Here is a 57,671-nt window from a genome sequence, read left to right as displayed (position 1 = left end):
CTGGAGGAACGAAACCTGCTACGGTGGAAACTGGGGCGCAAGTAATGGTTCCCTTGTTTATTTCCATTGGGGAAAAAATCAAAGTAGATACCCGTGATGGTTCCTATTTAGGCCGAGAAACCTAAGAGGAAGTGTCAATCAATGATTATGGGATGGATAATTTGTGTCAATTAATTTTAACGAACTACGAGAGTTATTAGGGGCGATCGCTCACACCGATATTGCCGAAGTCAGCTTAAAAACAGAAACCTTTGAGTTAACAGTCCGACGAGACGTAACAAAAACGGCCACCACTCAACCCCCTATAGCAACTACCCCAGAAGTGGTCATACCCCCTTCTGTTCCTGCCACACCAACCCCACCCCCCGAACCGGTTCCCTCTCCCACAGACAAGGAATGGGTTGCTATTACCTCCCCAATGGTAGGAACCTTTTATCGCGCTCCTGCACCAGATGAACCCCCCTTTGTGGAAGTGGGCGATCGTGTCGGTAATACCCAAACAGTTTGTATTATTGAAGCGATGAAGCTGATGAACGAAATCGAAGCAGAGGTCACTGGAGAGGTGATGGAAATAGCTGTTACCAACGGGGAACCAGTGGAATACGGTCAAACCCTAATGTGGGTCAATCCTAGCTAAAAACAAAAGTAAAGATTACAAAATCCCCAAATTAGCACCTTAGGGCTTATACATTATATAACGGAGAGTTTGTAAGAAAATTAGGAGACAGCCTCATGGCTCGGATGTATTACGACGCAGATGCCAACCTTGATCTATTGGCAGGTAAAACCGTGGCGATCATTGGCTACGGTTCCCAAGGTCATGCCCACGCCCTCAATTTAAAAGATAGTGGCATCAATGTGGTAGTGGGGCTGTATCCAGGTAGTAAGTCACGAAAAAAGGCTGAAGAGGCAGGGTTAAAAGTTCTCAGTGTGGCCGAAGCTGCTAGTGCTGCTGATTGGATCATGATTTTGTTACCGGATGAGGTGCAAAAAACGATTTACAAAGAAGAAATTGAACCCAACTTAAGAGACGGTAAGGTATTATCCTTCGCTCATGGCTTTAATATTCACTTTGGTCAGATCGTTCCCCCCGAAACCGTAGATGTGGTTATGGTTGCTCCAAAAGGACCGGGCCATTTAGTTCGTCGTACCTACGAACAAGGGGAGGGCGTTCCCTGTTTATTCGCCGTTTATCAAGATGCCAGTGGACAAGCCCGCGATCGCGCCATGGCCTATGCTAAAGGTATCGGTGGAACCCGTGCCGGTATTCTGGAAACCACCTTTAGAGAAGAGACGGAAACAGACTTATTTGGAGAACAGGTGGTCCTCTGTGGTGGTTTATCCGCATTGATCAAGTCCGGGTTTGAAACTCTAGTGAACGCTGGTTATCAGCCAGAATTAGCCTATTTTGAATGTCTCCACGAAGTCAAATTAATTGTAGATTTGATTGTAGAGGGTGGACTAGCAAAAATGCGTGACAGTATCTCTAATACAGCAGAATATGGAGACTTAACAAGAGGTCCTCGCATCGTTACCGATGAAACTCGCGCCGAAATGAAACAAATTCTTTCAGAAATTCAATCCGGTCAATTTGCACGGGAATTTGTCTTAGAAAATCAATCCGGTAAACCCGGGTTTACTGCTATGCGTCGTCAAGAAGCAGAACACTCCATCGAGGAAGTAGGTAAAGACTTACGGGCGATGTTTAGCTGGTTAAAAGAAGGTTAAAGAAACAGGATATTTTATCCTAATATCCCTAGAAAACCCTACCGTATAAACGGATAGGGTTTTTCGAGTTTGTTTCTCAGCTATATATTGATCTTCTGAAAAATATCGGGTTTCTAACTGTTGCGCAATAGTATTATTTCTCAGAAGATATGTGATCGCCAGAAAAACATCAGAAGAAACTCACTGTTGGTTGTGGTGGTTAGGTTTTTCTCCAAGTCAATCACTTTTTCCTCGAGCTTTTCCTTCCAAATCGTCCACTTGTGCTTCCCTTTGCTTACTAGGTCTCTCAAAATCGGTATCTGGAGTAAAACTCAGGAAAATATTATTAACATAGGTACGGGTATTTTTGCTAACGGTACTTAGGGGTTTGGGTAAGAAACTATCCCCAGCAGCAACAAAAATTAATCCTAAAACTAATATAATTGATCCAATTGGTTTCATAAGTAAGTTCAGGGAACGACAACTCTACTATTATTAATGTTCCCAAAATGCTATGAAAAAAAACACTCCTCACACTGAAAAACGAGTTAACGATTAACATTAAAAGCGCGACCATAGGGACTTATTTGTTGTTGTCTTGAAGAGTTGGCAATAAGGGATAGATCGGAATTAAGAGTTAAGGTAAGATCACGGTTGGGATCGATAACCAATTCTTGATGTTCTCCACCTCCAATAATTTGACCTTCCGGTAAACCCCATCCTAAGAGGGTTCCTAAGGCCGCACCCCCTAATACTTCTAAGGGGTCAATTCTGCGATCGCCTGTTGTTCCTGCCACAATAGTAGCTGTACCAGCACCAGCAAAGGTTCCTGATAAGATATTAGCAACGGTTGCCCCTTCGTTTACGGTTTCGGTGCGAGAAACCACTTGAGAGGTAGCATCCAGGGGAACCCATTGATTATTAAGCACCATTTCCCGTGCTACAAACCGAGTTCCTTCTCGAGTGGGTTCGAGTTGGCCCCTAATTCTTGTACCAGCAGGAATTAAGAGACTACCATTGCTATCCCGTAGATTGCTGGATATTTGCAATTCTAGGGGTAAATATTCTCCTTGTTTAACACGAATTTGTTGTGATTGAGGATAAATAACAGGGAGTAACGTTCCTTGGGGAATACGAACCCGATAAGTGTCTGTTGTGGTGGGGTTAGGGTTAGGCAAAGGTTGAGCGGAAACGGTGGTTAAGGGTAATAATGATGTGGTGGTGGTAATAGCAACTAAAAATGCACTTAGCGTGGAAAACCCGGTTTTTTTCAGGTTAAGTGTTAACATTTTTGGTTCCCTCCTAATACTTTCTCTATGTTCAGCATAGGTCTTGTTTTTAGGGATGTCAGTCCCAAAAATAAGGGAACAATGGGTAAGTTTTTAGGGAAGATTAGGGGAAAAATGTAGAAATTAAGCGATACATTTCCATAGGGGTTAACTGCCGTTGACCCCTACAATATTAACTAAAATATTTAACTATTTCTTTAGTTAATCCTTCTAAGGTATATTCTTTTGCTTCTAGATCAACTCTTTCTAATAATTCATAACAAGTTTTTGAGGTTTGGGGTCCAATGGAGGCAAGACAAATATTATCTAAAAGGGATAAGATATCTGTTTTATTGTTGGTATTGATGGCTCTTTCTAAGAGTTGATAAAAGTTTTTTACGGTTTTAGAACTGGCAAAGGTAATAATATCAACTTGTTTATTTTGTAAAGCTTCCCATGCTTGTACATCAATCTTTTCTGGACATCCTGACTGATAGGCAGGAACTTCAATAATATTAGCTTCTTGTTTTTGTAATTCTTTGACTAAGATTTCTCTTCCTCCTGTTTCTACACGGGGAAATAATATTTTTTGATGGCTTAAATTTTCAGGAAAATGGTCAATTAATTGATCGGCAATAAAGTTAGGGGGAATAAAATCAGGGGTGAGATGATATTTTTGTAGACAAGAGGCAGTTTTTTTCCCTACTACGGCAATTTTAATATTACCTAAAACGCGCATATCTTTACCTAATTCTCGTAACCTCTGAAAGAAAAAGTTAACCCCATTAGCTGAAGTTAAAATTAACCAATCAAAGGAAGATAAGGTTTCAATAGCTAAATCTAATTCTTCCCAAGACGACGGGGGAAAAATTTCTAATGCTGGCATTTCTATGGTGTTTGCACCCTGTTGTTGTAAGAGTAAACTAAACTGACTAGATTGTTCTTTTGCACGGGTAATTAATACTGTTTTTTGGGCTAAAGGAAGGGTTGAATATGAAGACATATAGCGTAAATTAATGACGTTTCCAATAACAATAATAGCTGGAGACAAAGATAGTCCTGATACTTGTTCTATTATAGTATTTAATGTACCTAGATAAACTTTTTCTTGTTCACTTCCACTATTTTGAATAATGGCAATAGGTTCATTAGGTGATCGCCCGTTATTGATTAAATAATTAACTATTTTCTCAAGATTTCTTGTCCCCATTAAAATAACTAATGTATCTATTTTGGCTAAAGCTTGCCAATTTAATAATTCCGGTTGATGTCCTGTCAAAACAGTAAAACATTTACTTATTTTTTTATCAGTTAAAGGTATTCCTGTCAATAGGGGAGCAGCTAAAGCTGAGGAAATACCTGGCACTAATTCATAGTTACAATTAGCATCTTGTAAGGCATTAATTTCTTCATTAATACGGCCAAAAATTGCAGGATTTCCACTTTTTAACCTGACAACTTGTTTGCCTTGTAAACAGTAATTAATCAATAAATAATTAATTTTATTTTGTTTGCTACTGGGTTGACCGCCTCTTTTACCAACATTAATCATTAGGCAATTTTCAGGCACTAAATCAAGCAAATTATTATCAACCAAAGCATCATATATTAACACTTCAGCTTGGGATAAAAGATGATAAGCTTTCAGAGTTAAATAATTAATATTTCCGATTCCAGAACCCACTAAATATACTTTACCGTTCATCAAATTTTTATCCTTTTCAAACATTATAAAATAGTAGAAAGTAGTTTATAAATCAATTTAAACAGTGATAAAACTGCTATTAAACCTGCTCCTACCAATAATCCTGACATTAATAAAAATAAAATAGATTCCAATGCTAAACCGCCAAAAAATAAAGAAATCATCAATACACATACTGTTATTGTTCCAATAATTAATAAATCTTTTTTATCTAAAACACCTCGATATTGAAGATAAATAAGAACACTAATTATCATACATCCTATGATAATTCCTGGAGCAAAAAGAAATTTTTTTAAAAGCAAAACTAGGATCGCCCCTTCAAATCCATTAAACCCTGAATAAATGATTAAGTCTACACTAGAAAAATTCTTTTTAGAACTAGGAATAATAGGAGAAGGATTAGGAATAGGATTAGGAACAGAAATAGTTGGTGGAGAGGTAGAAGGTACAGAAGAAATAGGGGGATTTGGTGTAGTTTGAATTAACGTTTTAGGACTAGAATAAACCCCTTGAGATTGGACTGAATGTAAAGCTTGTAACACCTCCGATGCACTTTGAAAGCGATCGCTAGGACTGGGTAACAATAATCTATCTAATATGTTAGCTAAACCACCACTAATATTAGGAACATCAGGTTTCCAATTCCAACAATTATTATAAGAATCATATAATTCTTTTGGAGATTTTCCTGTTAATAAATTCAAACAAGTTGTCGCCAAAGCATATAAATCTGTTGCTGGATAAACCGCAGATCCCTGCATTTGTTCAGGGGGAGCAAATCCAGCAGTAAAAATTCCTGTTGAATTTTTTTGAGGGTTTCCTGCACTAGCAGTAACTTGTTTAACCGCACCAAAATCTAATAAATATAAACGACCTTCTTTATCTCGCATAATATTAGAAGGTTTAAGATCACGGTGAATACAATTATTATCATGGACAAACTGTAAAATCAATAAAATTTCGTGGAGAACTTCTATAATTTTTCTTTCCATAAAAACCCCATTTTTCCCTAGTTCTGTTTCTAAATCTTCTCCATCAATAAATTCTTGAACCAAGTAAAAAAACTGTTCTTCTACCTTAGTAATATGATTAGGAACTATCAAAGGGAAAAAGGCATATAACCGAGGAATTTGCGGATGTTTACTACCTAAATCTTCTAAAATAATAGCTTCTCTTTCAAATAATTGTTGAGCAGTAGCCAAAGCTTGCGTATTCAAGTTTCCTTCAGGTTGAAACTGTTTCACCACACAGGAACGCATAGTAGGGGTAAAGCGATCTTTCGCCAAAAATGCCGCACCAAACCCCCCTTTTCCTAACAACTTAGACGGTAAATAACGACCACCTAAAATAAGAGGCATTCCGCAACTGGTACAATATTTTTGTTGTACAGTTTTCAACTTGGAAGGATCATCAAGATCAGCAAATGAATTTTCAGGATCAGGACATCCTGGACGAGTACAAAGAAGTTCCATGCTAAATGGATAGGGTGAAAATTTTCTTTGCTTTTACTTTAACAAATTAATAGCAATTTTTTAAAGGGTTACCGGTCGTTAACCTCGACAATATAAACATCACGTCATCGGTTATGAGGTCGAAATAAATGATTATGTTGAGGATGATAAAGTTGAGAACGATAATTTTCCTCAGTATTTAAAGCAGGACTAATAAGATATAAAGTTGTCCTAATTAAGTTTTCTTCTTCAGTAACTTCTGCCATTGTTTCCAAAGGAACAATGAGTATTTTTTCATCGGGCCAACCAATACGGAAACAAATAGCAACAGGGGTATTAGCAGGATAATATTGCAATAATTTTTCTTGAGATTTTCTAACATGGCGGGCAGCTAAATATAAACACAAACTAGATTGATGTGCTGCCAAACTTTCTAATTTTTCAGCATCAGGAACTTGAGAAGCACTACCACTAACACGAGTTAAAATAATTGTCTGAACTAGATCAGGAATAGTCAATTCTGTGCCTATTTTCGCTGCTGCTGCCTGAAATGCACTAATTCCTGGTATTAATTTAAACTCAATCTTTTCTCGCAAAAGTATTGAAATTTGTTCATTTATCGCACTATATAAAGTTAAATCACCTGAATGAAGACGCACCACAGATTTATTATTTATAACCCGATCAATCATTATTCTCATGATAGATTCCAGGGTTTTATTTCCTGTGGCAATTAACTCACAATCATCACGAACATCTTGTAAAACTTGCTTCGGAACCAAAGAATCAGCATACAAAATAACATCAGCTTTGGTAATAATTTTGTATGCCTTTAAAGTCAATAAATCTGGATCACCAGGACCAGCACCAATAAAATAGACAGAAGGGGTTAAATTAGTCATCACTAGGAATAATATTACGGGGGAAAATAGGTCGATTTCTAGCAGGTTTTTTGCGATTAAATAACTCACCAAAAGTAATTTCTGCATCATCTTGAACTAGATGAAGAGGATTAGGTTCCCTACTAATATACTTGGCATAACTAGACGTTAAATAAGGACGAAACTCCTCATTCTCAGCAACATAAACCTCAGCAAAAGCCACTAAAAAAGCATTACCATAAGTGTCAATTACTTGTTGATTAGGAATACTTAAATCTGGTAAAGAATTCAATACCGCTTTCATTTGTGCATCCAACTTAGAAAAATTAACATGGGCTTGTCCTTCTACTAAAGCAAAGTATTTATCATCCGTATTAATCCAAACAAAAGCTTGTAACTGTTCAATTGCTGCTGGCGTTGCTGGATCACTGCTTCCGGCTGCTAAAAAAACAGGAATACTTACTTGAGAAAGTCCTGTTGCCCCAAAAACTGCGCTAGTAACAGGATTAATAACCAAAGCAGAAGTAATTCGTTCATCTCGAAAATTATAGTCTTTGCGAGGTAATTCTAAAGCCCGACATTGTAACAGTAAAGACAAATTTGGTCCCCATAAATTCCGTCCACAAATCTCTTCTAATGTATCAAAATCTAACTTTGCTCCTGCTAAAGCCAAAGCAGTATATCCCCCAAAAGAATGACCCATGACACCAACATTATTCAGGTCTAAACGTCCTCCAAATTCCCTACTATTTCGTCTTTCTAATTCATCAATTACATAACTCACATCTAAAGGACGATCAACATATTCATCGACTTTAACAATCTCCCGAGAAAACCCTTGTAACATTTCTTGAAGCTGATTAAAATCGCTACCAGGATGTTGCGGTAAAGCCACTACATAACCATAGGAAGCCAACTGTTCGACATCCTCTTCAAAATCTTCCGGACTAGAAGCTAAACCGTGGGAAAAAACGACCACAGGGGTTTTGCCTTCTCGCCATCGTTGCGGTTGTACCAACACCACATCAAACTCCCGTTGGCGACTCTCATCGAATAATCTCACTCTACGGGAAGGTGCAACCCCATAATCTCCCCGTTGGCGAATATCTCTGATATTGCTAAAGTTGGGGACAGTCTCCCGTTCCCTCGTTTGAGCAGAGATAGATTTCATTTCCGTGACAATAGCATTAGTTCCCTGTCCCAACAGTTCTAGATAATTAGCCGCCCTGAGAATTTCTTCCAGGTTAAACTGCATATTAACCGGCAAATAACGCAGAAAATTCAGTAAAGTTAATCCTTCTTCGTCAAAAGCAGCTTGAACCATCGCTCCTCTAATAGGATACAGTCCATTGCGTCCCCCTTGAATAGAAAATAAGTGACCAACTCGGTGTAACAGTTCTTGTCCCATAGGACTATTGAAGAAACGAGACACTTGTACGGGGTTAAGATCCACTTTTTTCAGTAAAGCTTGTCGAAACGCCTCTTTTTCTTCGTCATTCACCCCGGCCAAATTCATATAATAAGCTAATTCCCTATTAATCACCCCTTCATTAGCAAACAGTTCCAACGAATCAATTCCCAAAGATAAATTAATGGGAGGATAAATGAAAACAAGTCTTGATTGTGCATAGACAGGCAACACAGTTAAAATAGCTGCCAGGGTTCCTAAAGTAAGATTTTTTAAGTTTTTTTGAACAGGACGCTTGAGAGAAGACAAAAAACCAAACATATTTTTTTATGAGGCGATCGCCATTAATCAATCCGTCTCTTAATATAGCACTGCCATAGTTAAGATAACTTTTCAATGGGATGTCTCAATATTTCGGTTGGGGGAGTGTGGGTAGTGTGGGAGGGGTGGGAAGTCAGGTAATTTTAATGTTTAATCTATGCAAATGACAATTGCCTTAAAACTTCTGTTTTTAGCATTAAACTGGTAACTGTTCAATGCTAACTACTTTAGAATTGATCGATAAGAAATTCTCAAACCTATGAACTCAAACACATTTACTTGGCATCCTTTACAATCTTTACACCCACATAGCGATACTTGGCGCAATATTTATTCTTGGGCAGGTTTGTTAGGTATCGCCCTCATTCTATTTACATCTAACCTCAATGGTTCCCCCCTCTTGGACTCAGAACGCATTATCAGCCAACTGGTTACAGAAATGGCACAAACATCCTTTTTATCAGGAGACTGGCTATTTCCCACCCTTCAAGGTCAACCCTATCATCAACATCCCGTCTTAGGGCTATTTTTATTGACCCTAAACAATGGTCAAGGGGAGTTACACCCTGGAAGTCTTCGTTTAGTGGGAGCGATATTTGCCTCGTTTTCTGTCCCCTTATTGTATGCAGTAGCACGGGAAATTTTTGTCCTCTGGCGACCGTCTGTATTGAGTGCTTTAGTTTACTTGATGTTATTTCCGGTGGTTCGTTGCAGTCGTCTAGCTACTTTAGATGGAATTGTCCTATTTTGGTCAATTCTCACCGTATTATGTGTATTACGTTCCCGTCGTGATTTTCGTTGGTCTTTGGCACTTGGTTTAAGTTTAAGTGGGTTATTCTTAACTCAAGGATTAATTGCTTGTTTATTGACAATTACCTTAATGGTTTTTTTGGCTTGGGATACCCCCAGACTTTTAAGTTCTATCTATTTTTGGATGGGTGTTTCTCTGGGTATTTTACCAGCTTTAACTTGGTATTGGATGGAATGGTTGGTCTATGGAAATGCTTTTTTAACTGACATTTTTTTCCACTCTTTTCAAAGAGGTTTACATGACTTTTTTGTATCCTTAACCTATTATCCTCTAGCTATTATTAAATATTGTTGGCCTTGGCTTATATTTGCCTGTTATGGACTCAGATTTGCTTGGCAATCTCTCAACTGGGGATGGGCTAAATTAATACTAGTTTGGGCTGCTTGTTATGGGGCAATTATTGTTATACTGCCCCTGGATACTATGAGTTATCTTTTGCCTTTTTGTCCAGCTTTAGCTTTGGCTAGTGGCATGATCCTTCATGAAAGTAATTATTTGCCTCATGATCTTTCCTATCCTAAATCTTGGTGGATGATTTTATTAAGTCTGTCAGCCGTAGCAAGTATTATTAGTCTTTTCGTTGTTTTTGATTTTCCTTTCGCTTTAGTTTTAAATGAGTTCGATTTCACTTTATTATCTGATCGTTTATTCTTAGTTTTAACTTTGATAACAGTTACTTTAACTTGGGGTATTACCTCTACTTTAATTGTTCGACGCAATTCCCAATTTATTGCTGTTTTATTATGGGGAATGTATGTTAGTTTACTATTAGTAATTAGTTCACCTTATTGGACTGGTAATAACATTTATTTCTAAAATTATCGCAGTGCTTCCAATGCCACAGTAGGATCACATTGCGCTTGTGTTCCTACTATTATACCGGTAACTGTCCCGGTTCCAGTTGTAGTATTAGTTGCTGTTAAACCAAGAATGTTATATTGATTGTTCTTATCAGTGGAACGACAAACCACTGAGTCATAAATCCTATTTATAGAGTCATAACTCACTCCTGCTATATAGTCTCGGGTTCCATTTACTTGATTATCTTTTCCTTTTGCTCCTTGTAAACCTCCAACCGTAACACTATTAAGTTGATGAAGAAAAACAGTGTAATATTTTTCATTACCCACAGGAACCTCTAACTGCTGAGTACTTGTAGCAAAGTCAGCTTTTTCCTTAAAATAAGCTTGTTGAGCGCGATTTATCGCCCCCATTAAATTTTTTGCTTCTGACTCTCTACTACGTCCGATCATACCCATAGTTTGCGGTAGAGCGATCGCACTTAAAACACCTATAATAATAACTACAACTAATAATTCAATTAAGGTAAACCCTTGTTGTTTATTTGTTTGCAGCAAGGCTCTAAGCAGGGTTATAGAAGGATACTGAGAAGATAGGTTTTGATTTTGTCTATTCATAAAACGGCTCATGCTGATACAGGTTAGGAAACTTAACTGTCATTCATAAAGTACCCAAATCAAACAAATTTTATATCAGTTATCAGTTATCAGTTATCCGTATTCACTGCTCACTGTCATTCCCAGGTACAAGGAATCTCATTTTTTTTTGACAAACCCCTTGCAATTTTCCGTAACTTGTTGTTATACTAATAAAGGCGACGCGGGATAGAGCAGTCTGGTAGCTCGTCGGGCTCATAACCCGAAGGTCGGTGGTTCAAATCCGCCTCCCGCCATCTAATATAAAAATTTTTGTAGGGGTCAACAACCGTTGACCCCTACATATTTATTCGAGTGTGCAAGCTGATGATATTGCCCGCATTTTAAACAGCAGCTACGATGTCAAGTTGATGAATGATGGTTTTCGTCGGTTGGTTAAAACCCTCCACTTGGACTATTTGTTTATTGATACCCATCCAGGATTATCAACAGAAACCTTTTTGTCCATTGCTATTTCCCATGTCCTGATTTTAATGTTTAGGATTTTGAGCAAGGCCAGCAGAAGCAGTAAAAGCCGTTGAACCAACAGCGGCCACTTCTACTGATAAAGTTTGCGTAACAATAATAGCTGTCACTACAATTACCGCCCCACAGACAGCTATAACGATAGGAGTCAAGGCACACAAAGTCTGACAATCAAGAGATTTCATAATTTAACCATTCCCAAAACAATGTAAACAAATGTAAAATTGATTAATATTTATTTAATTGTTGACAATCGGTACCTTAGTAAAATCTTATGCAAAAACGTGGTTTAAAGTCTTGGTTAACTTCTCTTGTAGCCTGTATTCTGGGCTTATTCATCTTAGTTTCTTCCCCTTCAGCAGCCTTAGCAGTCAATAACCCGGAATTATTGCCAGATAAAGTGACTCCAGTGGTAGATTTAGCCAATTTTCTCCCCGATAGCGTAGAAGAATCCTTAATTAAAGATATAGAAACCTTTGAAGGGGAAACCGGATGGAGAATCCGCGTTTTAACCCAATATGATCGCTCCCCCGGTCGTGCGGTGATTAATTTTTGGGGTTTAGATGACAAAAGTATCCTCTTAGTGGCTGATTCCCGTGGGGGTAATCTCCTCTCCTTTAGTATTGGAGACGACGTTTATGACTTACTACCAAGAACTTTCTGGATCGAATTACAAGCCCGTTTTGGTAATATGTATTATATACGGGAAAATGGGGAAAATAGCTCTATTATGAACTCACTAGGCACAGTTAAAGGGTGTTTAGTCAAGGGAGGTTGTGGAGTTGTCCCTGGTTTACCGAGAGAGCAATGGATTCTTACTTTGATTACCTCGATTGTCGGTGGTTTGGTCTTTGGCTTTGCAGGAATTCCCCGTAAATCGGATCAAGTGTTTGCTTGGCAATGGGTTCTGATTATTTCACCGTTATGGGGCATTCTCTTTATTGCCTTTGGTATTGGTCCAGTAGTCACTAGAACTTCTGATTGGTTGCCTTTATTCCGCAATGTTATGGGATTTGCACTAGGGGTATTAGTGGCTTATCTGTCTCCATTTTTAAATCAATCCTCTGCCTCCAATCCAAACACATAATTTTTTTTGTTAACTATGGAATGGCACCTTACTGATGCTCAAAGTCTAGCTATGATTGATAGGGAGATTGGCGAAACTGTTTTCTCCCCCGCCGAGTACGAAATTGTTCGGCGCGTTATTTATCAAACGGCTGACTTTGAATATCTTTCACTACTTCGTTTTTCAGAGAAGGCTTTGCAACTAGGGGCTGCTGCGCTGGCGGCCCGTCGAACTCTAGTTGTTGATGTACCTATGGTTCAGGTGGGTATTGTTCCCAATCTTCAGGACACCTTTGCCAATCCTGTTTACTGTAGCACCCAAACTATTACCCGTCCCCAGAAAACTAAAACTATGACTGCTTGGGGGATGCAAACTTTAGCAAAACGCTATCCCGAAGCTATTTTTGTGGTAGGAGAGTCCCAAACCGCCTTAACTGGGTTGGTGGAATTAGTGGAAGAAGATGAGATTAAACCGGCTTTGGTGATTGGTACTCCTGCCGGTTTTATTGGGGCAGATGTGGCTAAAGAAAGGTTACACGATGCCCAGATACCACATATTACGGTTAATGGTCGTAAGGGTAGCGCAGTGGTGGCAGCAGCTATTGTTAATGGGTTATTGGACTTGGCTTGGCAAGCTTATGGTCAGTCGGAAAGTGGGGCGAGGTAATGAAGTCAGAAGTCGGAAGTCGGAAGTTAGAAGTTCCTCACTCCGTTCCGGCACTATCGTACGGAAGTTGTTGAAAGAGTTAGCGTAGGGTGGGTTAGACGGCTACAATGCACGGTTATAAAGGAGAGACAAGAATTCGTCGTAACCCACCATTTTTAACACCACCCAACAAAAAAAATAGAGATTGCTTCGGGGGAATAATGAAAACAAATCAAACTTTAGTATTAATTCACCCCCTCGCAATGACAATCAAGAAATAATAATTAATATTGGGCTTAATAACATTGGGCTTAATATTATTAAGCCCCTACGGAGACAATAATAACACCCTAAATAATCTAACCTAATAAAACATTTATTGTCCTACACACTAAATATTGATAGTTCCGTCATCATTTCCACCAGCTAAATATTTACCATCTGGACTATATGCTATTGAAGAAACTGGGTTAGAATGACCTGTAAATGTTTTATAAATAAATTCATTACTATCTCGATCAAGTAATAAAGGGTTAGTTGCTGAAAAACCATAACGCCAAAAAATATAACTAGGATATGCTGCTAATAATAATAAAACTCCTCCAAATGATAATAACATCTCGTATTCTCGTTTAAATAATTCCACTGCTTTTGGTTCATTATTCCATTTTTCTTGTAATACTTTTAATATTTTGCCATTAAAACCGTCAAAAGCTTCATAAATAACACCAAAACCACTATTATCGCTCAATAAACGACTAACACGATACTTATTATTTAACAGTAAAGTTGAGCCACAACTTACACAATATTTAGTCTGAGCATTATTATTATCAGGATGATCAGGTTGTTGACAAGAAGGGTTAATACAATAACAATGTTTCATCTTAATTTAAGAGTAAAAAAAATAGTAATTAATAAAGACAATGTAGCAATCAGTTGTGAGAATTAAGTCTGAGTATAATGGAACAGGAAATAAGAAAAAAGATATCTCATGAATTATTCGGTGACCAAACATTGAATATTGAACATTGAACATTTTGGTTTCAAGCCTCTCCCTTTAGGGAGAAAGAAGTTTGGGAGAGGTTTCAAGCCTACTTCCAAACAAATGATAAATGAAATGACTGTTATAGTCCCTAGAGTCGGTTAAATTATGCTAGAATGGTTCACTGATATGGTAACACAGCCTAAAATGTAATAAATAATGAACAAAAAAAGAGGTTAATTAATGGGAGATTTCTTTAAAAATGTTTCACGTTACCCCCGTTATCTGATTAGTTTTACTTTAGGGGTATTTTTCGTCTTTTTTAACTGGATTAAACCTTTATTTAAAAATCCGGTTAGTGCGATCGCTGTTGCAGGTATTACTATTGGTGTTTTTTCTTTTCTCTATTTTACATTAAGAGCAATGTTAGGTTTATCACCAATTTAAAATAAATATTGTAGGGGTTTAATACCATTAACCCCACCACAATCCTCTAATTAAACCAACTAAAATCAATAAAAAGTTCATGACTGATAACTGATAACTAAAAAAATGAGTCGAACCTATAAAACTACAGGGATTATTTTAAAGGGAATACCATTTCAAGAAGCCGATCACTTAGTAACTCTTTTATCCCCTGAATATGGTTTAATTCGCGCTATTGTACCAGGGGCGAGAAAACAAAAATCACGGTTGAGAGGACGTTCAGAATTATTTGTTATTAATGAATTACTAATAGCTAAAGGGCGATCGCTTGATAAAATAACTCAGGCCAATACCCTCGAATCTTATCCAGGTTTAAGTAAAGATTTAGGAAAGCTTGCAGCAGCCCAATATTTAGCAGAATTGGTGTTAAATTTAGCTTTAGATGATCTACCTCAAGTAGAAGTTTATGAACTCTTAAACGAGCATTTACGAAGGTTAGAAAAGATGTCTTTAGCTGAGAGTTTATACGGATATTTAGCACAAGCTGTGTTTCATTTATTAGCGATCGCAGGTATCGGTCCCCAAGTTCATTGTTGTTGCGTTACCCAAGAAGAATTAAACCCTAATTTTCATGATCCTAGTTGGTGTGTTGGTTTTAGTTTTGATGCTGGTGGACTGATTAATTTAAGCATTAAAGATAGAGAAAAAAATAGTGATAATACTGTTATTATGCCGATTATTAATCAGAGACTAAAAGCAACAGAATTGACCTTATTACAGCACTTAAATAAATCATATTTACCCCATCCAGGCAAAATTTTTCCTGCTACTATTCTAGATAGTAATTTTACGGTTCCTTGGTTAAAAGTGGAACATTTATTAAGAAATTATGCCGAATATCAATTAGGCCGGTCTTTTCGTTCTGTTACTATTATTGATAGTTTACCATCAACAGAATTTTAACTATCTTTTAGAAAAATCTGACTATAAATTTAGTAATATACTGATAGTAATTTAACTTAGTGATTGATATAAATTGCAACTTAAAACCAGTATTCATACTGATGAAAAAAATAGAGAACGAATCTATTTTTTAGATAAATACTAATTGAATTGAGTTAAGTTAAAAATTATGTTACTTAAGTCTGTATTGGGAATTTCGGTAATATTAATAGTATTTCCCTTACCTGTTCGCGCATTTCCTAGTGATTCTCAGATCGAGGAAGCTGCTCAAAGAATATGTAATGCTCCTAGAGACTCTTCTGAAAGTCTTGAAAGTATTTTTCTGCGTTCGAGAGGAAAATGGGTCTATGATAAAATACTTACTGTTGAAGATATTAGAAATGAAGAACAGCAGACTAATTTATATAATTTAGTAGTGCAAAAAGCTTATGATAATTGCCCACTCAGAACTTATGAAATTAGCAATAACTATCAATTCAATATTCCTAAAGACAGTGAATAAATAAGGAGAAAAATAAGATGTATTTTCGGTTACCTATTTCATTAATCCTATTAACAATCTTATCTTTACCGGCTCAAGCAGTACCTACAGCTTCTCAAATTAAGTATATTGCTCAAAGAATTTGTCAACTTCCAGAGCCAGAAATGCCTGAAGGAGCAGACATTAAACCTGGGACAACAGAATATTTTTCTCATCCAGAAGCGACAGAAATTTATTATCAAGAAATGGGAAAATTATTGGATAATGGCAGTGTATTACCCGTTGACTTTGTTAATGATGATCTTATGGAACCCATAAAAAATAGGTTAGTACAAGAAATTTATGCAAAATGTCAGAGGAAGATGACATGGACTAATGATTCAGATTCAGAATAACTAAAATCAATTTAGATGTCTTTGTAGTATGGTTCAATGTCTCTACCCAACTCACCTAAAATAGTAGTAAACAGAAACAATAATTTCTAATTTACTACTGTGACAGAACCCAAAAGCTACAAAGATACGGTAAACTTACCCAAGACTGATTTTAGTATGCGGGCCAATGCTGTGAAGCGAGAACCCGAATTACAGAAATTTTGGGCGGATAATCAAATTTATGAGAAGTTATCCCAAGAAAACCCAGAAGAGGTGTTTATACTCCACGATGGTCCTCCCTACGCTAACGGGTCCCTACACATGGGCCACGCTTTAAACAAAACCCTCAAGGATATTATCAATAAATATAAACTACTGCGAGGTAAAAAAGTCCGTTATGTTCCTGGTTGGGACTGTCATGGACTGCCTATTGAACTCAAAGTATTACAAAGTATGAAGTCTAAAGAGAGGGAAGGTTTAACCCCTCTCAAATTACGCCGTAAAGCCCGTGATTTTGCCCTTAAAACTCAACAAGAACAGGCAAAAAGTTTTAAACGGTTCGGAGTGTGGGGAGACTGGGAAAATCCCTATTTAACCCTCACTCCTGAATACGAAGCAGCGCAAATTGGGGTATTTGGGGAAATGGCCCTCAAAGGGTATATTTATCGGGGACTGAAACCTGTTCATTGGAGTCCTAGTTCTCAAACTGCTTTAGCTGAGGCAGAGTTAGAATATCCTGAAGGTCATACTTCTAGAAGTATTTTTGCGGCTTTTCCTATCATTAAAGCTTCAAAAGATACAGAGGGAATTTTACAACCGTTCTTAAATAATTTGGGGGTTGCTATTTGGACAACTACTCCTTGGACGCTTCCGGGAAACTTAGCAGTTGCTCTTAATCCTGCTCTCAACTATGCTGTGGTAGAACAGAGTTCTGATGTGTGTAAATATCAATATTTGATTGTTGCTGCTGATTTAGTGGAGAAGTTATCAACTACTTTTGAAACGGAGTTGATGGTAAAAGCAACGGTTTCAGGAAAAGCTTTAGAACATACGATTTATCGTCATCCTTTATACGACCGCGAAAGTGAAATTCTTATTGGTGGTGATTATATTACTACTGAGTCTGGTACCGGTTTAGTTCATACTGCGCCGGGACATGGACAAGAAGATTATATGGTGGGACAACGGTATGGTTTAGGGGTTTTGTCTCCTGTTGATGCTAAAGGTAATTTTACAGAAGAAGCTGGACAGTTTGCCGGGTTAAATGTTCTTAAAAATGCCAATGAAGTTATTATTAATGAGTTGCAAGAAAAGGGATCATTATTAAAAGAGGAAGCCTATCAACATAAATATCCTTATGATTGGCGAACAAAAAAACCGACTATTTTTCGGGCAACGGAACAATGGTTTGCTTCGGTTGAAGGGTTCAGAGAAGCTGCTTTAGGAGCAATTAAAACAGTTAATTGGGTTCCCTCTCAAGGAGAAAATCGTATTACCTCTATGGTAGGCGATCGCTCAGATTGGTGTATTTCTCGTCAACGGAGTTGGGGTTTACCTATTCCTGTTTTTTATAATGAAGAAAAAAACGAACCTTTACTAACAGAAGAAACTATTAAATATATTCAAACAATTTTTGCTGAGAAAGGTTCTGACGCTTGGTGGGAGATGTCTGTAGAAGAATTATTACCTGAGCAATATAAAGCAGATGCCCACAAGTATCGGAAAGGAACTGATACGATGGATGTTTGGTTTGATTCTGGATCTTCTTGGGCTTCGGTGGCAAAGCAAAGAGAAGAATTACGGTATCCTGCTGACATTTATTTAGAAGGAAGTGATCAACATAGGGGTTGGTTTCAGTCTAGTTTGTTAACAAGTGTTGCAGTAAATGGAATTGCACCTTATAAGACAGTATTAACTCATGGTTTCGTCTTAGATGAAAAAGGATATAAGATGAGTAAATCATTGGGAAATATTGTTGATCCTAATGTGATTATTAACGGAGGAAAAAATCAAAAACAAGAACCACCCTATGGGGCAGACTTAGTCAGACTTTGGGTGTCATCAGTTGATTATTCTTCAGATATTCGTGTCGGCAAAACTATCCTAAAACAGTTATTTGATATCTATCGCAAGATTCGCAACACAGCCAGGTTTTTATTAGGCAACTTACACGATTTTGATCCGAAGAAACATACAGTTATTTATGAAGAATTACCGGAATTAGATCGTTATATGTTGCATCGCATTACCGAAGTTTTTACAGAAGTAACCGATGCGTTTGATACCTATCAATTCTTCCGTTTCTTCCAAACTGTACAAAATTTCTGTGTGGTAGATTTATCTAATTTCTATCTAGATATTGCTAAAGATAGACTCTATATTTCTCATCCTGAGTCTATGCGTCGTCGTAGTTGTCAAACTGTATTAGCAGTAGCAATTGAAAATTTAGCTAAAGCGATTGCACCTGTTTTATGTCACATGGCCGAAGATATTTGGCAATTTTTACCCTATGAAACCCCTTATAAATCAGTTTTTGAGGCAGGATGGGTGAAAATGTCAAAACAGTGGGAAAACCCAGAATTAGGGGCTTCCTGGACGAAAATCAGGGCAATGAGAAACGAAGTTAATAACGCCCTAGAATTAGCCAGAAAAGAGAAAGCGATCGGTTCATCTTTAGATGCAAAAGTGTTACTTTATGTCAGCGATCAAGAGTTAAGACAACAGCTAGAAAAATTCAATCCTGCTGATAGTTTAACTGGAAATAAAGTGGATGAATTACGCTATTTTGTCTTAGCGTCTCAAGTGGAATTAGTTGATAGTTTAGATAACATTAAAAAAGCAGACTATCAAAGCGAGTCAGAGTTAGTTTCTGTGGGAGTTATTAAAGCAGAAGGAGAGAAATGCGATCGCTGTTGGAACTATTCAACAAAAGTAGGAGAATTTAAAGATGATCCTACTATTTGTGAAAGGTGTAATCAAGCGTTAGTTGGTGAATTTTAGTAAGGTTTAAGGTGCGTTAATATTGTCTTAGCGCACCTTTTTCAAAAAGTCACCATTATCTGAGGTTGAAATAGATTTAATAAGAAACAAAATTCAAATTAGAAATAATGAAGTTATCTGAAATATCTTTGGTGATTAAATTAAACTAAAAAAGTATTCTTAACACAAGAAAAATCATGCGAATAACATCATTAACTATAAAAAACTATAAAGCTTTTCAAGATATTACTATTAATAATATACCTAAATTTTGTGTATTTGTAGGAGCAAATGGAACAGGTAAAAGTACCCTATTTGATGTCTTTGGATTTTTAAGGGATTCTCTTAAAAATAATATTCGTCAAAGTTTACAACGAAGAGGAGGATTTAAAGAAGTCATTACAAGAGGACATGAACAAGAAAAAATTTATTTTGAAATTAAGTTTAGAATGAAAATTCTGAATAAAGAAAGATTAGTTACTTATGTTTTAGAAATAGGTTTAGAAAAAAATAGACCTATAGTTAAAAGAGAAATTCTCCGTTATAAACGTGGTAGTCAAGGATCTCCTTTTCATTTTTTAGACTTTAAAAATGGAAAAGGTTTTGCTATTACAAATGAAGAAGATTTTGATAAAACTGAAGAAGAATTAACTCGTGAAGAACAAACCCTCGATGCAGCAGATACCCTAGCAATAAAAGGACTAGGACAGTTTCAACGTTTTAAAGCTGCTAGTGCATTTAGACTTTTAATCGAAAATTGGCACGTTTCTGACTTTCATATTAGCGCAGCTAGAGGAAGTAAAGATGCTGGATATGCAGAACATTTATCAACAACAGGAGATAACTTACCTTTAGTTGCTCAATATATTTACGAAAGTCATCAAGATATTTTTGAAAAAATACTCAACAAAATGAAGCAAAGAGTTCCTGGAGTTTCTAAAGTAGAAGCAAAAGAAACGGAAGATGGACGTTTAATATTAAAGTTTCAAGATGAATCTTTTCGTGATCCTTTTGTTTCACGTTATGTTTCCGATGGAACGATTAAAATGTTTGCTTATCTTGTTTTATTACATGATCCTAATCCACATCCTCTATTATGTGTAGAAGAACCAGAAAATCAATTATATCCTTTATTATTACAAGAATTAGCGGAAGAATTTGAAGCATATACCCGTTTAGAAGGCCAAGTTTTTGTTAGCACTCATTCCCCAGATTTTCTGAATGCAGTTGATTTGAATAATATTTTTTGGTTAGAAAAAAATGAAGGAATTACTCAAGTTTATCGTGCTTCTGAACAGGAATTACTGAATAATTTATATCAAGAAGGAGACTTACCTGGATATTTATGGAAGCAAGGATTTTTTGGAGGTGTTGATCCAAAATGAATCAAGACTATGACTTAGTTTTTTTATTGGAAGAACGTTCCATGAAAGAACTATTAGAAGTTTTATTACCTCGGGTTATTCCTAAAAGTGTTACTTTTAAATGTATCTCCCATGAAGGGAAACAAGACTTAGAAAAGTCTATTCCCAGAAAACTAAAAGCTTGGAAAACAGCCGGCAGATTTATTATTATGAGAGATCAAGACTCAGGAAACTGTGTAAAAATAAAAAACCACCTGAAAAATTTATCTAATAAGTCTGGACGATCTGATACTTTAATTAGAATTGTTTGTCATGAACTAGAATCATGGTTTTTAGGAGACTTAGCTGCTGTTGAAAAAGCATTTGAACTAAAAACAGGAGAATTGAGTAAAAAACAAAATAATAAAAAATATAGAAATCCTGATCAACTTAATTCCGCAAAACAAGAACTAAAAAAACTTGTCGATAGTTACCAACCTATCAGTGGTTCTCGAAAAATTGGAGAATATTTAGAAATCAACAACTTAGATAAAAATAAATCCTATAGCTTCAAAATGTTTATCAAAGCGTTGAAAAAAATCATAGATTAAACATCAAAATACTAATACTCCCCACACTCCCCACACTCCCCACACTCCCCACACTCCACACACTACACCAAAGTTCTGCTACAAATATACTAAGATGTACCCTAAAAATACTTGCCAAAAAACGCAAGAGATGTATGGTAAGTAATAGGGACATCTCCCAATATGATTAATTCAACAGGAAAGGAAACTTATGGCAAAACAGTTACGACTCGTAGGAAGCGGTGAAATTATCCCCACAGCGTTACACGCAGAAATGCAGCGTTCCTATCTTGAGTATGCCATGAGTGTGATTGTGGGACGGGCCTTACCTGATGTTAGAGATGGCCTCAAACCCGTTCACCGTCGTATTCTCTACGCTATGCACGAACTAGGGTTAACCCCCGATCGCCCCTTTAGAAAATGCGCCCGTGTGGTGGGGGATGTGTTGGGTAAATACCATCCCCACGGGGACCAAGCGGTGTATGATGCCCTAGTACGGATGGTTCAAGATTTTTCTAGTCGTTATCCCCTCTTAGCCGGCCATGGTAACTTTGGATCGGTAGATAACGATCCTCCGGCCGCTATGCGTTACACCGAAACCCGACTCTCTCCCATCGCCAATCAAGGGATGTTGACAGAGATTAGCGAGGCAATCGTTGATTTTAGTAGTAATTTTGATAATTCTCAACAAGAACCCGTTGTTTTACCAGCACAATTACCCAATTTACTCCTCAATGGTTGTACAGGTATCGCAGTGGGAATGGCCACCAATATACCCCCCCATAACTTAGGGGAAGTGGTGGATGGGTTGATCGCTTTAATCGATAATCCCGAGTTATCCGACGAAAAACTCTGGAAAATTATTCCTGGCCCCGATTTTCCCACAGGAGGCCAAATTACGCAAACTCAGGGTATTGAAGAGGCGTATCGTCACGGAAAAGGTAGTATTACTGTGCGTGGTGTGGTGGACATTCAACGCATGGATGTGGGCAGAAAACGCCGTAAGGAAAGAACCGCCATTATCGTCACAGAATTGCCCTATCAGGTCAATAAGTCCGCTTGGATCGAAAAAATTGCTGATTTAGTCAACGATGGTAGATTAGAAGGTATTGCTGATATTCGCGACGAAAGCGATCGCACGGGAATGCGCGTGGTAATTGAGTTAAAACGGGATGCGGTGGCGAAAACGGTTCTCAAACAATTGTATAAAAAAACAGCCCTCCAACAAAATTTTGGGGCGATTATGTTAGCTTTGGTGGATAATCAACCCTGTCAATTATCCCTTCGTCAACTATTAGAAGAATTCCTCAAATTTCGAGAGGAAACTTTAACCCGTCAATACAATAATGAATTACAAGAATGTCAAAATAGGTTACATCTTTTGCAAGGATTATTAATTGCTCTCAACGATTTAGATCGTATAATTGATATTTTACGCCATGCTGCTGATGGAACTACCGCTAAGGTACAATTTAAACAAGAATTGAATTTGAGTGAAGCGCAAGCTAATGGCATTTTAGCCATGCCGATGCGTCGTTTAACCGGGTTAGAAAGACAAAAAATACAGGCAGAAAACGATCAGTTAGAAGCCAGAATTAATGAGTTAGAAACTCTGTTAAATAATCGTCCCGAATTTTTAAAAGTATTAAAGAAAGAACTGCGATCGCTTAAACGTAAATATGGAGATAAAAGACGCACTCGTATTGTTAAACATTCAGCAGAAAATAGTACATCAGAAACAACAAAAAAATCTCAAAAACAGAGTAAAAATAAAGATAAAAACAACTTAAAATCCAACCAAGAAATAGAAACAATAACTCAACCCTTTAGCTTGTTTACTCCCCAAAATCCCCCTAAGAATGCAATCTTAGAAATGACATATCAAGGGACAATTTGCTGGAGATCACCTGATAATAAAATCCCTGATAATCATCTAGCAACTTACAGCCAACCTATTCAAGAAAGAGAACAGTTTATTGTGATTACTGATATCGGAAAAGCTTACCCTGTAAATGTTTCTGATGTTCCTCCCATTGATATTCAACCCATTCCTTTACTGAGTTTATTACCAAAAAGCGCACAAAGAGATAGCAAAAAAGTTATATCTATTTTCTTCTCATCAGATAATAAGGAAAATCAAGATTTATTATTATTAACAAATCAGGGTAAAATTAAACGACTTCAATTATCAGAATTAGACGGTTTAACCAATCGAGGTTTAGTCTTAATTAAACTGAAAGATAATGATTATTTAGAGTTTATTTCTCTGACAAAAGAAGGAGAAGAAGTTGCGATCGCCATGTCCAGTGGTCGAGTGTTACGCTTCCCCGTTATTGATGAAGTTATTCCTATTATGGGTCGCAACGCTCAAGGAAATCAAGCCTTAAAATTACGCTACGGAGAAACTATTATTAGTTGTGTTACCGTCGATGAAAATAAGACAATTTTATTGGTGTCTAAATTAGGCTATGGTAAACGCTTAAATCTTGCAGGTTTACGCATGACCAAACTAGGAGATATTGGAACACAAGCTTTACAATTTACCCAAAAAACTGATAGTTTATTAGGGATGATTGCAGCTTCAGATTCTAGACAAGTTACCTTATTAACTAACCAAAATAAAACCCTAAATATAGTAGCAAAAAATATTAGAATTTGGGGTAAAGATGGTCAAGGCGATCGCTTAATTAAATTATCTAATCAAGAAATTATTGCTTATTTAATTTAACACATAAATCATAATCATAAATCCAAGCTGTTTTTTGATTGAGTAAACTAGGAAAAGTGGACGAAATCAAACCTAGACCAAAGTTTCTAATCATTGCTTTAACTCCCGATGCGTGGAAAATATCAGCATTATTTCTAGAGACTTGTTGCACTTTTGTCGCACGTTTAATACGGGTTTGTTGATAGTTAAGAAAAGCTTTTTCTATGTCCTTTTCCCTAGCTAAATATTCAGCCAAAACATAAGCATCTTCTATGGCCATAGCTGCACCTTGGGCCTGAAAAGGTAGCATTGGGTGTGCTGCATCCCCCAATAAAGTTACCTTACCCTGTGACCAATAGGGGAGGGGTTGATGAATAAATAAGCCCCATTTGAAGCAAGGTTCGGGACTTGCCATCATATCCTCTAAAATTTCTTTGAGTTCCTCTGATTGATTGGCAAATTCTTGGGCAACTGCTTGTTTATCTGCGGGAATATTCCAACCTTGTTCGTTCCAGTTAGCATCTTTGACCACTAACACCAAATTAAGCCAAGGGGTTGAATTGTTTTGATTACCATTAGGATAAACGACAACGTGATGATTTTCCCCCATCCAAACAGTAGCTTTGCCCCAAAAGGAACGATATTTGTCTTTAAAGGGTAAAATTGCTCTGTAAGCAGCGTAACCAGCGTATTGAGTTTGCTCAGGGTTGTTTTGAGGCTTTACCCCATCAGCGACTGCATCAAGAAGCGATCGCCTAACCTGAGAACGAACCCCATCGGCCGCAACTAATGCAGTGGTGGTTGTGCATTGCAAATTTTGCCAGTAGAGAGAGATTTTGTCATCTTCCTGTTGGTATGATTCTAAACGCTGCGAGAAATGAATTCTATTTTTATCTTGAATAGAATCAAATAATAATTGATGCAAATCTGATCTTCTGCATTGATAATAGGGGATTTTATTATTAAGCTGCCATTTGGCTAAAATTTTGTCTGAGTTGAACGATCGCAACTCAAAACCTAAACAACGATGAGATATATTTTCTAGCTCTTTTTCTAAACCTAATTCCCACAATACTCTAACGATATTAGGACTAACTTGAATACCATATCCTAATGCTTCAAAAGAGTCTGCTTGTTCGTATAGTTGAAAAGGAATTTCTTTTTTTTCCAAAGCAGAAGCTAAAGTTAAACCACCAATACCGGCACCAATTATTGTGATTTCGTCTTTTCTAGAAAAGTTATCTTGAGAGTTGGACGGGGGGACAGGGGGACGGGGAGAAGGGGGGAATGTCATAACTATTATCTTGTTTATCAATTATCAATTATCAATTATCAATTATCCATTGATAATTCCCTAACTAAGGCAACTTTACCGTAACGAGCATCGATTTCTAAACCTTGTATTTCTAAAATACGATTTTGATTTTGTAATTCATAATTAACTGTTTCATTAGGTAATAGAGACAAACATCGAGTAAATATGTTTAATCTATCTGATTGAGGAATAAAGTTTTTTTCTCCCATAGTCAAAACAAATTGATTAACAAAAGCCAATTCTCCAGTGTTATTAATAATAGCGGCCGGAGTAGGAAGGGTGTCACACCATCTCACGGCTAAAAACCATTTAGCATCACTTAATCGAGTATAAATTTTATCGGATTTAGGATGAGGAAAAACCTTATAACCAGACTCAACGGACATAATTGTACCACCCAAAAAACCAAACATTGTCATACTTTTACCCTTCCTTGAGGACAATATTTTTCAAGACTTGCTAAAGGAAAGGGACTGAAAAACCTTGATTCAGTCCCTAGTCCTTTTCACTCTATTTTAGTTGATTAATTGATACTAAATTGTTTAAACGTTTACTGTTTCGCTTGTTGCAGTCTGGGTGGACTGGGAAACAGAAGGAGACTTGATAGCGCGGAACATTCCAAAACGACACAAACCGGCACCAAATCCCAATCGCATCAATAACATGGTTGGAACTTCTCTTAAAGATTTGATGAATCCAGAGAAACCAAATTGAATAAAGCCTTGAGGGCGGACAATTCCTTGCCAAATGGATTCTAACCAAGAGGGAAGAGTCTCTTTTGTCCAGTCTGCTGTAATGACTTTTCCTTCTACTAATCCTGTGGCTTCGATTTGTTCGGAAAAGCCTTCGATACTAGAAAATGAAGGGTGTGACCATTGGTCCAAGAGTTGACGCATAACTGGTTTTTCCCAGAAATTTAGGGGTTTTTGACGGTCATCTCTTTGGTTCCAGTCTGCTACTACTAAAATACCACCAGGTTTTAAGACTCGCATCATTTCTGAAGCGTATTTAGCTTTATCTGGCATATGGGGGCCAGCTTCAATAGACCAAACCACATCAAAACTGTTATCTGGGAAAGAGAGATTTAAAGCATCATCTACCTGGAACTTAGCGGTAACATCTTCGGGGGTTAATTCCGTGGCCCGTTGTACTTGTTTGGGACTAATGGTAACTCCTGTTGTCTGAAAGCCGTATTCTTTGGCTAAGATACGACTACTGCCGCCAATACCACAACCAACGTCTAAAACGGTTGTACCACGAGATAATTTGTCTAAACCACCCCATTTGACCATTTCGTGAACAAAATCAGCTTTTGCTTCTAAAAAATCTTTGCGTCTTGGTGGTGAACCGTAGTGACCTAAGTGAATGTGTTCTCCCCAATAAAATTCTAAAATCCCGTCTTGAGTCCATTCGTCGTAAGAAGTTGCTACTGTATCAGATGATTCATAACTGCGAGGTGTTAGAAGATAGACAAGAATTCCTATGACTAAGACGACAGCGATAAATCCAAGGGTATAGTATAAATACATTAATGAAACCGTAATATTTATTTACAATGTTCTTTATATAATATCAACTTTTGTCACATAAGGTATGGTATGGAGTGACATCTTCCTCACACTCTCCCATACTCCTCACACTTACCCAACGGAAATATTGATACAACTAATCTCAAACTCCTATAAGTTGGGCGATCCCCGTTTTTGTAAAGTTATATTTCAGGGTTAAAATTACTTAAAATTTGTAATATCTCTTAACTTTTGGGAGCTTTTTACTAGCAAACTCGTCAATATTTTCAATAGTTGATCGGCTAATAACCCCGTGAATAGGGCTTTTTGCTTAGGTCAGAATACTCGAAAAAAACGTCCTTAAACCAGACTTCACATTATATCATAATAGTGTGGGAGTCTTGAGAGGTGTGCAAAAAAAGTATTGATTGTAATATTGATTACAGCTAACGGGGATCACTGAGTGTTAGGGTAAAGAGGAAATGAACAATCAGAAACTAAATTGCCTCAATTATTATGGCTCAGATCCTTGATCCCGTCCCCACTGGGCAAAGAAAAGTGCTACTTTGCTGTTATGTAAACGCCACCAGTCAAATCCAAGTTGCTCGCATTACCAACATAGAAAACTGGTATTTTGAGCGAGTTGTTTTTCCGGGGCAACGCCTTATGTTTGAAGCTTTACCCCAGGCGCAACTAGAAGTCCATACAGGAATGATGGCTAGTGCTATTATTTCAGATACCATTCCTTGTGAACGCCTTGCTATAAGTGACGGAAACGATGACGAAATAGAGGAAGAATTTGTTTCTGCTACTCCTTCTACTGATAAAAAGCAAACTATACAAACAAACGATAAACAGAATTCTCCATTGTCTGATTTAAAAGCTGCATTAGTTTAAAAAGTCACATAAAGACAATTCATGATTGAAAAATTCTAGCTGAGATTGCCCCATTGGGGCTTTTTTTTTGAGTGATCAGTTATCCGTGATCAGTTATCGGGTAAAATGTTAGCGCGTGAGGTGAAATAAAAGAGTTTCTTCTAGAAGACAAAAACCTGTACAATTCTAGACATACCTGTACATAATGTCTAGGATATTTCCTCTGCTCCACAAAAATTGTCAGTTTAATAGAGCATGGATTGAGATATAATAGAACCAGTCCAGAAACAATGGCCATATATGTACGCAATCAAAAGGGAATTAAAGCTAAATAATCAAGAAAAGAGCTTTAAAAAACCACTACATTATTAGCTAAAACTTATCAACATATTCTCGTAGAAGACTTAAACCTAAAAGGCATGATGGCTAACCATAAATTATCAGATGCCTTATCTAATTTAGGATTATATCGTTTTCGAGAATTGTTGAGTTATAAACAAGAATGTTTTGGTTTTTTACTAACTATAGTAGATAGGTGGTTTCCCAGTTCAAAAACTTGTTCCGTGTGTGGAAATATACAAGATATGCCCTTATCTGAAAGGGTATATCATTGTCAAAATTGTGGTCAAGTTATGGACAGGGATCTCAATGCGTCTATTAATCTCGAAAGTTGGACAAGCAATGCCGATGGCTTATCGGTGAACGCTTGTGGACAAGAAGGAGCCGTCTCCCTTGGTTGAAACAGGAATTGAACAACAAGCCTGTCTAGGTTTGTCTAGGTTTCATGAAGCAGCAAAGAACTATTAATCATCAACTATGAATTTACCATCTTTTTTATGGCTATGGAAAATAGCTGCTTGGTCAATGGGTTTATCTTTATTTGCCTATTTATTATTGGGAATATCCGGGGGATGGATGTTTTATCGCCGAAATACTGAAGCTTTTTTACCTCTATGGTTACGCCCTCTCCATTATATCATTGGGGCGATTATGGTGGCATTGGTGTTACTATTATTAGTGATTGGTTTAGTAGGAACTTTAGGACATTACGGTAGCTTGGGTCATTCTCCTCATTTAATTGCTGGATTATTCACTGTTGTTTTAGTTTTAATTTCTGCTACTGTTGCTACACAAATTAGTCCAGAAAAACCGAGAATGCGCTGGTTACATATTGGGACTAATATTATCTTATTTGTTGGCTTTGCTATGGTTAGTTTAAGCGGTTGGGCTGTTGTACAAAAATATTTGCCTTAGCTTTAAAGATTAAGACTGCTACAAATATTGGTTAATTTATTTATGAGTTTCTCTAATAGAAAATGAGGCAAAAATTAAACCTTAACTACTCATAATAGACTACCCCAAAAATGTAAGTTTGTAGTTAGTCCTTTAGGACAATAAATATAGTCAGCATCAAGGATAAAATTTTGACTACTAACTTTTATGTTGAATGACACACACCTACTTAATTTAAACATAGACTTAATAACTAAAAAATTTAGTAACTAATGACTGATTTTAGCCAAGAAAAATTATTATTTAATCCTGTCTCTCCTGATAATGATGCTATTCCTTTAATCTTTGCCTTTCCTAATGACTATAATGTGGGAATTACTAGCTTAGGTTATCAACTTATATGGGCAACTTTTGCTACTCGTTCTGATGTTAATGTTAGTCGCTTATTTACGGATATTCAAGAAACATTACCCCAAAAACCAGAATTATTAGGTTTTTCTTTTTCTTGGGAATTAGATTATGTTAATATTCTCAATCTTTTAGAATCTTTGACTATTCCTTTTCTAGCAAGTAAACGCAATAATAATCATCCTCTAGTCTTTGGTGGTGGTCCTGTTTTAACCGCTAACCCTGAACCCTTCGCTGATTTTTTCGACATCATTTTATTAGGAGATGGAGAAAATTTAATTAGTGATTTTATCAATGCTTATAAAACTGTTAGATACGAAGACAGAGAAACAAAATTAAAATATTTAGCCACTATTCCAGGGATTTATGTTCCCAGTTTGTATGAAGTTAATTATAGCAGTCCTGACGGTGATATAACATCTATTAAACCTATTGATGATAATATACCTTCAACTGTTGAAAAACAAACCTATAAAGGTAATATTTTATCCGCTTCTACTGTCGTAACAGAAAAAGCAGCTTGGGAAAACATTTACATGGTAGAAGTGGTCAGAAGTTGTCCCGAAATGTGTCGTTTTTGTCTAGCAAGTTATCTAACTTTACCCTTTCGTACTGCAAGTTTAGAATCATCTTTAATACCAGCGATTGAAAAAGGTTTACAAGTAACTAATAGAATCGGTTTATTAGGTGCATCTGTTACACAACATCCCGAATTTAACGAATTATTAGATTATCTTTATCAACCAAAATATGAAAATATTAGAGTTAGTATTGCTTCCGTTAGGACCAATACTTTAAGCGAAAAATTAGCAAAAATATTAAGCGATCGCCAAACAAAATCAGTAACTATTGCTGTTGAAAGTGGTTCCGATAAAATCAGAAGAATTATTAACAAAAAATTAGAAAATGAAGAAATAATTCAAGCAGCAATTAACGCAAAAAATGGAGGATTAAAAAACATAAAACTCTATGGAATGGTAGGAATTACAGAAGAAAATGAAGAAGATATTGAACAAACTATTATCATGTTAGAAGCAATAAAAAAAGCAGCCCCAGGATTAAGATTAACCTTTGGTTGTAGCACTTTTGTCCCTAAATCTCACACTCCCTTTCAATGGTTTGGAGTAAATAAAATAGCAAAAAAAAGACTCAAATATTTAGAGAAACAACTGGGTAAAAAAGGCATAGAATTTCGCCCAGAAAGCTATAATTGGTCTGTAATTCAAGCATTAATTTCAAGAGGCGATCGCCGTCTTAGTAAATTGTTACAATTAACCCGATCATACGGGGACTCATTAGGAAGTTATAAACGCGCTTTCAAGGAGTTAAAAGGACAATTACCACCGTTAGATTATTATGTTCATGATAACTGGAAAACAGAGCAAATATTACCCTGGAGTCATCTAAAAGGGCCTTTATCTGAAGCAACTTTAATCAAACATTTAGATACAGCAATGTCCGTGACTCACTAATATTTAGACAATTTTGTAACAAATATTAACGTCTAATTAAAGTTTATGGGTTTAAAATGAAGTCATAAGTTGATGACATTTCAGCACAAAAATAATTGAGTTGTGAGTCTAATCATTAATCAGTGTACATTGAATCTAAATCTCGTTCAAAGTAGGCAATAACAGACTTAATTTACTGGCAAGTTTAAGAAGAAAGAAAGGTCATCTTCAACCTTGAGATAAGTAAAATAGAGAGGTGATATCATGCACGATATGTATTTTAAGCCCTTAAGCGAAAAAGATCGCAAAAAGCACGAATACCTAGAAAAGATTAACCACGCACCCTATTTCACAATCTTTATGATTGTCCTAGCAATGTTTATGTTGTTTACCACTGCTGTCCTTTTAGGTGTTTTTTAGGTATCAATTCAGGATAGGTTAATCCTATCCTACTAATTAAAATCTATCAATAAAAAAGTAAAAAATATCTTAAAAATAAAAATTTTATAGATCCGAAAAGCCAATAATGATATGATAAGAAGATATGTGTCTCCATAATCTATTTTAACTTAGCAAATTGAAGTCAATATGTTCTTTTTATTGGAAGTCGGTACAGAAGAATTACCAGCAGATTTTATTGATGAAGCGATCGCTCAATGGCAAAAGATCATTCCTAACAGTTTAGAAGAAAACTTTTTAACCCCCGATAACCTAGCAGTTTATGGTACTCCCAGAAGACTGGCAATATTAATTTCTGGACTTCCAGAAAAACAAAAAGATCGAGAAGAAATCATCAAAGGTCCACCTGCAAAAGCAGCATTTAAAGATGGAAAACCCACCAAAGCAGCAGAAGGTTTTGCCCGTAAACAGGAAGTAAATATTGATGATCTAGAAATTCGTCCCACCGATAAAGGGGACTTTGTTTTTATCGAAAAAAAGATTCAAGGAAGACAAACAAAAGAAATTTTACAAGAATTAATTACTACTTGGATTAATAGCTTAGAAGGCAGACGCTTCATGCGTTGGGGCAATGGAGAATTAAGATTTTCTCGCCCCATTCGTTGGTTAGTAGCCTTGTGTGATCAGGAAATATTACCCCTAGAAATTGTTAACGGAGATAGCACTATAACTAGCGATCGCCTATCAAGGGGTCATCGAATTTTACACCCAGATACAGTTACTATTACACAAGCATCTGACTATGTAGAAACCTTGCGATCTGCTTACGTAGAAGTTGACCCTAAACAGCGTCAGCAAATTATCGAAAAAGACATAGAAAATATCTCCCAACAATTAACAGGAAAAGCGGATATTCCTGAAGACTTATTAACAGAAGTTATTAACTTAGTAGAATATCCTACTGCCGTTACTGGCAAGTTTGATCCAGAATTTTTAAACCTTCCCACCGAAGTCATTATCACAGTAATGGTTAAACATCAGCGATATTTTGCTGTGAAAAAATCAGACCAAGAACTACTCCCTAATTTCATCACCATTGCTAATGGAGATCCCAATAAAAAAGATATTATAGCTCAAGGAAATGAAAGAGTAATTCGTGCTAGATTAGCCGATGCACAATTCTTTTATACCTCTGATTGTGACGAACCCTTAGATAGTTATTTACCTCAACTAGAAAACGTCACCTTCCAAAAAGAATTAGGAACCATGCGCTACAAAGTCGATCGCATCATGGACATGGCGCAACAAATTTCCGAACAGTTAGAAATTAGTGAAAAAGAACAAGAAGAAATTGACAGTACAGCCCTTTTATGTAAGGCTGATTTAGTGACGCAAATGGTCTATGAATTCCCCGAATTACAAGGAGTAATGGGGCAAAAATACGCCTTAGCTAGTGGAGAATCAGAACAAGTTGCCCAAGGTATTTTTGAGCATTATTTACCCCGTGGGGCTAATGATATCATGCCGAAAACCTTAACCGGTCAAGTAGTAGGCATTGCCGATCGCTTAGATACCTTAATTAGTATTTTTGGTTTAGGAATGATCCCGAAAGGTTCAGGTGATCCCTTTGCCCTAAGACGCGCTGCTAATGCTATTATTGCGGTTACCTGGGAAGCTCAATTACCCATTAATTTATCTCAATTATTATTACAAGGTTGTCAAGCATTTATGGCAGATCATGGTGATAAACAGTCTCCCCTAGAAGCATTACAAACCTTCTTTATCCAACGAATACAAACCCTATTACAAGACGATTTCAACATTGATTATGACTTAGTTAATGCCGTTTCAGGTGAAGCGGATGCTGACTATACAGAGAGGGCATTACAAAACGTTTTAGATGTCAAAGAACGGGCAGAATTTTTACAAGAAATTCGTCACAATGGCATCTTAGATAAAATCTATGAAACAATCAATCGCTCAACCCGTTTAGCAGCGAAAGGAGACTTAGAATATACAGAATTAGATCCCGGTAAAGTGGTGCGTACTGAGTTATTTGAAAAGTCTTCTGAACAGGAATTATTTGATGCTTTAGTTACTTTAGTTTCTAAAACAACTAAAGCACAAGATGAGAGAAACTACCAGTTATTAACAGAAGGGTTACTGGATATTGTTCCCAAAGTTAGTGAATTTTTCGACGGAGAAAATAGTGTGTTAGTGATGGATGAAAACCAAAATGTAAAACGGAATAGGTTAAATTTGTTAGGAGTTCTCCGTAATCACGGAAGAGTTTTAGCAGATTTTGGTGCTATTGTTAAAAATTAGTTTAGCCTTTCACCTTACGGCCGGTTTCTTGGGAAGTGTGGGAAGTGTGGGGAGTGTGTGAAGTGTGGGAAGTGTGGGGAGACGCAGTTAAAACATCATTTTATCAATCAATCTTTCTACTATATTTTTTTGTTCAGATTTTAGAGGTGGAAATTGAATTAAATGTTGATAAATCATTAAAGCATAAAGATAAATCACTGAGGGAAAAGCAGTTTCAAATGAGAGATCATAAAAACATACTTGCTGACTCATTAGACGACAAAAGAGAAAAGGATTTTTCAATCCTAAAGAGGAGAGTTTTCTGAATTCTTGTTGCCAATCTAGATGAGAATAGGATCTCAAAAAATAAGCAAAATCAAATATTTTAATTAGCTTTCCCTGTCTTTCCCATGTATCCTTAGTAAATTGAATACATAGTACAGTTAGTAAATCTTCAGGTGATAGTGAATCTAACTCTATTCCTGCAACTTTAATCGACTTTTTATGATGCCAAAGTTCTGAAAAATTTAAGTCATAAACAAAAAAAGAAGGTGTTAGTTGATGATGAAGATCCACTTCTATTTCTGTCCTGGGATGGACAAAACTTTCTTCCCATTTATACTGAGACTTTGACTGATAACCTAAACTTAATAATATATTTCTAGCTGATTCAAACTTTTCAGATGCGACCAATAAATCGATATCATGGCAATACCGCACAGATAAGTCCGGGTATAAAGCAGCAGATAATAAAGTTCCTTTATAGGGAAGAATGGCAAGATCGGCCTCTTTAAAGATTTTTATTAGCTTATTAAGTTCTTGAGTTAATTTTAAGTTGCGAATAGTATTAATCCTCACATCTCTCTGTAAAGTTAATAAAAATGAAGATGGAATAATATCAAGATTATTTGACTTACAATTATGATAAAATAAATACTTAAGTTGATGATAATTGGCAAAATTAAGTAAAAATTCCCAATTCAAATCTTTCACCAACAATTCTTGTTTATTTTGATGCAGTAATTCAGGAAAATTGGGAGAACATCCTGCTAATAATAATCTAATTTCTGGAAGAGATTTTTTTATTTTTAAAGAAAGAAAATGATTGAAAAAATTTGTACTTGAAATCATATTAATAATGAAAAATTAAACAGCTTGGGCAAGATAATCATGAATACGAGGGTGAGGAAAACCCAGTTTGATAGCAGCTTGCCATTCAGCGATCGCACTTTGTTTCTTCCCTTGTTTGTGTAAAATTAAACCAGACCAAAACCTTAAAAAACAGTCATTGGGATAATAGTTGCGGTATTGCACCACACCGCCCTCTCCCTGAGCGAGTAAGGTAGAAGCAGAAGCAATTTTTTGATCCGCAGCTAAGAGAATATCTAGATTATCATCTTGATAGCTTTGAGCAAATTCTTCTGCTGTTGTTCCTAAACTAAAAATAAATTTTTGGGCAGGAGTAGCAGAAAAACCTGACAGTTTTCGCTGATGCTTTGGTTGTGTTAGTAATTGATTATAAAGTGTCGCCAACTGGGTTACTGCTTTTTCTGGAGAAAAGTTGCTTTGGATAAACTGACGAGCATTTTTACCTAAGCGTTGTCTTTCTTGGGGATGATTGTAAAGGTAAGTAATAGCCTTTTGGTATGCTTCTAAACTGCTGACCAGTAAACCTGTTTTCCCATCTTCGACAATATGTTTGACTCCTCCATAGGGAAAGACAACCGGCGGAATTCCTGCATACATCGCCTCTTGTAAACTTTTTTCACTGGTAGCATAGGTTTCAGCACAAAGAGGATATCCAAAAACATCTAGTTGGGCTAAAACAGTTTTAATATTTTCGACATAGCCCCGAAACTGAAACTTCTCAATGATGCCATACTCTTGAGCTTGTTGTTCAAGTTCTGGGTTTTTGCCTCCACAGACAATTACCTGTAAGTCAGGAATATTAAGCCCTGCGTGCATCGATATATATTGAGGGTGCATTTTACTAAAGTTAGTCGTCCCAATATAACCAACGTTAAAACCACTATGGGGTAACAAAGATATCTGATGTAGTCGTTCAAAATCAGCGATTCCTGGGACAACAGAGGTGGCGTAATTTCGCATAACTGGAAGCTTAAGAGTCTCAGGACTGGTAGGAACCAGCAGATCCGCCAATTTTACTAACTCTGGGCTGACAATCTGAGGAGGCTGGTGGCCGACAATTTTGAGCCACAATAGTAAACGGTTCGGTGGTAAATCTTTTTGTAGTAACTCATATAGTCGAGGATGGTTCCAGAAATGAACTTGCACTATATCTGCATTCTCAATTTCTGCGTTTAGGGTAGAGGGGTTAGGTTGACGGATGACAGTCACTCCTAAACGTTTTGCTGAGATGAGGGCGATGGGATAGGCTTGAGATTCTAGGGTAATCACCCGATGCTGTTGGGGTAGGTTAGGCTGACGAGCATATTTAATCGCAGCTAATAAGGAACGAGTGGGACCCGCACCAGAAAGTTGAGGAATAATGTGGAGAATGCGAATCATCACTAACAAAGGTTACGCTGACGTTCAATAGAAGCCCGAACCACTTGAAATAACTCCTGCTTACTCACTCTGACGTTATTAGAGAGGTTAGTATGGTGGAGACGTTTACGGAGAAGAACGTCATCAAGGATTTTTATGGCAATGTTACTATCTTTCAGTCGGGCAAACCAGTCTGCATCACAACCGATATCATATTGTGGATCAAATAAGCCCACTGTTTGGAAGATTTCCCGTCTTACCATTAAAGTTCCAGGAGTGTAGCCAACTTGCGGTTGCTCGAGGGACTCCTGTTTAAAACCAGGGCGAAGAGAATAACTAGCTTCTAAGAAAAATTGTAGTTGGGCAACGCTTCCTTGAAAATCGGAATTTTCTAGATATTTCACTTGAGTTTCTAGCTTTTGAGGACTCCAGAGATCATCGTGGTCCAAAAAAGCGATCAGTTCACCTTGAGCAGCTAATATTCCTGTATTACGACCTGGGGCAAGTCCAAGGCTTTCTTGTTGAAGGTAACGGAGAGGATAGGATTTTGCGATCGCTGCCGTTTTATCTTCTGACTGACCATCGACTAGAATGATTTCATAATGGTCATAGGTTTGCGCCATGATACTTTCTAAGGCTTGGGACAGATAACGCTCCCCATTTCTAACCGTAACAAGAACGCTGACAAAAGGTTTGGCCATGTTTAAACTTAACCAGATATAAATACAATGTGGCAACTACAGACTCCCGTTGCTTTGTTTATTTTTAACCGACCAGAAGCCACTAAGCAAGTCTTTGAGGTAATTCGCAGGGTAAAACCCCCTATTTTATTCATTATTGCTGATGGTTGTCGCCCTAACCATCCCGAAGATCAAGCCCAATGTGCTGCAACTCAGGCGATGGTTGAAAACATTGATTGGGAATGTGACGTAATTCGCAACTATGCTGAGGAAAACTTAGGATGTGGTAGGCGCATTGCTTCTGGAGTCAGTTGGGTGTTCTCTCAAGTTCCTAGAGCTATTTTTTTGGAAGATGATTGTTTACCCGATCCCAGTTTTTTCCGCTTTTGTGAAGTGTTGCTGGATCATTATGCTGATGATCAACGAGTTACTCAAATTTGTGGTCATAACCGTTTAAGTCGTTGGCGTTGCTCAGAACAAAGTTATCATTTTTCTTACTATGGGAGTAGTTGGGGTTGGGGCAGTTGGCAGCGATCATGGCAATATTATGATTATGAGATGCGCCAATGGCAAGAGCAAAGGATTAGAGATGCGATCGCTCAATTACTAGGTGATACTCAACAAGTTGATTATTTCGCTTTGCGCTGTCAACAAACCCTAAACCGTTTGGATACTTGGGACTATCAATGGTCATTAGCGCAGTTAGCTAAGGGTGGACTATCTATTATTCCGGCGATGAATTTAGTAACTCACTCCGGAGTAGGGGAAAAGGCGTTACACACGAAAACCAATTCTATTTTACAGATGACTCAGCAGAATTATTCCTTAGAGTTCCCCTTGCATCATCCTGAAACAGTGGCAGTGGATCAAAACTATGTTGACCGTCATTTTGCTTGGAGTATAGGTCAACCTGACCCAGATACCTTACTAAATGTCATAGATCGGTTGTTAGAGATGAACCGCAAAACCTACGCCCTTATTGCCCTTCAACAAGCCCTCAAACGCCATCCCGAGCATCAGGGATTAAGAGGTTATCAGCAACGGGTCATAAGCAGTTTACGGCAAAATTAGATGTTGTTCGAGAAAACGAGGTGCGATCGCCTCCCAAGTAAAGTCTTGTTGTACTCGTTCTAAGGCCGCCTGTCCCATTTTTAAGCGTAGGGGTTGATCCAGTAAAAGTTGACGAATAGCTTGATAGGTGGGTTCTGCTTCGCTGGTGTCCACCAATAACCCTGTCACGTCTGCCATCACTGCATCCTTAACCCCTCCATTATCCCCACCAATGGAGGGTTTCCCTGCTAAGGCAGCTTCAAGGAAAACTATGCCAAAGCCTTCCCAGTCCGTCTGTGCTAATGTTCGGTTGGGCATCACAAATAAGTCACACAGTTCATAAAATGCCTGTTTTGTCAACTCATCCACCTGACCCATAAAATAGACTTGATTAAGTTGTAGCGATTGAGTCAGCTTTTGTAAAGCCTCTTTTTCCTTTCCGGAACCAATGATAAAGTAATGAACATGGGGAAATTCAGCTAATAATTTTGGCAAACTTTTTAAGACAAAATCAACACCCTTACGAGGAATTAGCCTTGCTACCGTTAATAAAACCAACTGATCTTGTAAATGAAACTGTTCTCTGAGATCCTTAGCTAAGGAGATTATAGCTTCATAATTAGAGATGGCATTAACCCCAGGATAAGCAACATGAACAGGGGTTTCTTCGCCAACAATGGTTTCCACTAATTGACAAGTGGGTAAACTCACCCCATAAATAGCCTTAGCTTGTTTTAAGTCCTTTTCTCGCCAGTTTTGGAAGCGGTTATAAACGGGAGAAAACAACTCTAAACCATAAGCAAAAACGGAGTAAGGAATTTCCAAATTTTGCAAGAGTTCGCACCAAAAATGGGTTTCAACGTTCCAAACACCGATAAAAACTTGCAAATTATCCGATAATTCAGCTATCATCCCTTTTAAAAAGGCTGTTCGTTTTTTAATCCGCAGCATTTCTAAGCTTGGGTTTCTGGGTGTCGAGTCCGAAGGAATAACCTGTAGTGTATAATCATGTTCCCAAGTCTCTGATACGGGAACGGAAGAGATCACCATAGCAGGATAACTCTGGGCAATGTTTTGCCAAAGTTGATGTAAATACTCGGCAATTCCACCTGTTAACGGTTTAAAATCAGGTGTTAGTAACAAAAAAGTGGCTTGGCTCATGGTGTTGTTATTGTACCTGAAAAATATCACCGACTAATTATAAGTAGTCTGACATAAGTAAACAGCACTGTATTAACTTATGTAAACATAGCTTTAGCCTTACTTCTGCCTCCTGCCTCCTGCCTCCTGCCTCTTCTCAACTGTAACGTTTATTTTTGTCCAGGTACTTATATTTTATTGTTATCTTTTTCTATTTTCTGTTCTAAAATGCCGGAAAAACAATTACTTTTTGACTTAGGAAGCTATGGACATCATCCCAGTTATCTTCGCTGTATTATCGAGTATTTTAATCAGCAGTCTTGGGATTTTGAGTTAGAAATAGTGGTATCTCGGCACTTTTTCCAGAGACACTCGGATGTGGTGGAATTAGCTAAAAAAGCACAAGTCAACTGCATAGCTATTACTGAGACAGAACAGGAACAATTTGATACAGCAAAATCTAAGCTAGGAGTGAAGTTTTTTGATTTATTACAGTCTCAAAAATCTAATTCTGGTTTTGAAATTGAATTTGATCTATTTCGCCACTATGCTGAGGTTTTAAATGTAGATCATGCCATCATTCTTTATTTAGATGATGGTCGCTTATTGAATGCAGCAAAGGCTGATTTTCCTTGTCCTTTTTCGGGTATTTATTTTACTCCTCAGTTTCATTATCCCAAGTTTCCAGAACATCCACCTGATAAAATTCGTCAAGCTTATTATCTGCAACAGAAACTGATTATTGCCCGCTTTTTACGTCATGCTCAATTAGACACTTTATTTTGTTTAGATCCCTTTGCAACTGAGGAAATGAATCGGCAAAATAAGACTGATAAAGTTGTTTTTTTGCCAGATCTAGTTCGTAAACAAAAGTCAGAAGTATCTACTATTACTCACTTAAATATAGATACTGAGCGTCAAGTTTTTCTTTTATTTGGTTCTCTGGGCAAACGCAAAGGAATTTATGAAATTCTGCAAGCAATTCTCTTGTTATCTCCTGAACTTTGTCAACAAATTTGTCTCTTAGTAGTGGGACAAGCTGAACCTAATACAGACATTAATTTATTAAAGTCACGAGTCAATTTAGTACGAGAACAAAAACCTGTTCAAATTATTGAGAAATATGAGTTTATCCCTGATCAAGAAGTCCTCAGTTACTTTAAACTAGCAGATGTAATCTTAACAGCTTATCCTCGTCATGCAGGAATGAGTGGAATTCTCTTTTTAGCAGCGATCTCAGGTAAACCGGTATTAAGTTCTAACTTTGGTTTAATGGGAGAAATAACCCGTCGCTATCAATTAGGATTAACAGTGGATGCAGTCGTTCCAAAAGCTATTGCTGAGGCTTTACAACACTGCTTAAAAACTGCACCTGAATCTTTGTGTAATTATCATAAAATGCAGCAGTTAGTAGAGGAGCATTCCCCCGAAAATTTTGCTCAAATGCTTTTAAATAAATACTTTAAAAGTAAATAATAAATAATAATTAAAATCAAGATTTTTCAGGGAAAGAATAGCCAAAAAATTCTATATCTTCTCGAAAATAATCATACAACATCTTCTGAGTTTCTTTTGTATAATAATCTCTATAATCTTTTTTAGCATGGGGATTGCGATTAACATGAGGAAGTTTTATATCTAAGTTTAGGGTTTTACAAATAGTCTGAAAATCAACTTCTATGTTCTCAAAACGACCAACAAAATCAATAATTACTTCACCATTATAATCAGTGATAAACTCCTTTTGTTGAGTCTGATTTGAGTCATGAACTAACCAGTCAATATAGTTTTCAAAATTGCCTGCTTTGCTAACTGCTTCATGTTGAAAATGCTTAGTATCCCTAAGAATATGATGATAAAGTGACGCTTGATGAGTCCAAGGATTACGGACAAAAGCAAATTTAAAATAGTTATCTAGAGAAAAAGGACGGGAGAAGAAATTACTCTTAACTTTTTCTTGTAATTTATTTACAGCTTGAAAAGAATGTGTTTTTTTGACATTATAACTTTTTTGCATTAATTGATAATTATACACGACATCTTTAGCTCTAGTATTACCAGAAAAAAGGTGACTTATTAAAACATCGGTAAGAGGTATCCGCGATCGCAGAGCAGATTTTATACTGGTTCCCCCGGTTTTGTGAATATGGATAAAAATAAATTTATACTTGTTTGAGATCAACATAAAAATAATTTTGATTACGAATTCTTGACAAATTATACCCTTGGTAGTCAATTGTGCATAACTGTCCGTTTTTTTGATAAACTTTATCAATAATTTTGTTGTACAATATCTTTTTTTAATTTAGACTTAACTTAAAGTTAATCTTAACTTGACGTTTTTATATTATGGAGAAAAATATGGTTACCATCTGCATTGGAATGGTCGTGCGTATTATTTACCCTGACTATGCTAGAGGTTTTGAAGGACTTATCGAAGCAAAAGAAAAGAAAGGACGGTGGTTGGTCAGATTAGAGCAAAATCCGTTGAATTATCGTCCTGAATCAATTTTATTGTCTCTTGAAGAGGTAGAGTTTGAAGTGATAGAACAGTGAACAGTGACCAGTTATCGTCGAAAACTGTACCCAGGGAGTATGGGGGGATGGATTCCCCCATATAAGGAATATTTAGCAGTAAAACCTGCGTAGTATTGAAAAATAGTTTTAATGCCTGATGGTACTGCTCGTAGTGCTATACCGCTACGCGAAAGTCAAAAGGCAAAAGGCAAAAGGCAAAAGTAGGCCAGAAAAGGATTTTAAGGTTTATCAATGTCCTAACTAAAATGCGTAGTGCTATAATAGACAGTAGTGCTTCTGTCTATCGAAAAGTAATTTTAATGGTTCCGGCTGCCTCAGTTGCTTTATTGATTGCTACTTTAATCCTTGTGGTTCGTTAATCAAAACTGTGTTGCTCTCCCGTTTGGAAAACGGGAGATTCATTATAATTATTCCCGATAATTTTTGGCTTGAGTTTCAAAAAGATGAGCATAATAACCAGAATCAGCTATTAAACTTTTATGGGTTCCTTCTTCTATTAAATTACCGTCTTTTAAAACATAAATATAATCTGCCATCTTCACCGTTGATAATCGATGAGTAATCAAAATAGCAGAACGTCCTTGTAAAAGTTCACGAAATTTTTGAAATATTTGAGCTTCTGCTTTAGGGTCTAAAGCACTGGTAGGTTCATCTAAAATAATCAGTTGTGAATCTCTAAGACAAGCTCTTGCAATCACTAATTTTTGCCATTGTCCAATACTTAATTCTTCTCCTTTTTGTAATTGTTTACCCAAGATTGTTTCATATTTTTGAGGAAATTTTTGAATCACTTCATCAATTCCTGAATAACGGGCAACTTCATTAATTTTAGGATTATCAAGAGAATAGTCAATGTTACCAAACCAAATATTTTCCTTAACACTGAGGTGGTATTTGACATAATCTTGAAAGATGACGCTAAATTGACGACGTAATTCTCTCACAGAAAAATCCTTTAAATCAACTCCATCCAAGGTAATTTTTCCTTTAGTTGGGTCATAGAGACGACAAAGTAATTTAATTAAAGTGGTTTTTCCTGAACCATTTTCTCCGACTAAAGCAATCACTTCCCCCGGACGAATTTGTAAGTTAATCTCTTTAAGAGCAGACCGATAACTATGGGGATACTGAAAAGATACATTGTGAAAGTTAAAGCCTTTTTGTATTTGCTTGGGAATTTGACAAGGATTAAGAGGTTCTTTCATTTTAGGCTGAAGAGAGAGGAATTCATAAAAATTATTTAAGTATAAATTATCCTCATATAATCCGCTTAAACTGCCAAAAATTTTCCAAAGTGAACCATAAGCTCTCTGGAAAAATTGATGATACATCACCAAATCTCCCAATGTTAGTTTTCCTTGAAACGCTTGATAAGCAATAAAACCATAAACTCCCCAAATTACTAAAACTGAAACACTTTCAGTAAAAACATTAATTTTAGCCCATTCTAAACTAATATTAAGTTCTTCTCTAATCAGACGTTTTTTTAATTTTAAGAATCGTTCTTTGAACAAATGACCTAAATCAAAAATACGAATTTCTTTCACATAACTATCATTAGTCATTAATCTACCATAGTAGTTAGCTAATCTTTGAGTACCTGTTCGTTTTTGCTCCCACTCATAAACCTTTTTTGTCATTTTAAAGCGGATATAGATTCGGGGAATTACTGTAATTAGAATGAGCAAAGGAAGTCGCCAATCAAAAAGGACAAGTATTCCACCAATGGTAGTTAAACCTAATAAATTTCGACTTGATTCAACTAAACGCTCAATTAAACTATTACAACGAGAGGCTGATTGTTTGGTGGCGCGGGCTAACATATTATAATATTCTGGATCTTCGTAATATTCCAGATCCATTTCTATCGCTTTTGAGTGTAAAATATCATTAACATATTCAATTACTAACTTAGATTGAAATTTTTTGATTATATTCCCTAAAGAGTTAAATAAAGTGATTAATAAAGAAACAAATATAATAGCAATAATAGGTGTTAAGAAAGACTGATAATCGATGTTTTCTTGTCCAGTTTTTATTTGTTTACTAATGACATCTATCAAGATTTTGTTGAGATAAATAACAATTAAAGGTAAACCCTCTTGTACAAAAATCAGTAAGCCCCGAGCGAGAGTCCAACGTGGTGAACTTTTCCAGATTAGCCCTAAAGCTTTTCCTAAGTGTAATGTTTCTCTTAAATAGTTAAAAATCGTATTAACTTGGGAGGCATTCATGATATTTCGTCATTAAATAATTGGTCAATCAGTTTAACATTTTCTTGAAAATCTTGGCTCAATTCTAATTCATAACAGGGTATTTTCTTCAGTAATTTAGATAACAAAGTGAGTGAATCTTGATTAGCATAGGGAACTTGTAAAATACTAGAAGGTGCAAAATTTTTCAAAGCTTTAGCTGGACTAATTTTTTGCAGTTTAGCATTTTGGTGATGACTAATAGATAGGAGAAGAGTTGCTTTTAAAGTAAATTTTTTTACTATTTTTTCAGCAAATAAATTAGATAAAAAAACAACAGATTTTTCAGCTTCTATAATGTCTAAAAGGTTGGATTTATTGTGCAGTTTATAGAATTTTTGTAGCTCTTCTAATTGTCTTAATTTAGCAGTATTATATAAACTATGAACCGTGGGGATAGGCTCTAAGCTAACAGCACAGTAATCATCACTTGCATAAGAAAAAGAGTCTTGCAAACAAGATAAGGTAGTGGTTGATTTACCACTTCCTCCTTTTCCTAGCATTAAAATACCTTGCTCATTTTTGCCAATAGCCCCTGCATGAACATATTGATAACGATGTTTTTGCAGCCACCATGCTAAGAGCATTCTCAGGGGAGATCCTTGTTCATAATAAGGTAACTTATTAGCATCTTCTATCCAAAAAAGTCCTAAACTTTCTTGTTGATCTAGTAAGTTTAAATTATCAGGATTAAAATGAATTCCACTGTAAATTCGCTCATCGTGGTAGTTCCTAATTTCACCTCTTGGGGCAACGAAATCCCATGTTTTTTGATGAAGTAGTTCTAAAAGATCCCTAATTAAAATAGGTAAAGTTGTTGCTGTACTTACATCATCCCATAGACATATTGTAAAGTGGGGATGACTCACAGATTTAGTTTTTAAATGGGCAAATGCAGGGGTCATTTGCTGAAATAATCTATCTCCTGCAAATTGGAGGCAAATAACAAAACAATCAAATTGAATATAATATTTAATCAGTTTCGTCTTTGATATAGCCTGTAAAAAAACACCATAGACCAGTTTAAAATAATTAACCCGATCTTCTTCTAAAGAGGTGATATTAGTTAGTGACATGAACAGAGGATGATGTTTGAAAAAAATTTCTTATCTTTGTAAAAAGGCTTGACTTACTCAAGCCTTTCGACTCAAATTACTATTAATAATTAAGCAACATCATCCATTTTAGCATTTGGCCAACCTTCGTCGCTTACTTCATGAATTGGATCTAATAATAACAAGTCTTGCATATCAGTATACACTTCTAAAAGTGGTTCTTCAAAAATGGTTTTTTCGTTGCTTTTTGCTTGTTCTAGAGTGGTAGTTTCTTTTAATGTTTTTAGATTACTAACCGTGATCAAATCTTCTTCTTTAAGACGAGTAAGAAATTGCTCAATTGCTAACCGAATGGTTGAAGACTCACCTTCATATTTCTGGCAAAGTTCTTCTGTTAGTTGATCAACAGAAAGCTCTCTTTCAATACCACTCCAAATATCAATACCACTCTTTAAAAAACTATAGTAAGTCCCCTGTTCAAGATGGATGATAACGACCTCTCCATCTAACGTTTCATGGACAACATTAGGACTATTGATTTGATAGCGTTCTGACATTTTTACTCCTGTATATTAATTTTTGCTTAAGTAGACGTTAAATGATAGCATGGTTTGTACAATTTGGCACTGAACCAAAAAATGAAAAAAATTATTATTACTGGTGCTTCAGGGACGGTAGGAGAAGCAGTAGTGGAGGTTTTGAGAGAAAAGTATCAACTGATTTTGTTCGATCAACAGCCTCATCCTCGGTTTCCTGTGGAAATTATCGACATTTCTGATGAGCAAATGCTTAAGCAAAAATTACCACCTGCGGATATCTTAATTCATTTAGCAGCGATTCCTCAAGAAGATCATCCTATGGTAATCTTAAAAAATAATATTCAAGGAACTTTAAATATTTTTGAAGTAGCTAAAAGTAAAAATATTAAAAAGATCATTTTTGCCAGTTCAATGATGACTTATGGAGGATATGACAAGGGACTTAAAAAACCTTCTCAACCTTTACATCCTAAGTTTCATAATTGGCCAAAGACTCATTATGCAGTAAGTAAACTCTACGGAGAAAATTTAGGTCAAGTATATGCCACTAACCACAATATTTCTGTTATTTGTATCCGTTTAGGATGGTATCCTAGAATCCCTACTAACTCAGAACAGATTGAACGAGGTTCTCAAGCATTAATTAGTGTTGAAGACTGTAAAAGATTATTTCAGGCTTGTGTTTCAGTGGAAGATATCAGTTTTGCTGTTGTTAATGGATTCTCTCAAGGCGCAAAAGATTACTATAATTTGAGATTAACTCGAAAAATATTGGGTTTTTATCCTCAAGATAATCTAAGAGAAACAGTTCGACAACATTTAATTAGACTGAACCTTGATCCTGAGTCTGTAAAAATACCTTCTGCTGCTTCTCGCTTTTTTATGAATCAATTTATAATTCCAGCAAAAAAGCTTTTAAATCTTACAAAAGATTACAAAAAATCAATCAAAAAGTTTATTAACGCAATTAAGCTTTCTGTTAAATTCATAGACTAATTCCTGGTATATTAACTCGTATTTTGTAAACCGAGGTACGAGCCGTAATATATAAACTTTGCCAATCAGCATCTCCCCAAGCACAATTAGCTGGTATTTCTGGTAGCTTAATCCATCCTAAATGATCCCCTTGAGCATTAAACACCCAAATCCCTCCTGCACCAGTACAATATATATTATCTTCTTGATCAACTTTCATGCCATCTGGACAGCCGGGCTGATTTATTTTCAAATTATAGGCAGTTTTATGCTCACTTAATAAACCGTTTTCTTCTACCCGAAAAACTCGTAAATGATGGCATTCTGAATCATCAATATATAGTAAACTTTCATCTTTTGAAAAGGCTAAACCATTGGGTCGTTGAAAATCTTTTGCTACCAAAGTTATATTATTAGTATTAGGAGACCAGCAATACACTCCTTGATGTGGTTGTTCTTGTTGTTCTAATGAAATACCGTAGGGAGGATCAGTAAAGTAAATCAAACCATCACTACGCACAACAACGTCATTAGGACTATTCAATTTTTTACCTTCAAATTGATTCGCTATGATAGTAATCGAGCCATCGGTTTCGGTTCTAGTTACTCTTCTTGTTTCATGTTCACAGGCAATTAATCTTCCTTGAAGATCTCTCGTTAAACCGTTGGATTTATTGCTAGGCTCTCTAAAAATCTTCACCTTACCATCGGTAGTTAACTGATAAATTTTATTGGCTGGAATGTCACTAAATAGTAAACAGCTTTCTTCCTTTAACCAAATGGGACCTTCGGTAAATTCAAATCCTTGAGCGACCCTCTCAATCTTTACATTTTTAGGAAATAACTGTTTAAATTCTGGTGATTTAGGTTCCAAATCACTACGGAAAATTTGAGTGAAATTATTGAAAAATGACCGCATTATGATATTATAAAATACTCCCGTCTAAACTATAGCAGTTTTTACACTTTGGCGCACAACTAAAATAGATTCTATGCTGGGAGTTTCACTCACAATTTGAGGTTTTAGTGGCTATCTCAAATGTGAAACCTAAAGCCACTGAAATGTAAAGCCGTCATTCTAATACGGGGTTTCAAACCCATTTTTTTCGATGATTCAGCGTGAAGTAAATTTGACAACTGATAACAAGGATCGTTTAGCATACTTAAATCTAGTATCCCAAGGGTTTCAAAGGGCCGAACAAGCAGTATCAGGAAGTCACTCCTGCTACATAGAAATTGGACAATATAAAATCTGCTTAAAATTTGCTGGAAATGTCCTGATTCCTTTTGTAAAGCCCTCTATTGCCCATTTAATGACGGAGGAAACCCAAAATCCTGATTTAACCATTCATTTATGGGATAGCATTTCCACTGACACTTCTCTACCCTTACTTTTATCTAGTTTAGTCACACTTTTGGGTAGTAAATGGTGGAAATATGAGGATAAACGGGGTGAAATAGATAATTATAGCGGTGATTTCCTCAAAACAGCTTTTTATCCCTATCCTAATCGTTTAAGTGTTCTCGATTTAGCCCAAAATGTGGCTTATTATTGGGTAGAAGATGCTCAAGAGACTCCTTATTATGAAATGGGGGCTAGTTTGAGGGTTATTCTTCATTGGTGGCTAAGTCAGCGTCAGTTACAATACGTTCACGCAGGTGCAGTAGGAACCAAAGAAGGTGGGGTATTAATGGCAGGAAAAGGGGGAAGTGGAAAATCGACAACGGCTTTAACCTGCTTAAATTCTGGTTTATCCTACGCTAGTGACGATTATTCCCTGGTACAGCTAAATCCTCAGCCTCATGTTTACAGTTTATATAATACTGCTAAATTAAAAGGAAAAGAAGATTTAGTGAGATTTCCTCAATTAGCCTCTAAAATTCGTAATAGCGATCGCTTAGATACGGAAAAAGCTTTATTATTTGTTCATGAACATTTTCCTGAAAAAGTGATTAATGAGTTTCCTTTAAAAGCAATTTTAATTCCCTATGTAACGGGAAAACCAGACACTCACCTTATACCTATTTCGGCAGGGAAAGCTTTAATTGCTCTTTCTATTAGTACCATTTTCCAGTTACCAGGAGCTAACCAAAATGCTTTAAATTTTATGTCTAAATTAGTTCAAAAAGTTCCCTGTTATCAATTAGCTTTAGGAACAAAAATGGAGCAAATTCCTGAGACTATTTTAAAACTTCTTTCTGCCTAATCATTTAATTCTACCTGATATTATTAAAATGAAACCTCATCAAAGAACAACAATTCAAGAATTAATTAAGAAAAAAGTTCTTAATTCAGATGATTTTATCGAAAAACTAAGAGCAGGAAACGCAGGAATGTTACTAATAGGTAATATTTGGTGTTTTGATTATGCTATTTCCCATTTACCTAGTGATTCACCAATTGTTGAAATTGGCTCATTTTCAGGTTTATCGACTAATTTAATTATCTATTTAAAATCCAAATATAAACAAGAAAATAAGGTGATTTGTAGCGATCCTTGGGACTTTAATGCTGGACATCCTGAAGAAAAAATTGCTGATCATCCCTATCTTACTTGTCAGGATTATAGTAATTATATCAAGGAAAACTTTATACGAAATGTCTTATTTTTTAGTAAACACGATCTTCCCTATGCTATTGAATCTAATTCAGATACATTTTTTAAATATTGGGAAAAAGGGGAAGTTGTTCAAGATATTTTTGAACGTTCAATTAAATTAGGAGAATCGATTAGTTTTGCTTATATTGATGGCAATCATAGTTATGATTATGCTGCTCGTGATTTTGAAAATGTAGATCGTTATTTGGAAATTGATGGCTTTATTTTGTTTGATGATTCTTCAGATAAGTCAGACTCTGAAGTGTGTAAATTAATGGAAGAAATAATCGAGTCAAACCGTTATGAAGTAATTAAAAAAGCTCCTAACTATCTTGTCAAAAAATTAAGCCACAAAAAATAATCAATAATTAGATAATCATCATGAATCAAACTTCTACTATTCCTAAAATTATTCACCAAACATGGAAAACCCCTGATATTCCCTCCGAGTTTTATAGTTTACAACAAACATGGAAGGAACATCATCCAGACTGGGAGTATCGTTTCTGGACAGATGAAGATAACCGTAATTTAATTGCAGAACATTATTCATGGTTTTTACCCATTTATGATAATTATGATCGAGGTATTAAAAAGGCCAATGCTGTTCGGCATTTTATTATGTATCATTATGGTGGATTATATGTTGATCTCGATTTTGAATGTTTACAAAATTTTGATCAATTATTAGCTGATAAACAACTGGTATTTGGTTTAGAACCCCCTGATCATCTTGAGACACCGGGGAGTCTTAGTCGGGGTTTTGATAAGCTAGTTTGTGATGCTTTAATTGCTTCTCAACCTCTCCATCCTTTCTGGAAACATTTGTTTGATTATTTGCTTAAATATCAAGAATCTCCTGACGTTTTAGATGCTGTTTCTGTGTATTTAGTTACTCGTGCTTATAATAGTTATCCACACCCAGAAACAATGACGATTTTACCTAGCAATTATTTTTATCCTCTTACCATAAAAGCGTCACGGCAAGATTATTTAAAAAATAAAGATTTTCGTCAACAAATATCTCCAGAAACCTATGCAATTCATCATTGGAGTGGTTTATGGCGTAAAGAATTTACCCTTGAGTTAGTCAAACAGAAATTAAGACAGCGAAGAAACAGTTAACTAAGCTTATCTTTTTGATTTTATGCAAATTTCTTTTAAACATAATTTTATTTTTATTCATATTCCCAAAACTGCAGGATCTAGTATTACGCAATATCTAAACGAGTACCTCACGGAAGAAGAAAAAACTCTATCTCAGAAGTTTCCTAGTCATGCTACAGCGCAAATGATTCAAGATAAACTGGGAGAGATTCAATATAATAAAATGTTCAAATTTGCCTTTGTTAGAAATCCGTGGGAGCATCAATTTTCTTTATATAATTATATATTGCGTGCGCCTTTTCATCCTAGTTACTCTAAAGTAAGTCAGTGTAAATGTTTTTCTGAGTATGTTTATAATGTTTTAGATAATGATCCACAACCTTGTCAAAAAGATTATTTAATTTCTCCAAATTTAGACAAAGTTATTGTCGATTTTATAGGCAGATTTGAAAATATAAACTTGGATTTTCAGAAAATTTGTTATCATCTTAATCTCCCTCAAAGACCCTTACCTTTTATTAATAAAAACCCGATTACTTCCCAATCATATTTTGAGCATTATACTCCAGATTTAATCAATTTAATTGGAAAAAAGTTCCAGAAAGATATAGAATATTTTGTGTATAAATTTCCTTTTAAGAGTCAAGAGAAAGAGAAAATAAAAAATCAAGAAAAAAGGAGAAATTTAGAAAGCATTAAATATCAGTTAAAAATCAAGAAACGTCAACTATGAATTATCCATTATTTAATTCTGAAGAAGAATATTACTAAATTTTTCAGGTGAATGTTCTTGAGAAAATTGTTGCGCTGAAATTGTCTCAAAATTAATGGTTTTGCTGTTGTTTAGATAGTTTTTAATTCCATTTGCAATTTCTTCGGGGTTAGTTGCGTTTATGGTAATCCCTAGATGATGATTATTAACCAGTTTACCCACTAAACCATAATTGGAAGCTAAAACGGGTTTCTCATAAGCAGATGCTAATAATAAAACCCCACTCATTCCTACATGACGAGGATAAGTTATTAACACAATATCTGTTAATTGAAAATATTCAGACAGTTTTGCATCGGGAATAAACTGATTATCCTGAATCAATTGTATCGGTTTTTTATCTTGGACATAGTTAATTCTTTCTTGTAATAACTCTACATTTTGTGTTTCTAAATTATTAATTTTTCCTGCTAAAATTAAACAAATTTGTTGACATTCTTGATCCGATAGTAACAAAATAGACTTTAAAAGTTGATTCATTCCTTTTCTTTCACTCAATGAACCAAATAAAAGAAAAATAACTTTCTCTTGACTAATTTGATATTTTTTTCTTAAAACTTTATTGTCTATTTCTTGATATTTTTTTGATACTGGATCAGGTAAATAGCTAATTTTATCAGTTTTAAATTTAGATTTAATTTCTTGAACTGCAAAAGTATCAAGACAAAATAAATTATGCAATTGAGGATGATCTAAGAAACGTTTTATAATCATTTTTTGTCGTAGTTGATTGGTTTTTTCTATTTTTGCATCAAATTGATTATTATCAACCTTATAATGAAATCTCGGGGTAAAATAAATCCCTGAAAATGGACAGAAAAAATTCATCTGAGAAGCAACTAACATTCGCTGATCATCTAAATACATAATCATAGATTGACTCGCTTGAGTTTTCTCAGCATAATGATTAAATAATTTTAATTCTAAAGTTGCATAAGAGGTATCATTTTGATTATTTCCTAAAAAGCGAATCATATCTAAACCGAGATTTTCTCTAGCTATTTTTAGCTGATCTTCTTCTGCTTCTGTAATGGGAATAAATCTAACATTTTCTAACTTATAAATGTTAACTAATTGAACAACATCATTATGATTTTTGATAAATTTAGGAGAGACAACAATATCTAGAGTCTGGGATAAGTTCTGTTCATAATAATAGGTTAATAAATATTTGAAGTAACTGGAATGATGTCCATAGGTTCCGACATCAAAGATTATCAGTTTTGAGGATAGATTATTATTAGTCATAGTTTACTGGTTTAAATTTCGTTTTTGAGCAATAGACTTTCTGACGATCATTAAGTATTCTGAAATAGCTTGCTGACGTTGTTTAATTCCTTTATTGGTTTTATGAATTCGCCTTTTCATAATTGTATCTGGAAGCATGACTATTTGGATCTTTAAATCCATTGCCCTTTTATACCAATCCATAAATTCTCCTACAACTGTGTTAACATCAAACTCGCCTACCTTGAAAAAAGCCTGTTTTTTAATTAATAAAGCTGACATCAAAGTTCCCACCATTGGTTGTTGTGGACAAGAAATTTCCTGTTTAATAGTTTCAGATAATTCGGGACTAATAAATTGTTGAACGTAACCAGAAACCATCTCAATCTCTGAGTTTTGTTGAAAGGTTTTGACTTGCAACTCTAACTTATTAGGTAACCAAAGATCATCAGCATCCAAAAAGGCTAAATAGTTACCCTTTGCTAATTTAATCGCTTCATTTCTGGCCACTGCACTTCCTTGATTAGTTTGATAATAATAGCGAATGGATGGGAATGTTTTAACAACCTCAGCCGTTTGATCGGTTGAACCATCATCCATGACAATAATTTCAGAAATGGGATAAGTTTGTGTCAAAATACTGTTAATTGCTTCTCCTAAATATTTTTCCCCGTTATAGACAGGAATAATGGCACTTATAGACAGTTTCGGGTGAGATAAACCAAGATCAATGTTAGTCATAATTATATTTCCTCAAAGTGTGACTAAATATATCATTAAGATGAGAAATAGTATCAGGTTTTAATTTTGCTTTATAGTCTCCAGGAGTAACTTTGCGAATACGAGAAAAAGGATTTTCTCTTGAAGGTATAATATCATGTTTTTTCACAATTTCTTGTATATCACTTTTTGGGAAAGTAAGTTCTAAAAACAAAGGAATAGCTTCGATATATTGAAATTTATTAAAAACAATATTTTGCTCTTATATTTGCTCATAATTTTTTAAAATATTGTCTTTATTTGTATTTTAAGAATAATAATCTAACATATTCTTGGCCTCTCCGAAAGAGGGATCAGCATTAATAACTTCTTGTAAAGATGTTTTCATTAAATCAAAAGCTTTAACTTTTTCAAATGCTTTGGCTAAATACCAATGAATTCTCCAGTGAGGAAATCCTAATTGTATGGCTTTTTTAAAATAAGCGATCGCTCTAATATTTTGCCCTTGTTTTTGCCAAACTAATCCCCCCCAAAACGATAAATAAGCGTCTTTAGAATAGTAACGTTGATAATGCAAAATTCCTCCTCCACTAATATTATATAAAACAGGTGAAGAGGAAGCAATTATGCTATCAGACTCTAAAAGTTCTTGAATGTTATCACTGCTTAAACTTTTGCAAAAGGGATCAGCATATTTGTCTAAAGTTTGTCTGAAAATGTCAGATCCTACATCGGAATTAAACGAAAGTTGATGAAGGGTTTTAGGCAATTCTATTGTTTCTTGATAAAGCTGCTTCCATTGTCCCATAATTAAATCATGAGCAAAGTTTTTTTGTGCATATATTTTAGCATTATCGCCCAATCTTTTTCTTTCTTGAGGATTTTCATAAAGATATAAAATTGCTTCTTGATATTCTTTTTCTGAATGAACAATTAAACCTGTTTCTTGATGAATAACAGTTCTTTGTGCGCCCCCATAAGCAAAAATAACAGGAGGAATACCCACCCACATAACTTCTTGTAAGACTAATTCAACCGTAGAATAATTATTAGGACATAAAGGATAACCAAAAACATCTATTTTTTCTAGAAAGGACTTAATATTTTTAATGTATCCTAAAAATTCAAATTTATCAGATACGTTTAATTTTTCAGCTTGTTTTTGTAGTTGTAAACACCCTGTTTCATCACCAGCAACTAAAAATCTAATATTAGGAATATTGATATCACCATTCATTTGTATATAATTCGGATGAATTTTAACTGGGTTAGTTGTTCCTAAATAACCAACAACAAATTCTTGATGTTCTTGAGATGCAAAATTCTCTAAACGCGCAAAATCACTAATAGAATAAATGGACTTTATCTTTTCTAATTTAACTGACTCTTTTAGACTAGCAAGAGATTGAATTTCTAGAGTATAAGGACTAGAAGCAATCACTTTGTCTGAATTATTAATCAGCATTTTAGGAAGGATATGAGGAGGAGTATTTCCTGCAATATGTAACCAGATTATTAGTCGATGAGGTGGCAAAGAAGAAGCCAAAAATTCATACATTTCGGGACTATTCCAAAAATGGACTTGAACAATATCTGCTTCTTCTATTATTTGTTTTATTTCAGTTTCATTTCCTTCTATAATCTTATCTTGAAGGCCAGTTAATTGTTCGTTTTGAAAACCAGAAAGATTAGGGGGTAATAAAGAAAGAATCTGGTGTTTAAAACGAGAATCTAAGCTACAATACTTAATTAGGGATAACATAGCCCTAGCAGCACCCCCACAAGATAGTTGTTGAATAACATGAAGAATTTTCATTATTAACCTTTGACAAATTTCCTTAAATATTTAGATGAACGAGTAAGTATTTGTTGGGGTAGTTCCCAATAAGAATTAAGTCTCCATTCTCTTTTCAAATAGATGAAAAATCCTCGTAGTTTTGACAGATTATTTTTTTTATAAATATCTGTTCTTGTGTATCGTTCATAACGATAATTTAAGCGTTGGAAAAATGGATTTATTTTTTTATACTTTCGTAACCAAAATTCAAATTTATCGGAGGGGGTAATTAAAATCTCATCTATAGTCTTATCAAGCTTTTTATTCTGATGAAACTGCTCTAAAAAATTGAGCATTTTTATGATTTTATGCTTTTTCAAAATAAGATGAATATTATTAGCTTTCAGTAAGTACGATATTTTATTCCAATCGATTAAATAATGATTATTTTTTAATAAGTTAACAAAATTGACACTCCAACTTGCTACGTTTACATCGTCTCCGAGAATAGATAATAGATAATATAGTTGATAAGTTGCATTTAATACAGAAACTTGATGATTATTAAATTCTATTACCTCCAGTTCTTGCTTAAAAATGTATTCCGATGAAATGATATGATAACTATTTTTACTCTCCATTTTCCAAAAAAGTTCAATTATTTTTATATCTTGACTAACATTCTCATTTTCAAGTCTGGTAAAACTAAATTCTTCCAGTAAAGCTTCGCAAATAAATCCTTTCGGTTTCCATCCCTCTTTTTCTAACATATCAATTGTTTTTAAAACATCATCAGGAGCAACCAAAAGGGCTATATTAGAAACATTAAGTTTAATACTATCTTGATATAAAAATAGTAACAAGCCAATATTATTTAACAAAGTAAACGGGATCTGATTTTTTTGCAGTTGTTCAATTAATGTTGCTATTACCTGAACTTTTATTTGATTTTTAACCCAAGAGTAACGTGCAACTCCCTTCAGTTTAGGAATAAGTTCATCTTCAATTTCTAATTGACATAGACGAGAAATTAGAAGTGAAAAAACTTTATAATTTGCAGAAGATAAAGAGTCTTTTTCAACCTCATTTCTAAGACTTTGCCATGCTAATTTTGCCTCCATATCTTCTGCAAATATGACAGATAATAGCAAACAAATACTTGGATTAATAAAATGATTTTCTCGAAACAGAAAAAGCTTACTAGGTAAGAGTTTATTCATAAGTCAATCTTGCTTAAAATCAAATAACTAAAATTATCAGTTGGTTTAGTAATAATTACTCTGTAATATACTTGTAAGTTTAATTCTAATAACTGTATTTTTGTTTAAAAAAGTGTATCCTATAACACCAATATTGGTCAACAAAGTTAAATTTTGATAACAATTGAGCCTAATTACCAACGAGATAATGGGGCTTTGAGAAACGTACTACAAATTTTTTATTTTTTATGCTATGATAAGTTAGGGTGCTACACTTATGTCTAAATTTTTTAAAAAAGTCGAGCCAGCCAGATTTACTAATTTACTAATATTTACAATTTTGATTCAATTTAAGCTATCATATCGGATGCTATGGTAGATGAGTGCAACTTTTAATTGTAATGGCCGATTCTAATTCTTCTGTTGAATCAAAACCTATTATCTTAGATACTTTACCAGATTTTACCATTTCTGGACAACGGTGTGCTGGTCGTATTCAACAACACATCGACCTTTTACTACTTGCTCTTGAAGCATTAGAATTGGGTGCATCAGAGCAAATGTTAGCAACTGTCAAACATTTTAATCTGGAGAAAATCATCAAAAATCGCATTGCCCTCTGGCGATTGCGTTCTACTAATCCTTGGCGACGAGCTTATACCCGTGATAGTTTAAGCATAGAACAAGCTAAAGCCTTAGTAATCATTGCTAATTATCGAGTGAAACCCTTAACCGTGCAAATTCGTCAATTGTTACTGGCAGAACAGCAAATGCACGAAAAAGGCTTACCGGTGACTTGTCATTTTCTTTTAGCCGAATATTTAGATCAATTCCGAGCTCATTTTCGCAGTCGAATGAACTCTCGTCGGGCTAAAGTATCGGTTTATTTGAGTTCAGAAAAGCAGTTAAACGAACTTGCCCTATTTTTGCTTAAGCAGCTATTATTTTGTACAGGCACTGCCGGAATGCAACGGTTTTGGATTAGTTTATTTGATGGGGAGGTTGCGTGAATATTCAACGTCAGTATAATTTGCCCAATTGTACCCTTGTGTTGCAAGGGCTAACGAATAATACTCCAACAGATAATAGTGATCCTCGGCCTGTACTATCGATTTTAGTCAATACTGAATGTCGATTTTTGGGAATTTCCCAGAAACTCCAGGGGGGTTCTAGTTTACTAGAAAATTTAGTAAAAACTGTCAGTGAATATGCTCAAGGGTACCTGAGTGGTATTCCTCATCCTGTTCAGAGTTTATCAGAAGAAGATAAGATTAACCTTGAGAGTGTCCCAGGGCAACATCTTCATCGCTTAACTTGGTATCCTTCCTCTCAAACAGATAATCCTGTAGAAATAAACTTAACAACGGTGCAATTATTTGATTTAGTTGAAGCAATCGACCAATTTGTAGCTGATGGTGTTACCTTACCCAACTTAACCCTACAATTAAAACCCTTATCCCGTCGTTATCGTCCCCCAGATGAACCCTTGGCACAAAGGGCCGTTCCTGCTACTTTAGGCATTGCTAGTTTAGTGGTGGCAGCTTTTGCTTTGTTCTTTATTCCTTCCCCTGAAGTTAAAGAACCCGAACCAGATTTATCAGTGCCAACCACAGAAACCACACCATCAGAAGAAACTCCTTCTGAGACTCCTCCTCAATAAATGCTGCTGACGAGGAGAGGGGGTGACGAAACATTGAACATTGAACATCTTTCATTTTGGTTTCAAGGCTCTCCCTTTAGGGAGAAAGAAGTTTGGGAGAGGTTTCAAGCCTACTTCCAAACGAATGATAAATGATAAATGAAATGACGGGGAGAAGATTTACGAAATGTTTCCTTTAATCATCAAGTTTTTGGACAAAATCTGCGTCCTATTGCGTATGATATTTAACAGGGATGTCAAAAGAAGTCCCCATCTATAAATTCTAAAAGAATACCCAAATTTTAGATGGGGATGAATTTTGACCAATATATTAACGTGCAAAGCACAACCTTGCTTAGATGA

At 35.7% G+C, this 57,671-nt stretch carries 54 protein-coding genes, 1 tRNA gene and 2 pseudogenes (1 of these 57 running past the window's edge); 30 read left to right on the top strand and 27 right to left on the bottom strand.

The genetic code is table 11. The annotated features are described in order from the left end of the window. The 3 genes from efp to ilvC form a co-directional block, all read left to right on the top strand. Window positions 1-125: the 3' portion of an elongation factor P gene (efp, locus tag QNJ66_RS15205; RefSeq protein WP_300508351.1), read on the top strand. It extends 436 nt beyond the left edge of the window; only the last 125 of its 561 coding nucleotides appear in the window; the start codon falls outside the window, past its left edge; the stop codon is at window positions 123-125. Window positions 126-163: 38 nt separating this feature from the next. Further along, window positions 164-637: an acetyl-CoA carboxylase biotin carboxyl carrier protein gene (gene accB / locus QNJ66_RS15200; RefSeq protein WP_300508349.1), complete on the top strand. Its 474-nt coding sequence runs from the start codon at window positions 164-166 to the stop codon at window positions 635-637. Between the two features lie 95 nt (window positions 638-732). Further along, window positions 733-1,728, top strand: a complete 996-nt coding sequence (gene ilvC, locus QNJ66_RS15195) for a ketol-acid reductoisomerase (protein ID WP_300508347.1) — start codon at window positions 733-735, stop codon at window positions 1,726-1,728. Between the two features lie 216 nt (window positions 1,729-1,944). Here ilvC and QNJ66_RS15190 read toward each other — a convergent pair whose 3' ends face one another. From QNJ66_RS15190 to QNJ66_RS15165, 6 genes are all read right to left on the bottom strand, one after another. Then, complete coding sequence (locus QNJ66_RS15190; protein ID WP_300508345.1) at window positions 1,945-2,169, bottom strand: hypothetical protein; 225 nt, start codon at window positions 2,167-2,169, stop codon at window positions 1,945-1,947. Window positions 2,170-2,255: 86 nt separating this feature from the next. Continuing rightward, window positions 2,256-2,996: a hypothetical protein gene (locus QNJ66_RS15185; protein ID WP_300508343.1), complete on the bottom strand. Its 741-nt coding sequence runs from the start codon at window positions 2,994-2,996 to the stop codon at window positions 2,256-2,258. A 172-nt stretch (window positions 2,997-3,168) separates the two neighbouring features. After that, the gene (cobA, locus tag QNJ66_RS15180) at window positions 3,169-4,680 is read right to left on the bottom strand and encodes a uroporphyrinogen-III C-methyltransferase (protein WP_300508341.1); all 1,512 of its coding nucleotides are present in this window, start codon (window positions 4,678-4,680) and stop codon (window positions 3,169-3,171) included. 23 nt (window positions 4,681-4,703) lie between these two features. After that, window positions 4,704-6,155, bottom strand: a complete 1,452-nt coding sequence (locus QNJ66_RS15175) for a serine/threonine-protein kinase (RefSeq protein ID WP_300508339.1) — start codon at window positions 6,153-6,155, stop codon at window positions 4,704-4,706. 104 nt (window positions 6,156-6,259) lie between these two features. After that, window positions 6,260-7,036, bottom strand: a complete 777-nt coding sequence (gene cobM, locus QNJ66_RS15170) for a precorrin-4 C(11)-methyltransferase (protein WP_300508337.1) — start codon at window positions 7,034-7,036, stop codon at window positions 6,260-6,262. After that, window positions 7,029-8,744, bottom strand: a complete 1,716-nt coding sequence (locus QNJ66_RS15165; protein ID WP_300508335.1) for an alpha/beta hydrolase — start codon at window positions 8,742-8,744, stop codon at window positions 7,029-7,031. The genes cobM and QNJ66_RS15165 overlap by 8 nt, the downstream gene beginning before the upstream one ends. 259 nt (window positions 8,745-9,003) lie before the next feature. Between QNJ66_RS15165 and QNJ66_RS15160 the strand changes: the two genes are divergently transcribed. Continuing rightward, a complete protein-coding gene (locus QNJ66_RS15160; RefSeq protein ID WP_300508333.1) occupies window positions 9,004-10,371 on the top strand; it encodes a glycosyltransferase family 39 protein in 1,368 nt (455 codons plus the stop codon). Between the two features lie 2 nt (window positions 10,372-10,373). Here the strand turns inward: QNJ66_RS15160 and QNJ66_RS15155 are convergent, their stop codons facing one another. Further along, window positions 10,374-10,973: a type IV pilin-like G/H family protein gene (locus QNJ66_RS15155; protein ID WP_300508331.1), complete on the bottom strand. Its 600-nt coding sequence runs from the start codon at window positions 10,971-10,973 to the stop codon at window positions 10,374-10,376. A 201-nt stretch (window positions 10,974-11,174) separates the two neighbouring features. Here QNJ66_RS15155 and QNJ66_RS15150 point away from each other — a divergent pair. Next, a tRNA-Met gene (locus QNJ66_RS15150) sits at window positions 11,175-11,248 on the top strand. A 234-nt stretch (window positions 11,249-11,482) separates the two neighbouring features. On the opposite strand, the gene QNJ66_RS15145 is transcribed toward QNJ66_RS15150, so the two are convergent. Then, window positions 11,483-11,662, bottom strand: coding sequence for a hypothetical protein (locus tag QNJ66_RS15145; protein ID WP_300508329.1), 180 nt, complete (start codon window positions 11,660-11,662; stop codon window positions 11,483-11,485). Between the two features lie 89 nt (window positions 11,663-11,751). On the opposite strand from QNJ66_RS15145, the gene QNJ66_RS15140 reads away from it, so the two are divergent. Next, window positions 11,752-12,564: a TPM domain-containing protein gene (locus QNJ66_RS15140; RefSeq protein WP_300508327.1), complete on the top strand. Its 813-nt coding sequence runs from the start codon at window positions 11,752-11,754 to the stop codon at window positions 12,562-12,564. 15 nt (window positions 12,565-12,579) lie between these two features. Beyond that, a complete protein-coding gene (locus QNJ66_RS15135; protein WP_300508325.1) occupies window positions 12,580-13,209 on the top strand; it encodes a precorrin-8X methylmutase in 630 nt (209 codons plus the stop codon). A 370-nt stretch (window positions 13,210-13,579) separates the two neighbouring features. Here the strand turns inward: QNJ66_RS15135 and QNJ66_RS26220 are convergent. Together QNJ66_RS26220 and QNJ66_RS15125 are read right to left on the bottom strand one after the other, a co-directional pair. Next, a pseudogene (locus QNJ66_RS26220) lies at window positions 13,580-13,669 on the bottom strand (WD40 repeat domain-containing protein); the annotation flags it as partial. Window positions 13,670-13,798: 129 nt separating this feature from the next. Then, window positions 13,799-14,074: pseudogene (locus QNJ66_RS15125) on the bottom strand (4-Cys prefix domain-containing protein); the annotation flags it as partial. Window positions 14,075-14,416: 342 nt separating this feature from the next. Between QNJ66_RS15125 and QNJ66_RS15120 the strand changes: the two are divergent. The 8 genes from QNJ66_RS15120 (at window position 14,417) to QNJ66_RS15085 (ending at window position 24,057) form a co-directional block, all read left to right on the top strand. After that, the gene (locus QNJ66_RS15120) at window positions 14,417-14,620 is read left to right on the top strand and encodes a DUF751 family protein (RefSeq protein WP_300508323.1); all 204 of its coding nucleotides are present in this window, start codon (window positions 14,417-14,419) and stop codon (window positions 14,618-14,620) included. Window positions 14,621-14,725: 105 nt separating this feature from the next. Next, the gene (recO, locus tag QNJ66_RS15115) at window positions 14,726-15,562 is read left to right on the top strand and encodes a DNA repair protein RecO (protein ID WP_300508321.1); all 837 of its coding nucleotides are present in this window, start codon (window positions 14,726-14,728) and stop codon (window positions 15,560-15,562) included. Between the two features lie 169 nt (window positions 15,563-15,731). Continuing rightward, window positions 15,732-16,064, top strand: a complete 333-nt coding sequence (locus QNJ66_RS15110; protein WP_300508319.1) for a hypothetical protein — start codon at window positions 15,732-15,734, stop codon at window positions 16,062-16,064. A 17-nt stretch (window positions 16,065-16,081) separates the two neighbouring features. Beyond that, window positions 16,082-16,438 (top strand): hypothetical protein, encoded by a 357-nt coding sequence (locus QNJ66_RS15105; RefSeq protein WP_300508318.1) that lies wholly within the window; start codon window positions 16,082-16,084, stop codon window positions 16,436-16,438. Between the two features lie 99 nt (window positions 16,439-16,537). After that, window positions 16,538-19,417 carry an isoleucine--tRNA ligase gene (ileS, locus tag QNJ66_RS15100; RefSeq protein ID WP_300508317.1) on the top strand — a complete coding sequence of 960 codons (2,880 nt, stop codon included), beginning with the start codon at window positions 16,538-16,540 and terminating at the stop codon, window positions 19,415-19,417. Window positions 19,418-19,593: 176 nt separating this feature from the next. Next, entirely contained in the window at window positions 19,594-20,781 is a 1,188-nt protein-coding gene (locus QNJ66_RS15095) for an AAA family ATPase (RefSeq protein ID WP_300508316.1), read from the top strand. Then, window positions 20,778-21,350 carry a DUF4276 family protein gene (locus tag QNJ66_RS15090; protein WP_300508314.1) on the top strand — a complete coding sequence of 191 codons (573 nt, stop codon included), beginning with the start codon at window positions 20,778-20,780 and terminating at the stop codon, window positions 21,348-21,350. The genes QNJ66_RS15095 and QNJ66_RS15090 overlap by 4 nt, the downstream gene beginning before the upstream one ends. Before the next feature lie 190 nt (window positions 21,351-21,540). Next, complete coding sequence (locus tag QNJ66_RS15085; protein ID WP_300508313.1) at window positions 21,541-24,057, top strand: DNA topoisomerase (ATP-hydrolyzing); 2,517 nt, start codon at window positions 21,541-21,543, stop codon at window positions 24,055-24,057. On the opposite strand, the gene QNJ66_RS15080 is transcribed toward QNJ66_RS15085, so the two are convergent. The 3 genes from QNJ66_RS15080 to QNJ66_RS15070 form a co-directional block, all read right to left on the bottom strand. Then, window positions 24,038-25,330, bottom strand: coding sequence for an FAD-dependent monooxygenase (locus tag QNJ66_RS15080; RefSeq protein WP_300508312.1), 1,293 nt, complete (start codon window positions 25,328-25,330; stop codon window positions 24,038-24,040). The genes QNJ66_RS15085 and QNJ66_RS15080 overlap by 20 nt on opposite strands. 38 nt (window positions 25,331-25,368) lie before the next feature. Next, the gene (locus tag QNJ66_RS15075; protein ID WP_300508310.1) at window positions 25,369-25,770 is read right to left on the bottom strand and encodes a hypothetical protein; all 402 of its coding nucleotides are present in this window, start codon (window positions 25,768-25,770) and stop codon (window positions 25,369-25,371) included. Window positions 25,771-25,893: 123 nt separating this feature from the next. Next, window positions 25,894-26,880: a methyltransferase domain-containing protein gene (locus QNJ66_RS15070; protein WP_300508308.1), complete on the bottom strand. Its 987-nt coding sequence runs from the start codon at window positions 26,878-26,880 to the stop codon at window positions 25,894-25,896. 495 nt (window positions 26,881-27,375) lie between these two features. On the opposite strand from QNJ66_RS15070, the gene QNJ66_RS15065 reads away from it, so the two are divergent. From QNJ66_RS15065 to glyS, 5 genes are all read left to right on the top strand, one after another. Further along, window positions 27,376-27,756 carry a DUF1830 domain-containing protein gene (locus tag QNJ66_RS15065; RefSeq protein WP_300508306.1) on the top strand — a complete coding sequence of 127 codons (381 nt, stop codon included), beginning with the start codon at window positions 27,376-27,378 and terminating at the stop codon, window positions 27,754-27,756. Window positions 27,757-28,154: 398 nt separating this feature from the next. Further along, window positions 28,155-28,475: a zinc ribbon domain-containing protein gene (locus QNJ66_RS15060; RefSeq protein WP_300508304.1), complete on the top strand. Its 321-nt coding sequence runs from the start codon at window positions 28,155-28,157 to the stop codon at window positions 28,473-28,475. 76 nt (window positions 28,476-28,551) lie between these two features. Continuing rightward, a complete protein-coding gene (locus tag QNJ66_RS15055; protein WP_300508303.1) occupies window positions 28,552-28,989 on the top strand; it encodes a DUF4079 domain-containing protein in 438 nt (145 codons plus the stop codon). 251 nt (window positions 28,990-29,240) lie between these two features. Next, a complete protein-coding gene (locus QNJ66_RS15050; RefSeq protein ID WP_300508302.1) occupies window positions 29,241-30,848 on the top strand; it encodes a radical SAM protein in 1,608 nt (535 codons plus the stop codon). 567 nt (window positions 30,849-31,415) lie between these two features. Continuing rightward, a complete protein-coding gene (glyS, locus tag QNJ66_RS15045) occupies window positions 31,416-33,551 on the top strand; it encodes a glycine--tRNA ligase subunit beta (RefSeq protein WP_300508300.1) in 2,136 nt (711 codons plus the stop codon). Between the two features lie 87 nt (window positions 33,552-33,638). Here the strand turns inward: glyS and QNJ66_RS15040 are convergent, their stop codons facing one another. From QNJ66_RS15040 to QNJ66_RS15030, 3 genes are read right to left on the bottom strand one after another with little or no spacing between them, the layout of a single operon-like run. Beyond that, the gene (locus QNJ66_RS15040; protein WP_300508298.1) at window positions 33,639-34,661 is read right to left on the bottom strand and encodes a nucleotidyltransferase family protein; all 1,023 of its coding nucleotides are present in this window, start codon (window positions 34,659-34,661) and stop codon (window positions 33,639-33,641) included. Window positions 34,662-34,676: 15 nt separating this feature from the next. Then, window positions 34,677-36,059 carry a glycosyltransferase family 4 protein gene (locus QNJ66_RS15035; protein ID WP_300508359.1) on the bottom strand — a complete coding sequence of 461 codons (1,383 nt, stop codon included), beginning with the start codon at window positions 36,057-36,059 and terminating at the stop codon, window positions 34,677-34,679. A 2-nt stretch (window positions 36,060-36,061) separates the two neighbouring features. Continuing rightward, a complete protein-coding gene (locus QNJ66_RS15030) occupies window positions 36,062-36,739 on the bottom strand; it encodes a glycosyltransferase family A protein (protein WP_300508297.1) in 678 nt (225 codons plus the stop codon). A gap of 27 nt (window positions 36,740-36,766) precedes the next feature. Between QNJ66_RS15030 and QNJ66_RS15025 the strand changes: the two genes are divergently transcribed. Continuing rightward, entirely contained in the window at window positions 36,767-37,789 is a 1,023-nt protein-coding gene (locus QNJ66_RS15025) for a glycosyltransferase family 2 protein (RefSeq protein ID WP_300508295.1), read from the top strand. Here the strand turns inward: QNJ66_RS15025 and QNJ66_RS15020 are convergent. Further along, window positions 37,775-38,929: a glycosyltransferase family 4 protein gene (locus QNJ66_RS15020; protein WP_300508293.1), complete on the bottom strand. Its 1,155-nt coding sequence runs from the start codon at window positions 38,927-38,929 to the stop codon at window positions 37,775-37,777. The two genes, QNJ66_RS15025 and QNJ66_RS15020, sit on opposite strands and share 15 nt — an antisense overlap. A 207-nt stretch (window positions 38,930-39,136) precedes the next feature. On the opposite strand from QNJ66_RS15020, the gene QNJ66_RS15015 reads away from it, so the two are divergent. Continuing rightward, a complete protein-coding gene (locus tag QNJ66_RS15015) occupies window positions 39,137-40,384 on the top strand; it encodes a glycosyltransferase (protein WP_300508291.1) in 1,248 nt (415 codons plus the stop codon). 16 nt (window positions 40,385-40,400) lie between these two features. On the opposite strand, the gene QNJ66_RS15010 is transcribed toward QNJ66_RS15015, so the two are convergent. Beyond that, window positions 40,401-41,093 (bottom strand): sulfotransferase family 2 domain-containing protein, encoded by a 693-nt coding sequence (locus QNJ66_RS15010; protein WP_300508289.1) that lies wholly within the window; start codon window positions 41,091-41,093, stop codon window positions 40,401-40,403. Between the two features lie 176 nt (window positions 41,094-41,269). On the opposite strand from QNJ66_RS15010, the gene QNJ66_RS15005 reads away from it, so the two are divergent. Then, a complete protein-coding gene (locus QNJ66_RS15005) occupies window positions 41,270-41,464 on the top strand; it encodes a hypothetical protein (RefSeq protein ID WP_300508287.1) in 195 nt (64 codons plus the stop codon). A gap of 389 nt (window positions 41,465-41,853) precedes the next feature. Here the strand turns inward: QNJ66_RS15005 and QNJ66_RS15000 are convergent, their stop codons facing one another. The 3 genes from QNJ66_RS15000 to QNJ66_RS14990 form a co-directional block, all read right to left on the bottom strand. After that, entirely contained in the window at window positions 41,854-43,680 is a 1,827-nt protein-coding gene (locus QNJ66_RS15000; RefSeq protein ID WP_300508285.1) for an ABC transporter ATP-binding protein, read from the bottom strand. Then, complete coding sequence (locus tag QNJ66_RS14995; protein ID WP_300508283.1) at window positions 43,677-44,774, bottom strand: hypothetical protein; 1,098 nt, start codon at window positions 44,772-44,774, stop codon at window positions 43,677-43,679. The genes QNJ66_RS15000 and QNJ66_RS14995 overlap by 4 nt, the downstream gene beginning before the upstream one ends. Before the next feature lie 89 nt (window positions 44,775-44,863). Then, window positions 44,864-45,310: a PqqD family protein gene (locus QNJ66_RS14990; protein ID WP_300508281.1), complete on the bottom strand. Its 447-nt coding sequence runs from the start codon at window positions 45,308-45,310 to the stop codon at window positions 44,864-44,866. 81 nt (window positions 45,311-45,391) lie between these two features. On the opposite strand from QNJ66_RS14990, the gene QNJ66_RS14985 reads away from it, so the two are divergent. Then, entirely contained in the window at window positions 45,392-46,288 is an 897-nt protein-coding gene (locus QNJ66_RS14985) for an NAD(P)-dependent oxidoreductase (protein WP_300508280.1), read from the top strand. Here the strand turns inward: QNJ66_RS14985 and QNJ66_RS14980 are convergent. Continuing rightward, a complete protein-coding gene (locus QNJ66_RS14980; protein ID WP_300508278.1) occupies window positions 46,278-47,186 on the bottom strand; it encodes an SMP-30/gluconolactonase/LRE family protein in 909 nt (302 codons plus the stop codon). The genes QNJ66_RS14985 and QNJ66_RS14980 overlap by 11 nt on opposite strands. Before the next feature lie 211 nt (window positions 47,187-47,397). On the opposite strand from QNJ66_RS14980, the gene QNJ66_RS14975 reads away from it, so the two are divergent. From QNJ66_RS14975 to QNJ66_RS14960, 4 genes are read left to right on the top strand one after another with little or no spacing between them, the layout of a single operon-like run. Beyond that, window positions 47,398-48,474, top strand: a complete 1,077-nt coding sequence (locus QNJ66_RS14975; protein WP_300508276.1) for a hypothetical protein — start codon at window positions 47,398-47,400, stop codon at window positions 48,472-48,474. Between the two features lie 28 nt (window positions 48,475-48,502). Beyond that, a complete protein-coding gene (locus QNJ66_RS14970) occupies window positions 48,503-49,228 on the top strand; it encodes a class I SAM-dependent methyltransferase (protein ID WP_300508274.1) in 726 nt (241 codons plus the stop codon). Between the two features lie 20 nt (window positions 49,229-49,248). Beyond that, window positions 49,249-49,992 (top strand): glycosyltransferase, encoded by a 744-nt coding sequence (locus tag QNJ66_RS14965; RefSeq protein ID WP_300508272.1) that lies wholly within the window; start codon window positions 49,249-49,251, stop codon window positions 49,990-49,992. A gap of 22 nt (window positions 49,993-50,014) precedes the next feature. After that, a complete protein-coding gene (locus tag QNJ66_RS14960; RefSeq protein ID WP_300508270.1) occupies window positions 50,015-50,707 on the top strand; it encodes a sulfotransferase family 2 domain-containing protein in 693 nt (230 codons plus the stop codon). A 12-nt stretch (window positions 50,708-50,719) separates the two neighbouring features. On the opposite strand, the gene QNJ66_RS14955 is transcribed toward QNJ66_RS14960, so the two are convergent. From QNJ66_RS14955 to QNJ66_RS14935, 5 genes are all read right to left on the bottom strand, one after another. Continuing rightward, window positions 50,720-51,994: a glycosyltransferase gene (locus QNJ66_RS14955; protein ID WP_300508269.1), complete on the bottom strand. Its 1,275-nt coding sequence runs from the start codon at window positions 51,992-51,994 to the stop codon at window positions 50,720-50,722. Between the two features lie 3 nt (window positions 51,995-51,997). After that, window positions 51,998-52,714, bottom strand: a complete 717-nt coding sequence (locus QNJ66_RS14950) for a glycosyltransferase family A protein (RefSeq protein ID WP_300508267.1) — start codon at window positions 52,712-52,714, stop codon at window positions 51,998-52,000. Then, the gene (locus QNJ66_RS14945) at window positions 52,707-52,862 is read right to left on the bottom strand and encodes a hypothetical protein (protein ID WP_300508265.1); all 156 of its coding nucleotides are present in this window, start codon (window positions 52,860-52,862) and stop codon (window positions 52,707-52,709) included. The genes QNJ66_RS14950 and QNJ66_RS14945 overlap by 8 nt, the downstream gene beginning before the upstream one ends. Window positions 52,863-53,000: 138 nt before the next feature. Continuing rightward, the gene (locus tag QNJ66_RS14940) at window positions 53,001-54,509 is read right to left on the bottom strand and encodes a glycosyltransferase family 4 protein (RefSeq protein ID WP_300508263.1); all 1,509 of its coding nucleotides are present in this window, start codon (window positions 54,507-54,509) and stop codon (window positions 53,001-53,003) included. Between the two features lie 2 nt (window positions 54,510-54,511). Beyond that, the gene (locus QNJ66_RS14935; RefSeq protein ID WP_300508262.1) at window positions 54,512-55,690 is read right to left on the bottom strand and encodes a nucleotidyltransferase family protein; all 1,179 of its coding nucleotides are present in this window, start codon (window positions 55,688-55,690) and stop codon (window positions 54,512-54,514) included. 380 nt (window positions 55,691-56,070) lie between these two features. Here QNJ66_RS14935 and QNJ66_RS14930 point away from each other — a divergent pair, with 380 nt between their 5' ends. Next, complete coding sequence (locus QNJ66_RS14930; protein ID WP_300508357.1) at window positions 56,071-56,679, top strand: DUF3038 domain-containing protein; 609 nt, start codon at window positions 56,071-56,073, stop codon at window positions 56,677-56,679. Beyond that, entirely contained in the window at window positions 56,676-57,329 is a 654-nt protein-coding gene (locus QNJ66_RS14925) for a DUF4335 domain-containing protein (RefSeq protein ID WP_300508260.1), read from the top strand. Before QNJ66_RS14930 ends, QNJ66_RS14925 begins: the two co-directional genes overlap by 4 nt. Window positions 57,330-57,671: the final 342 nt, after the last annotated feature.

The sequence above is a fragment of the Crocosphaera sp. genome, from assembly GCF_030064895.1.
In the GTDB taxonomy this organism is placed as follows: Bacteria; Cyanobacteriota; Cyanobacteriia; order Cyanobacteriales; family Microcystaceae; genus Crocosphaera.
Note: the sequence above shows the minus strand (reverse complement) of the source record. Positions and strands in the feature narration are given on the sequence as shown.

Excerpts from the sequence above, each read along its gene's own strand:
- ilvC (WP_300508347.1), top strand. The coding sequence starts at position 733 with ATGGCTCGGATGTATTACGACGCAGATGCCAACCTTGATCTATTGGCA.
- QNJ66_RS15190 (WP_300508345.1), bottom strand. The coding sequence starts at position 2,169 with ATGAAACCAATTGGATCAATTATATTAGTTTTAGGATTAATTTTTGTT.
- QNJ66_RS15185 (WP_300508343.1), bottom strand. The coding sequence starts at position 2,996 with ATGTTAACACTTAACCTGAAAAAAACCGGGTTTTCCACGCTAAGTGCA.
- cobA (WP_300508341.1), bottom strand. The coding sequence starts at position 4,680 with ATGAACGGTAAAGTATATTTAGTGGGTTCTGGAATCGGAAATATTAAT.
- QNJ66_RS15175 (WP_300508339.1), bottom strand. The coding sequence starts at position 6,155 with ATGGAACTTCTTTGTACTCGTCCAGGATGTCCTGATCCTGAAAATTCA.
- cobM (WP_300508337.1), bottom strand. The coding sequence starts at position 7,036 with ATGACTAATTTAACCCCTTCTGTCTATTTTATTGGTGCTGGTCCTGGT.
- QNJ66_RS15165 (WP_300508335.1), bottom strand. The coding sequence starts at position 8,744 with ATGTTTGGTTTTTTGTCTTCTCTCAAGCGTCCTGTTCAAAAAAACTTA.
- QNJ66_RS15160 (WP_300508333.1), top strand. The coding sequence starts at position 9,004 with ATGAACTCAAACACATTTACTTGGCATCCTTTACAATCTTTACACCCA.
- QNJ66_RS15155 (WP_300508331.1), bottom strand. The coding sequence starts at position 10,973 with ATGAATAGACAAAATCAAAACCTATCTTCTCAGTATCCTTCTATAACC.
- QNJ66_RS15145 (WP_300508329.1), bottom strand. The coding sequence starts at position 11,662 with ATGAAATCTCTTGATTGTCAGACTTTGTGTGCCTTGACTCCTATCGTT.
- QNJ66_RS15140 (WP_300508327.1), top strand. The coding sequence starts at position 11,752 with ATGCAAAAACGTGGTTTAAAGTCTTGGTTAACTTCTCTTGTAGCCTGT.
- QNJ66_RS15135 (WP_300508325.1), top strand. The coding sequence starts at position 12,580 with ATGGAATGGCACCTTACTGATGCTCAAAGTCTAGCTATGATTGATAGG.
- QNJ66_RS15120 (WP_300508323.1), top strand. The coding sequence starts at position 14,417 with ATGGGAGATTTCTTTAAAAATGTTTCACGTTACCCCCGTTATCTGATT.
- recO (WP_300508321.1), top strand. The coding sequence starts at position 14,726 with ATGAGTCGAACCTATAAAACTACAGGGATTATTTTAAAGGGAATACCA.
- QNJ66_RS15110 (WP_300508319.1), top strand. The coding sequence starts at position 15,732 with ATGTTACTTAAGTCTGTATTGGGAATTTCGGTAATATTAATAGTATTT.
- QNJ66_RS15105 (WP_300508318.1), top strand. The coding sequence starts at position 16,082 with ATGTATTTTCGGTTACCTATTTCATTAATCCTATTAACAATCTTATCT.
- QNJ66_RS15095 (WP_300508316.1), top strand. The coding sequence starts at position 19,594 with ATGCGAATAACATCATTAACTATAAAAAACTATAAAGCTTTTCAAGAT.
- QNJ66_RS15090 (WP_300508314.1), top strand. The coding sequence starts at position 20,778 with ATGAATCAAGACTATGACTTAGTTTTTTTATTGGAAGAACGTTCCATG.
- QNJ66_RS15085 (WP_300508313.1), top strand. The coding sequence starts at position 21,541 with ATGGCAAAACAGTTACGACTCGTAGGAAGCGGTGAAATTATCCCCACA.
- QNJ66_RS15080 (WP_300508312.1), bottom strand. The coding sequence starts at position 25,330 with ATGACATTCCCCCCTTCTCCCCGTCCCCCTGTCCCCCCGTCCAACTCT.
- QNJ66_RS15075 (WP_300508310.1), bottom strand. The coding sequence starts at position 25,770 with ATGACAATGTTTGGTTTTTTGGGTGGTACAATTATGTCCGTTGAGTCT.
- QNJ66_RS15070 (WP_300508308.1), bottom strand. The coding sequence starts at position 26,880 with ATGTATTTATACTATACCCTTGGATTTATCGCTGTCGTCTTAGTCATA.
- QNJ66_RS15065 (WP_300508306.1), top strand. The coding sequence starts at position 27,376 with ATGGCTCAGATCCTTGATCCCGTCCCCACTGGGCAAAGAAAAGTGCTA.
- QNJ66_RS15060 (WP_300508304.1), top strand. The coding sequence starts at position 28,155 with ATGATGGCTAACCATAAATTATCAGATGCCTTATCTAATTTAGGATTA.
- QNJ66_RS15055 (WP_300508303.1), top strand. The coding sequence starts at position 28,552 with ATGAATTTACCATCTTTTTTATGGCTATGGAAAATAGCTGCTTGGTCA.
- QNJ66_RS15050 (WP_300508302.1), top strand. The coding sequence starts at position 29,241 with ATGACTGATTTTAGCCAAGAAAAATTATTATTTAATCCTGTCTCTCCT.
- glyS (WP_300508300.1), top strand. The coding sequence starts at position 31,416 with ATGTTCTTTTTATTGGAAGTCGGTACAGAAGAATTACCAGCAGATTTT.
- QNJ66_RS15040 (WP_300508298.1), bottom strand. The coding sequence starts at position 34,661 with ATGATTTCAAGTACAAATTTTTTCAATCATTTTCTTTCTTTAAAAATA.
- QNJ66_RS15035 (WP_300508359.1), bottom strand. The coding sequence starts at position 36,059 with ATGATTCGCATTCTCCACATTATTCCTCAACTTTCTGGTGCGGGTCCC.
- QNJ66_RS15030 (WP_300508297.1), bottom strand. The coding sequence starts at position 36,739 with ATGGCCAAACCTTTTGTCAGCGTTCTTGTTACGGTTAGAAATGGGGAG.
- QNJ66_RS15025 (WP_300508295.1), top strand. The coding sequence starts at position 36,767 with ATGTGGCAACTACAGACTCCCGTTGCTTTGTTTATTTTTAACCGACCA.
- QNJ66_RS15020 (WP_300508293.1), bottom strand. The coding sequence starts at position 38,929 with ATGAGCCAAGCCACTTTTTTGTTACTAACACCTGATTTTAAACCGTTA.
- QNJ66_RS15015 (WP_300508291.1), top strand. The coding sequence starts at position 39,137 with ATGCCGGAAAAACAATTACTTTTTGACTTAGGAAGCTATGGACATCAT.
- QNJ66_RS15010 (WP_300508289.1), bottom strand. The coding sequence starts at position 41,093 with ATGTTGATCTCAAACAAGTATAAATTTATTTTTATCCATATTCACAAA.
- QNJ66_RS15005 (WP_300508287.1), top strand. The coding sequence starts at position 41,270 with ATGGTTACCATCTGCATTGGAATGGTCGTGCGTATTATTTACCCTGAC.
- QNJ66_RS15000 (WP_300508285.1), bottom strand. The coding sequence starts at position 43,680 with ATGAATGCCTCCCAAGTTAATACGATTTTTAACTATTTAAGAGAAACA.
- QNJ66_RS14995 (WP_300508283.1), bottom strand. The coding sequence starts at position 44,774 with ATGTCACTAACTAATATCACCTCTTTAGAAGAAGATCGGGTTAATTAT.
- QNJ66_RS14990 (WP_300508281.1), bottom strand. The coding sequence starts at position 45,310 with ATGTCAGAACGCTATCAAATCAATAGTCCTAATGTTGTCCATGAAACG.
- QNJ66_RS14985 (WP_300508280.1), top strand. The coding sequence starts at position 45,392 with ATGAAAAAAATTATTATTACTGGTGCTTCAGGGACGGTAGGAGAAGCA.
- QNJ66_RS14980 (WP_300508278.1), bottom strand. The coding sequence starts at position 47,186 with ATGCGGTCATTTTTCAATAATTTCACTCAAATTTTCCGTAGTGATTTG.
- QNJ66_RS14970 (WP_300508274.1), top strand. The coding sequence starts at position 48,503 with ATGAAACCTCATCAAAGAACAACAATTCAAGAATTAATTAAGAAAAAA.
- QNJ66_RS14965 (WP_300508272.1), top strand. The coding sequence starts at position 49,249 with ATGAATCAAACTTCTACTATTCCTAAAATTATTCACCAAACATGGAAA.
- QNJ66_RS14960 (WP_300508270.1), top strand. The coding sequence starts at position 50,015 with ATGCAAATTTCTTTTAAACATAATTTTATTTTTATTCATATTCCCAAA.
- QNJ66_RS14955 (WP_300508269.1), bottom strand. The coding sequence starts at position 51,994 with ATGACTAATAATAATCTATCCTCAAAACTGATAATCTTTGATGTCGGA.
- QNJ66_RS14950 (WP_300508267.1), bottom strand. The coding sequence starts at position 52,714 with ATGACTAACATTGATCTTGGTTTATCTCACCCGAAACTGTCTATAAGT.
- QNJ66_RS14940 (WP_300508263.1), bottom strand. The coding sequence starts at position 54,509 with ATGAAAATTCTTCATGTTATTCAACAACTATCTTGTGGGGGTGCTGCT.
- QNJ66_RS14935 (WP_300508262.1), bottom strand. The coding sequence starts at position 55,690 with ATGAATAAACTCTTACCTAGTAAGCTTTTTCTGTTTCGAGAAAATCAT.
- QNJ66_RS14930 (WP_300508357.1), top strand. The coding sequence starts at position 56,071 with ATGGCCGATTCTAATTCTTCTGTTGAATCAAAACCTATTATCTTAGAT.